The sequence below is a fragment of the Mycobacterium sp. 050272 genome, from assembly GCF_039023525.1.
GTDB lineage: Bacteria > Actinomycetota > Actinomycetes > Mycobacteriales > Mycobacteriaceae > Mycobacterium.
Map to the genome: position 1 here is coordinate 115,344 of NZ_JBCHKV010000002.1, position 56,020 is coordinate 171,363.

Sequence of the window (56,020 nt, forward strand, 5' to 3'; positions counted from 1 at the left end):
AAGCTGGGTTCGCTGCTGGCGATCGGCACATCGATCTGCGGGGTGTCGGCGATCATCGCGGCCAAGGGCGCGATCCGTGCGCGCAACTCCGACGTCAGCTACGCCATCGCGGCGATCCTGGCGCTGGGCGCGGTGTCGCTGTTCGTGTTGCCGCCGCTGGGACACGCGATCGGGCTTACCGACCACGAATTCGGCCTGTGGGCAGGTCTTTCCGTAGACAACACCGCCGAAACCACCGCCACCGGCTACCTGTTCTCCGACCACGCCGGAAAGATCGCGGTGCTGGTGAAGTCGACCCGCAACGCGCTGATCGGGTTTGTCGTCCTCGGTTTCGCCCTGTACTGGGCCGCGCGCGGACAGGCCGACGAGATCGCCCCCGGCGCGTCAGCCAAGGCCGCATTCATCTGGCAGAAGTTCCCGAAATTCGTGCTGGGCTTCCTGGCGGTCTCGGCGATCGCGACGGCCGGCTGGCTGACGAAGGGGCAAACGGCCAACCTGGCGAACGTGTCGAAGTGGGCGTTTCTGCTGACCTTCGCCGGTGTCGGGCTCAACACTGATTTCCGTCAAATCGCGCGCACCGGATGGCGTCCGCTGCTGGTGGCTGTGATAGGACTCACAGTCGTCGCGACGGTCTCGCTGGGCATCGTGCTGCTGACGTCGCGCGTATTGCATTGGGGCGTAAGCACCTAGCGACGGCACATAACGAGAGCATCTGGCGAGGCGCAACACGCCGGTCTGCAGGCCAGCCGGTAACGTAATGATCATGCAGCACTCGTCCGTCGTTGCTCTGCTACGCGAACGCGCTGGTCTACCGGATTCTCTTCCCACCACGTTGGACGCCCAGGCAGCCGAATCCTGACATGTGGATCACCCTGCTGGTCATGGCCTTCGCGATGAGCGTCGAGCCGTTCCGGATCGGCATGACGGTGCTGATGCTGAATCGACCCAGGCCGATGCTGCAGCTTTTCGCTTTTCTGTGCGGGGGCTTCGCGATGGGCATGACCGTCGGCCTGTCCGTGGTGTTCGGACTTCAGCGCAGACTGCTGAATTCACCGCAGGTGAGTTTGCCGAAACTTCAGATTCTGATTGGCGGTTCGGCACTGCTTGTTGCCGTCGTGCTGGGCGGTCAGGTCCTGCTGCGGGAGAAGGTCGGCCGCTTCAAACGCCCGGCCGTGGCCGAGACGAACCTGCACGAGCATCACGGTTTGGGGCGGTTTTCCCGGCGGCTACTGCACGGGCGTTCGCTGTGGGTGGCCGGGGTGGCCGGCCTGGGAATCGCGTTGCCATCCGTGGACTATCTCGCCGCGCTGGCCGCCATCGTGGCCTCCGGCACCGCGGCCATGACGCAATTCAGTGCGCTGCTGATGTTCCATGTCGTGGCGTTCGCGCTCGTGGAGATCCCGCTGCTGGCCTATCTGATTGCGCCGGATCAGACGCGCGCCTGGATGGTGTCGCTGCAAATCTGGATCCGCTCACGCCGGCGCGTCGAGGTTGCCAGTCTGCTGGCCGCGGCCGGGTGTGTGCTGGTCTTCATCGGCATGCGAAGCCTATGAGCTAATCGCCGGTCGCCGCCGCACTTTCGCGGCGCACATACATCTCGGCGAGAAACTGTTCGACCGCCACCGCGGCGTGCGCCGCGCGGGCCGAACCGAAAATATCGAACGCGTGCTGCGCCCAAGGCAATTCGGCGTAAACCACCGGCTGGTTGCTGACCTCGCCGAGACGCGCGACGAAGCTGCGCGCCTGTTCGACCGGAACCAGCGAGTCGTTGGTGCCGTGCAGCACGAAAAACGGCGGGGCGTCTGGGCGAACATGAGCGATCGGCGACGCCGCGCGAAAAGGCTCGGCGATGTCGCCGCGGCTGACCTTGAAAACGTTCTTGGCCACCATCGCCGCCATCATCGGATGTATCGCGGGACCGGTCGCGTTGAAGTCGTAGACGCCGTAAAACGGCACCGCCACGTCCACTCGGGTGTCGGCGTCTTCAAAGCCCGGCTGAAACCGCGGATCGTTGGGGGTCAGCGCGGCCAGCGAGGTCAGGTGCCCGCCGGCCGAACCCCCGGTGATCGCGATCCAGTCCGGGTCGCCGCCGTAGGAGGCGATGTGCTCCTTGGTCCATGCGATCGCGCGCTTGACGTCGACGATGTGATCCGGCCAGGTGGAGCGTGGACTGAGCCGGTAGTTGATCGCCACGCAGATCCAGCCCAATTCGGCCAGATGACTCATCAGCGGATGTGCTTGTCCGCGTTTGTTTCCCACCATCCAGGCACCGCCGGGAATCTGCAGCAACACCGGGGCCCGCCCGTTGCGGTCGAGGTCGGGCCGGCGCCAGATGTCGAGATGGTTGCGGGAGCCGGCCTCCCCATAGCTGATGTCACCGTCGTGCGCATAGTCACGGTAGATCCGCAGCATGCGTGCCGGGCCGGGCCGCTTGGCGGTCGCACCGCCGGGCGCCGGGCGTTTCCACAGATCGCCCGACTCGGTTCGGCGCTCGGTTCCCAGTCCGGCGTCCAGCGCGGCCGCCAGCGGCTCGTCGGCTTTGTGCCCGAAGTGACGCAACACCAGCAGGCCCACCGCCGACACCCCCGACACCAGCCAGCTGATGCGCCGGGCCCGCGGGGAAAGCCGGTGTGACAGCGCTGCCAGCGTGGTGAATTGGACCGCGAGCATCTGCAGCGGCAACTCGGAGGCGAACACGCCATAGGCGAATGCGAATACCGAGCCGTATCCGCCCTTACTCAACGGCCGATAACCGTTGGCGGTGAAGACGAGGCTCACCAGGGCCGCCAATACGGCGCGCAGTCGCTTCACTGCTGTCCTTTCCGTGCAACGCGGGCTATGCCGTCACCACGTTAATGCTCAGGTTGTGCTGGGTCGTGAGGCCCCGGGCCGGCCAGCCTGCGCCGGGTCTTCGACGATGTGGTACATCGGATCGACCATCGACATCGGCCGATTGCCGCTCTGCTTGGGCTTGCCGGTTATGCGCAACAGCTGGCCGGGCTGGATGTCGGCTCCCCCGTGTCCAGACGGGAACACCACGGTGATCTCGCCGCTGTGGTCGCCGACCACGATCGACCGGATGGTACGCCGACCCTTGCTGGTGTCCTCGACCTCGCTGACCCGTCCTTCGAAGGTGGCGCGGCGACCCGGGATCAGGCTCGCCACGGTGATCACCGAACGCGACGAATCGGGATGTTCGTAGGCGTCGACGTTCTCGTCCTCACCGCGGGTCACCCACTCGCCGAACTTTTCGAATTCGCGCGCGATCCGCTGCTCGAATCGTTCCGGATATGCCTCCTCGATCCGCGACTGGACATCGTAGGGAACGATGGTCGCCGCGGCGTCGGGGATCATGCTGACCGCCCGGGCGATCTTGTCCGCGGTGCGATCGTGCAGCAGCCGGCCCACCAACGGGTTATAGGTGCGTCGCGGCAGCAGCGCGGTCACGTTGGTATTCGGTTGCTCGTCACGCGCCTTCGCGATGAACAGTTGTGCGGCGCGGATGACCCGCCGATCCGGACAATCCACGACGCGCAGCCGGGTGTCGAGTTCGAAGTGATCCCAACGCTTCCGTATCTGGGCGGCATAGGCGGCGTCGACGACGATGTGCACCGCGATCATCTCGTCGGCGCGTAATCCCTTGCCGTAGCGCAGCGCTTCGATCACCGCGAGGTCGACCGAATTCACGAAAACGAACACCTTGTGCCGCGCGTACTTGACCAAATCGGGCCGGTCGGTGCGGAACATCTCGAGAATCGCGGCCTCCGCACGATATTCCTGATTCAGCCGCATCAGGACGAACACCAGCAGGGGGAACACGATGACGACCAGCCACGCGCCCTCGGTGAACTTCGCCACCGCGAAGATCGCGACCACGACCGTCGAGAGGATTCCCGCGGAAAGGTTGATAATCAACCGGGTTCGCCAACCCGGCTCGCGGTGCGTCAGATGGTGCTTGGTCATGCCGTAGCCGGCCATCGAAAATCCGGTGAACACACCGATCGCGTAGAACGGCACCAACGCATTGACCGAACCGCCGGTCACCACCAGCAACACCACCGACAGTGCGGTCAGCGCGATGATGCCATTCGAAAACACCAGGCGGTGACCGCGTTTCATCAGCTGCCGGGGCAGGAAGCGATCCTCGGCGACGAAACTGGCCAGCGCCGGAAAGCCGTTGAAACTGGTGTTCGCACCGGTGAACAGAATCGCGGCCGTCGCCGTCTGAACCAGGATGTAAAAGACGTTGCCGAGGACCCCGCCGCCGAACACGGCACGGGCGATCTGCGACAGCACCGACGGGTATTCACTCTCGTACGGCGTCGCATGCGTGGCGAACGCGAGATAGGCGACACCGGCCAGCAAGAACCCCAACACGGTCGCCATCGTGGTGAGCACCCGACGTGCGTTGCGTCCCTGGGGCTTTCGAAAAAGGTCGACGGTGTTGGAGATGGCCTCGACACCGGTCAGCGAAGAACCCCCGTTGGCGAAGGAGCGCAGCAGGGTCAGGATCGTCGCGCCCATCACCAACCCGTCGGCCTTGTGCACCGGCACCGTTCCGGGCATCTGCGCGGGGTCATAGACCGGCAGATCGCCCAGCAGCACCCGGGTGACACCGACCACGATCGTCAGACCGACCATGATGATGAAAAAGTAGGTGGCGAACGCGAACTGCCATCCGGCTTCCTTCAATCCGCGCAGGTTCAGGAAGCAGATGAGCAGCACCACGCCGACGGTGATCTGCAGGCTGTGCGGCCCCAGCGCGGGAACGGCCGACACCACCGCCACCGTTCCGGCCGCGGACTGCACCGCGACCGTCACGACGTAGTCGATCAGCAGCGCTGCGGCGGCGACCTGAGCCACCCGCGGCCCGAAGTTCTCCCGCGCCACGATGTAGGAGCCGCCCGCGCGCGTGTAGGCCATCACGACCTGCCGATAGGACGCGGTCACCAACACCAGGATCAACAGGATGACGCCGGTGATGGGAAGCAACAAGGCGAACGCGGCGAGGCCGGCCGCAGGCAGCAGTTCGATCAGGATCTGCTCGGGACCATAGGCGGTCGACGAGATCGCGTCGGGTGAAAGTGCGCCCAGCGCAACCGGATTCGACAGTTTTTCACCTGCCAGCTCCTCGGTGATCAGGGGCTTTCCGAGAAAGAGGCGCTTGGCGACGTCCTGGACCGACAGCGGGAGGCGCAGCTTGCTAGCCGAAGTTGTCACGACAAACAGTCCTTACCCGAGATCCAGCGGTTGGCCAATGCCCTCGATGCATTCTGCCGGTTCGCCGGACCGGCGGCAGACGGACGCGAAGATTTCTGCCGATCAGCGCGCGGCCGATGTGGTCAGCCGCGCGACCGCGGCTTCGATGCGCTCGTCGGTGGCGGTCAGCGCGACCCGCACATGCCGCCCGCCGCTCGGGCCGTAGAACTCGCCGGGCGCCACCAGGATGCCGCGGCCGGCCAACCACCCCACGCTGTCGCGAGAGGGCTCATCGCGGGTTGCCCACAGATACAGCCCGGCTTCGGAATCGTCGATCGCGAACCCGGCCGCGCGCAGCGCCGGTGCGAGAGCGCCGCGGCGGCGGGCGTAGCACTCGCGCTGCACCTTCTCGTGGTCGTCGTCGTCCAGTGCGGCCACCATCGCGGCCTGCACCGGCGTCGGCACGATCATTCCGGCGTGCTTGCGCACCGCCAACAGCTCGGCGACCAGGCCGGGATCGCCCGCGACAAAGCCGGCCCGGTACCCGGCCAGCGACGAGCTCTTGGAGAGCGAATGCACGGCCAACAGTCCGGTGTGGTCGCCGTCGCACACCGCGGGATGCAACACCGACAGCGGCTCGGCTTCCCAGCCGAGGCCCAGGTAGCACTCGTCGGAGGCCACCACGACCCGGCGTTCCCGCGCCCACCCGACGACCTTGCGCAGATGATCGAGGCCCAGCACCCGTCCGGTCGGGTTGCTCGGCGAATTCAGATAGATCAGCGCCGGCGACAGCGGGCCCAGTTGGGTCAACGAATCCGCGCGCAGCACCTGCGCTCCGGCCAGCCGGGCGCCGACGTCATAGGTCGGGTAGGCCAGCTCGGGAACCACGACCACGTCGGCGGGGCCCAGCCCGAGCAGCGTTGGCAGCCAGGCGATGAGTTCCTTGGTGCCGATCACGGGCAACACCGCGTTCTCGGCGAGCCCGGTGACGCCGAAGCGGCGGCCCAGGGCCGTGACCACGGATTCCCGCAGCTGCGCAGTGCCGGCGGTGGCGGGATATCCGGGCGAAGCGCTGGCGGCTGCCAGCGCTTCCTGGATTACCGGCGCGACCGGGTCCACCGGGGTTCCGATGGACAGGTCGACGACCCCGTCGGGGTGAGCCCCGGCCAGCGCTTTCGCGTCTGCCAGGGTGTCCCACGGAAACTCCGGCAGGGACGCCGACAAGGCAGGTCGGCCCCCCCTGGGCTCCTGCGCCACTGCGCCCCCTTAGTCTCCTTCGCCCTGCGGCGGCAGATCTTTGACCGCTTGCGGGTCATTCTCGGTCATCCCGACCTTGGCTGCGCCCCCGGGCGACCCCAGCTCGACAAAGAAGTCGGCGTTGATCTGGGTGTACTGGCTCCACTGCTCGGGCACGTCGTCTTCGTAATAGATCGCTTCAACAGGACAAACCGGCTCGCAGGCTCCACAGTCGACGCATTCGTCGGGATGGATGAAGAGCATCCGCGCGCCCTCGTAGATGCAGTCGACGGGGCATTCTTCGATGCACGCCTTGTCTTTGATGTCGACGCAGGGTTGGGCGATCGTGTACGTCACGGATGTCTCCTCAACGTTTTCTCTCTTGACGGCTCAGTGTGGGCTGCTGTTAGCCTCGCTGCGGCGCTTGCCGGCCGCGTAAGCAAAGCTTTCGGTTACTGATACTAGACGTTGCACATACACGTCAACCACTGGGCACGCTACGGCGATTGCCAGGTTTCATACGGTCAGTCTCGCAGGCGTGCAGGTCGCCGCACGGACCATTCGAACGTGTCGACGCGATCGCCAGCCGGCGTTTGGCCAGACGATTTCCCTCGTGTGACGAACGTCACCCCGACGTTGGTCTGCCGATGGTTACATTCCGGGCGGGCCCAGCGAATAACCGTGAAACGAAAGAACGTCCGCAACGGCTGGTAGCCTCGTCCGAGACGGCAGCCGCTAGGGCAGATCACTTAGCCGTCGTTGGCTTTCAGAGATCCGGGGAAGGTGTCCAAGCATGATGACGCTGTCGTTAAGCAAACTGGCAGCCGCGGTTGGTGGTGCGGCAGTGGCGCTCAGCGCCGCGGCGGGGGTTGCTTCGGCAGACCCCATGGATCCGATCATCAACACGACCTGCAACTACGGGCAGGTGATGGCCGCGCTCAACGCGAACGATCCGGCCACTGCCCAGGAATTGAACGCTTCGCCGTTCGCGCAGAACTACATCCGGCAGTTCCTGGCCTCCCCGCCGCCGAAGCGCCAGCAGATGGCTGCGCAGATTCAGGCGATGCCGGCCGCCGCGAAGTACTTCAACACGATCCAGCAGGTCGCGGTCGTCTGTAACAACTACTGAGCCGCAGTCGGCTCAGTAGCCGCTGAGCAGTAGCCGCAGTCGGCCCAGGGCTTCCGGGCCGACGCGGCTGCAGATCCGCGACGGATCGGCGGGGCGACGTCCCCACAGCAGCAATACCCGTGCGGCCGCATCGGTTTCCAGTGTGGCCGTCCCTTCGGGCGCGGCGAATCCAATCGTGGTGTGGTCGGTCCGGGCGTCGAGCAGGACGTCGTCGGTGTCGCCGACTCGCAACCGCGCCTCGATCCGCTCGCCCGCCGGTAGCTGCTTGACCCCCTTGGCCAGCAGCGGTCGACCCACCGCGAGGACGCTGTGCGTCGTCATCCACGGCTCGGCCAACCGGGCCTGCGCCGCGGGGTCGTCGCCGGTGATGTCCCAGCCGTGCAGGACCAGCTCTTCGCGCATGTGCTCGGCGAACCAGGGCACCTTCATCGTGCGTCCGGTCCAGGCGACGTCGGTGTCCGCATCAGCCTCCTCGGCCGTGGCGGCGACGTCGTTCAGGGTGGCCATCCGATCCAGCAGCGCGTCCCACAAGTCCGCGTCGTCGAGGTCGCGCAGTGGGCCCTCGCGCTCCTCGAAGCCCCGGGTGCCGACGGGTTCGCCGGCCAGATGCGCGCCCAGCACCCGGGCCAGTTCCTCGGCGTTGCCGGCTTGATGGATGACGATGTCACGCACGGTCCAGGCTTCACACCAGGTGCCGCTATCGGGCCGACGCTGCTGCACCGCATCGAGGAAGGGCTGCCACTCCGGAAATCGTTCGGCGTCGATGACTGGCTTCACGGCCTCGGGTATACCCCGGGCCACCGACAAGTACGCGCAACTAGGCGGCGAGCGGGCTGTAATCGGTGGTGCGCTGCCGCGCCGGACGGCCGATGCCGTGGGCGATCGCCCTCAGTTCGGCCACCGTCTTCGCCGAGCCGTGCTCGGAGCCGGCCATCCGCGAGATGGTCTCCTCCATCAGCGTGCCGCCCAGGTCGTTGGCGCCACCGTTGAGCATCACCTGGGTGTGCTCGGTGCCCAGCTTGACCCAGCTGGTCTGAATCTGAGAAATGCGGCCGTGCAACATGATTCGCGCCAACGCATGCACCGCTCGGTTGTCGCGATGGGTGGGCCCCGGACGGGCCGCGCCGGCCAGATACAGCGGCGAGCTCTGGTGCACGAACGGCAGCGGCACGAATTCGGTGAATCCGCCGGTGCGGTCCTGGATTTCGCGCAGCACGTTGAGATGGCCGACCCAGTGCCGGGGACTGTCGACGTGCCCGTACATCATCGTCGACGACGACCGCAGGCCCACCTCGTGCGCGGTGGACACTATGTCGATCCACATCGACGTGGGCAGCTTGCCCTTGGTGAGCACCCAGCGCACCTCGTCGTCGAGGATCTCCGCGGCGGTGCCGGGAATGGTGCCCAGCCCGGCCTCGCGCAGGCTGATCAGCCACTCGCGCACGCTCAGCCCGCTCTTGGTCACGCCGTTGGCGATCTCCATCGGAGAGAACGCATGCACGTGCATCGAGGGCACCCGGGCTTTGACGGCACGCACCAGGTCGGCGTAGCCGGTGACCGGCAGTTCGGGGTCGATCCCGCCCTGCATGCACACCTCGGTCGCGCCCTCGACGTGCGCCTCCCAGGCGCGATCTGCCACCTCGGCCGCCGACAGCGAATACGCGTCGGCGTCGCCCTTGCGCTGCGCGAAAGCACAGAACCGGCAACCGGTGTAGCAGATATTGGTGAAGTTGATGTTGCGGTTCACCACGAACGTCACGTCGTCACCGACGGTGTCGCGTCGCAACGAATCAGCCAGCGCGGCAACGGCTTCCAATGCCGGACCGTCGGCGGTGGCCAGCGACAGGTATTCGTCGTCGGAGCAGCCGGCGGGGTTGCGCTCGGCGGAGCGCAGCGCGGCCAGCACGTCGGTGTCGATGCGTTCGGGGGCGCGGGCGGCAAGCTCGTGCACGTGCGCACGAATCGATTCCCAGTCGCCGAAGGCGCTGTCAAGATCGCTGCGCGCCTCGGTGTTGCGGCCTTCGGTGTCGATCGCGGCGTTCAGATCGACCCGCCCGCTCGACTGCGCCTCGTCGGGTTCCTGCCAGGGCAGGCCGGTGGGGTTGACGTCGCGAGCCAGGCCGGTGGCCGGATCAGCCAGTGCCGCAACGTGCCCCTGCACTCGCGGGTCGATCCAGGCGGCACCGGCTTGGACGTATTTGGGTTGCGCGGTCAACCGCTGCACCAAGTCGAATCCCGCTTCGGCGGTCACCGCGGCCAGCTCATCCAGGGCGGGCCAGGGCCGTTCCGGGTTGACGTGGTCGGGCGTCAGCGGCGAAACCCCGCCCCAGTCGTCGACTCCCGCGGCGACCAGCGCCAGGCACTCCTTGCGGGACACCAGATTCGGCGGCGCCTGAATCCGCATGCCGGGCCCGAGCACCAGGCGGGCAACAGCGATCGTCGCCAGGTAGTCGTCGATTCCGGCATCGGGAACATCGGCCATCGCGGTGTGTTGCTTGGCCCGGAAGTTCTGCACGATCACTTCCTGCACGTGACCGAATTCCTTGTGCGACTTGCGAATCGCGTGCAGCGTATCGGCGCGTTCGGCCAGCGTCTCCCCGATGCCGACCAGCAGACCGGTGGTGAACGGAATCGACAACCGACCCGCATCGGTCAGCGTCCGCAGCCGCACCTGCGGGTCTTTGTCCGGGCTGCCGTAGTGCGCCAGCCCTTTCGTTTCGAAGAGCCGCCGCGACGTCGTCTCGAGCATCATGCCCATCGACGGCGCCACCGGCTTCAGCAACGACATCTCCGACCAGCTCATCACGCCCGGATTCAGGTGCGGCAGCAGCCCGGTTTCCTCCAGCACCCGGATCGCCATCGCGCGCACATACGACAGGGTCGAGTTGTAGCCGCGCTCGTCGAGCCATTCACGGGCCTGCGGCCAGCGGTCCTCCGGCCGGTCGCCAAGGGTGAATAATGCTTCCTTACAACCGAGTTCGGCGCCACGCCGGGCGATGTCGAGGATCTCGTCGGGCTCCAGATACATACCGATGCCCTGAGCGCGAAGCTTGCCGGGCACGGTGACGAACGTGCAGTAATGGCAGGTGTCCCGGCACAGATGAGTGACGGGGATGAACACTTTGCGCGAATACGTGATCGGCAGCCGACCTCCCGCGCCACGCCGGCCGGCCGACTCCAGACCCGCATCGCGCACCCGAGCCGCGCTGGCACACAAGTCGGCCAGGTCGGCACCGCGGGCGGTCATCGCCACGGCGGCCTCATCAACGTTGAGCGCGACACCGTCACGCGCCCGGCGCAACACACGCCGCAACGCGGACGCACTGGCCTTGGCAGGGGCCCGAGCCGGAATGACGGGATCAGGCAGAGCGGTGGGCTGCTCGCCCGGAGGCCTCGGTGTCACTGGCACCTTGGTGTAACTTCCCCACGATCGAATTTCATCCGCGTGTCCCAACATCTGAATTTCGGCAACCATAGCCGGTGCCATAAGCGCAACAGTAGCGCCAGGCCGGTACGCGTCAGCCGTAGTGGTAACTACGCCGCCACAACACCAGTACCGGCGGTGTCACCCCCAGCACGATCAGCAGTAGAGCGCCGTAAGCCATCAGCCCGCTACCTCCCAGAATGATGTCGTCGGCGGGACCGCCCATGCTGATCACCGCCACCGTCAGCAGCCATGTCCACAGCGGCAGTGCGGCCACCCGCGCCGAACGGGTCCAACGGCCGGCCGCCCAGACCAGGGCGGCGTTGACCAGACCACTGATCAGTCCGCTGATCGGAAACGGAATCGCGCCGATGTAGAAAGGCAGCAGCAGGGCCCCGGCTAGTGCGGATAGGACCCCATCGACGGCCAACAGCGCCAACACCACGACGCGAATAGCGGGGTCCGTCGCGCCGGCTTCCTCGACGGTCGCGGCGCGTGACTTGGTTTCGGTCAGGTCGGGACGCTGTCGATGTTGGACAGAACGGAGCCGATAACCCACTGCAAGCTGTCGAGCCGGTCCTGCCAGTGCTGCAGGTTAGGGTCCAGGTCGGGGTCCATGCGAATTCCTTCCGTGGCTGCCTGCTTGGCAGCCTACCGCGTCGCGGATCCGTCGAGATCCAGTCCGGCGAGCAGATCGGTCTCCCAGCCACGCTCGTCGCGGTCCCCGGCGGCCCCGGCGACCAGGACGTAGTGCTCTTCGCCGAGGATCGGCAGGGCCATGTTGTTCGACAGCGCGCAGGCCCGTCCGGTCGGACCGACGACCACCTGCGTGGCGTGCGCGGCGAGCGCGGCGACCTTGGCGGCCAACGCATCCGGCGGCGCCGCCACGACGGCGTCGATCGAATCGTCGGAGTATCCGAAGTCGAATTCCTCTCGGGGCGGTTTCGCCCACCCGGGCAGAAAGTCCTCGGGGCCCAGGTCGTCCCAGCCGGCCAGGAAGGCGTCGACGGCCAGCACCGTCCAGTAGAACTTCGGCACGTCCCAGGGCTCGCCGGAGTAATCGGCGCCGGCGGCCGCCGCGACCGCGGCCGTCGTCACGGTGTGGGCCCGGATGTGGTCGGGATGCCCGTATCCGCCGTTGGGGTCATAGGTGACCACGACGTGCGGGCGCAGCCGGCGAATGATCTCGACCAGCGCCCCGACGGCCTCGCGTTCGTCGGCGTCGATGAAGCGCTCACGGCGCCGCTTCTCGGTGCCCGCCATGCCGGAGTCGCGCCAACGTCCCGCGCCGCCGAGATAGATCGGTGCACCGATGCCGAGGGCCCGCAATGCCGCGGTGAGTTCGCCGATTCGGTAGCCGCCGAGTTGGTCGGCGCGATCGAACGCGAGCTCGGCCCAACGTTCCCCGATGACCTCGCCCTCCTCGCCCAGCGTGCAGGTCACGACGGTGACCTCGGCGCCGCGCGCGGCGTAGTGCGCGATCGTGGCGCCGTTGCTCAGGCTCTCGTCGTCGGGATGGGCGTGGACGAACAACAGCCGCGCAGTCTCAGGCATGGACGCACCCTACCCGCCGGTCTCGGTCGCCGTGTTGCCCCAGGACACACCAAATAGGAACGCCAACGGCTACTATCGAGAAATGCCGCAAGCCACCGAGATAGCGCGGACGGGCGTCCGCAGCCGCCGCCGCGGTGAGGTGCTCGAACGTGCGCTCTATGAGGCCACGCTGGCGGAATTGGCCGAGGTCGGCTACGGCGGGCTGACGATGGAAGGAATCGCCGCCCGCGCTCAGACCGGCAAGGCGGCGCTGTACCGGCGCTGGTGCAGCAAGCACGATCTGGTGCACGCCGCGCTGGTGTTCGCGCTGCCGCCGGTGCCCGAACCCCGCTCCGGCCGATCGCCCAGGGACGCCCTGCTGACGCTGTTCACCTCGCACCGTGACGTGCTGGCCGGCAAGACGGGGTTTCCCGGCCTGGACACCATCCATCAGCTGCTGCACGAACCCGAGATGCGGGCCATCTTCGCCGACGCCGTGGTGTGCCCGCGGCTACAGATTGTCGAATCGATCCTGCAAACCGCGATCGACGCCGGCGAACTCGATCCTGCCAACGTCACGTCGCTGACCGCACGCGTCGGACCGGCATTGATCAACCATCACTTCATGCTGACCGGCGTGCCCCCCAACCGGCGCGAGCTGGCGCTGATCGTCGACACCGTCATCCCGCCCCGGGCATCGGCGTCACCGACTGATCCCTAGGGCCCGGTTTTCACCCATTGCCCGGCGTCGCCGACGATGCCGACCGGCACGGCCCCGGAGAGGCTGACGTTCTGCACGCTCGGGCCCGCCCCGACGATCGTGGTGTCCTGCAGGATCGGCAACACCGTCGACATGTTCCATAGCCGCGGCTCCACCGCGGTGATCACGTCGTTGATGCTCTTGGTGCCGTCGAGCGCGGCGTCGATGTTGGACTGGATGCTGCGGTCGCAGATCCCGGTCAGGTTCGACGGCGCCTGCACCAGCGCGCCGGGATCGGGCGGACGACTCGCCGCCGTCGGCGCCGTGCTGGCCGGTGCCGCCGGTGAGGTCGAGGCGACGGGAGTGGTCGTCGGCGGCGTGGTCGCGGTCGGTACCGGCGTCGACTCCAAGGCGGGGCAGCCGTAGCGCGACGCCAGCAGCGTCGCCAGGTTTCCACCGGCCTGGTGCCACCCCACGATCGCGTCCACCTGGTTGTTGGTCAGCGCGTCGCGATACAGCGTCACCGGATCCAGCGCCGACACCGATGCGGCGATGCCGACGTTGCGCAATTGGTCGGCGGCGGTGTTGGCCACGGCCACCGAGGTCGGGTCGTTGGCCGCCACCCCGATGACCAGCGACAGCTGCTTGCCGTCCTTGCTGATCCGGCCGCGGATCACCTCCGGCGGCCCGGTGGTCGGCGGCGGGGTGGTCTCGGGGGCCGGCGCGCTGTTCTCCACCTGATACCCCGCCGCCGAAAACAACGCCAGCGCAGCCTGTTTGGTCATCGCGGGCGGCGCGGTCGGTACATAGCCGGGGTCACTGGGCGCCCGGATCTGAGCCTGGTCCAGCGAGATGGTGTTGTCGCTGCCGGCGCCCACGGCGGCGAGCAGATCGACGTCGAGCAATCCCAGAATCCCTTTGCGGACCTGGGTATCGGCCAGCTTGGGCTGGTTGGCACGCAGCGTGAGCTGCATGACGCGCGGGGTCATGATCCGGGCGGTCCGCACGTCGGGGATGGCCGACAGCTGGGCGAAGGACGCCGAGCCGCCGTGCACCTGGGCCACCTGAGTGTCACCGTTGCGCACCGAATCCGCCAGTGCCGCAGGCGCTCCGGCCCGCCGGAACTGGATCAGCGCGGGCTTGGCGGGCGCCCCCCAATAGCGGTCGTTTCGGGCGATCAGGATCTCGTCGCGCTGCGGGTCGATGTTCTCCACCCGGAACTGTCCGCCGGTGACCGTCAGCGACCGGACCAGTCCCGCGGCGAAACCGCCCGGCACGTCCTTGACGATGTGCGCCGGCAGCAGATCGTTGAACAATTCCTTCCAGGCCGGATACGGCTGGGCGAAGGTGACGACGGCCTGCTTGCCGCCCTCGAGCGACTGCACCCCGGTGATCAGGTCATAGCCCGCCGGATCGACCACCCCGGGTTGGGTGACCATTTGATGCCACAGGTACCAGAAGTCGTCGGCGCCGATCGGGGCGTTGTCGGTCCACTGCGCCTCGGGCCGGATCTTGTAGGTGACCGTGAACGGGTTCTGGCCGGTCACCTCGGCGGACACCAGCAGGGTCGGATCCAGCTCCCACCGCGAACCCGTGGGCGTGTTGGGGTCGGGCACCGGCCGGAACGCGCTCGGTAACACCAGCGCGCTGATCGCCGCGTTCACCGGAGACAGATCGGAGAGCAGATGCGGGTTGAATCCGGCGCCGATCGAGTCGATGCCCATGATGATCTGGGTGACCCGCTGCGGCGGCGGTGGTGTGTTGTGCGGCGTATCGGTGCTTTGCGGGGCCGGCGGCGGGCTGACGGTGCACGCCGCCAGCGTCAGTCCCATCAGTGCGAGCAGCACGGCGCCGATCAGCAAAACGTGGCGGGCCCGATGCAGCACGAGCATCAGGGTATCGACCGCCTGCCCGGCGGCTTGTCGACTCCTTCGGGCGAAGGACAACAACAAACTAGCCCCGAGCCTTCGCCCGCGCCTTGCTGCGCGCCCGCGAGGTGGCGTCCAGCTCGACCTTGCGCACCCGCACGATCTCCGGAGTCACCTCGACGCACTCGTCGGCCGCGCAGAACTCCATGGCCTGCTCCAGGTCGAGTTCCAGCGGACGGGCCAGCGTCTCGATGACGTCGGCCGTCGACGACCTCATGTTGGTCAGCTTCTTCTCCCGCGTGATGTTGATGTCGAGATCCTCCGCGCGCGGGTTGATTCCGACGACCATGCCCTCGTAGGTGTCCTGCCCGGGCTCGACGAAGAACTGGCCGCGGTCGGCGAGCTGGATCATCGCGAACGGCGTGATGACACCGGAGCGGTCCGAGACCAGCGAGCCGGTGTGGCGGGCCCGGATCTCGCCCGCCCACGGCCGATAGCCGTCGAACACCGCGTTGGCGATGCCGGTGCCGCGGGTGATGGTGAGGAATTCGGTGCGGAAGCCGATCAGGCCGCGGCTGGGCACGATGAAGTCCATCCGGACCCAGCCCGCCGCGTGGTTGGTCATCTCCTCCATGCGCCCCTTGCGGCCGGCCATCAACTGGGTGATGGCGCCGACGAATTCTTCGGGGCAGTCGATCGTCATCGCCTCGAACGGCTCGTGCAGCTTGCCGTCGATCGTCTGCGTGACCACCTGCGGCTTGCCGACGGTCAGCTCGAAACCCTCGCGGCGCATCTGCTCGACGAGCACCGCCAGCGCGAGCTCGCCGCGGCCCTGCACCTCCCACGCATCGGGCCGGTCGATCTCGACGACCTTGATGGAGACGTTGCCGACGAGTTCGGCGTCCAGGCGCGACTTCACCATGCGGGCGGTCAGCTTGTGACCCTTCACCTTGCCCGCCAGCGGTGAGGTGTTGGTGCCGACGGTCACCGAGATCGCCGGCTCGTCGACGGTGATGCGCGGCAGTGCGTGCGCGTGCTCGGGGTCGGCGAGGGTGTCACCGATCATGATCTCCGGAATGCCCGCGACAGCGACGATGTCGCCGGCGATCGCCTCGTCGGTGGGCGTGCGTTCCACACCCTCGGTCACCAGCAGCTCGGTGATCTTCGCGGTCGTGATCACCGGATGGCCGTCCACCTCGCGCATCCAGGCGACCTGCTGGCCCTTGCGGATGCGGCCCTTGTAGATGCGGATCAGGGCGAGCCGGCCGAGGAACGCCGACGCGTCGAGGTTGGTCACCAGCGCCTGCAGCGGCGCCTCGGGATCACCCTGCGGCGGCGGGATGTGCTCGAGCAGCACGTCGAACAGTGGATCGAGGTTGTCGCCCTCGGGGTTCTGTCCGTTGGACGGCTCTGTCGTGCTGGCGATGCCGGCTCGGCCCGAGGCGTACAGCGTCGGCAGGCCCAGCGCCTTCTCGGCGGCCTTCTGCGCTTCCTCGTCGAGGTCCGATGCGACGTCGAGCAGCAGGTCGTGGCTCTCCGAGACGACCTCGGAGATCCGGGCGTCCGGCCGGTCGGTCTTGTTGACGACCAGGATCACCGGCAAGTGGGCGGCCAGCGCCTTGCGCAGCACGAACCTGGTCTGCGGCAGGGGGCCCTCGGAGGCGTCGACCAGCAGCAGCACACCGTCGACCATCGAGAGCCCGCGTTCGACCTCACCGCCGAAGTCGGCGTGGCCCGGGGTGTCGATGACGTTGATGACGGTCGTCGATCCGTCCGGATGCTTGCGGTGCACGGCGGTGTTCTTGGCCAGGATCGTGATGCCCTTTTCCTTCTCGAGGTCCCCGGAGTCCATGAGGCGCTCGACCGCGTCATCGCCACGATGTGTCAGCGCGCCGGACTGGCGCAGCATCGCATCAACGAGAGTGGTCTTGCCGTGGTCGACGTGGGCGACGATGGCGACATTGCGGAATGGCACGTCGGTGATTCTGGCAGCGGTGGCCCATCAATGGCGAACCGAGCAGCTCATCCGCCGCTCAGAGGACGCTGGCCAGGTCCTGCAGCCATCCGCGATCGGCGGGCACCCAGTCGACGTCGGGCAACTCGGCTGCCGTCACCCAGCGCAGCGCCCGGTGGTCGTGCGGGTGCGGTTCGCCGCCAACCAGGCGCACCCGGTAGGCCCGCAACGTCATCGTGTCGTTCAGCGCAATGTCGGCGCCAAGGCGATCCCCCACCATCACGTCGGCAACCTCGAGGCCGAGTTCCTCGGCCAGTTCGCGGGCCAACGCCTGCGGCTCGGTCTCACCGGGGGCGACCTTGCCACCGGGAAGCTCCCAGCGGCCGGCCAATTCCGGTGGCCGGACGCGTTGCGCGACCAGCAGCGCGCAGCCACGGATGACGGCTCCGGCAACGACGATCTGGGTCGGCACGGCGGATCAGACTGCGCCGCGCACCGCTTCGACAAACGCGCGCAGATCGCGTTCGCCGTTCCCGAACCGCGCCGGCCACTGGATCAGCCTCAAGTCCGTGACGCCGGCCTTCGCAAGTGCGGCCGCGTCGGTGGCGACGGCGGCAAGATCGGGCCCCTCATCGGCGTTGGCCTTCACCCGAAGCGAGCCGGTGACGCCGAACCCGTGCGGATCACCGCCGGCACCTTCGACCGCCGCGCGCATCCGCCCGATCCCGTCGGCGAGGTCACGGGCATCCTGACCCCACGGAATCCAATACTTTCCGAACCGCGCGAGGCGGCGGGCGACGGCACGATTGACCGTCCCACTGACCCAGATCGGCACGCCGTCCGGCTGCAGCGGCTTGGGCATCTGATGGATCCGATCGAAGGTCAACTCCGGTGAGGCGTAGCTGACCTCGTTCTCCCGCCACAACCGCGTGCACACCTCGAGCGTCTGGTCCAGGATCGCCCCGCGCCTGTCGAAATCCACTCCGGCCACGTCGTATTCCTCGCGCTGCCAGCCGACACCCACCCCGAGATCGACGCGCCCGCCCGAAAGAACATCTAGTGTCGCAACGGTTTTCGCGAGAACCGCGGCGGGACGCAGCGCAGCCAGCAGGATGTTGGTGCCCAACCGAATGCGTTCGGTGCGTGCCGCGAGGTAGGTCAGCACGGTGAGCGGTTCCAGCCAGAGTCCGTCCGGCCCGGTGGGTTGGCGACCGCCGGCCGTTCCCCCCACGCCGGGATCCGCGTAGGCGTCCATGTTCATGCCGAACGCGATGTGTTCGGAGACCTGCACGCGATCGAATCCCGCGCTCTCCAGCACGCGCGCCCAGTCAGTCAGGTGCTCCCAGTTCGCCGGCTCCTCGGCGGAGAAGGAGGGTATTCCCATCGACAGCTGTATCGGGGCCATTGCGACAAGTTAACCGATCGATGCCGCCCGATCGCCGATCACGTCGACTGTTGGGCAATCAGCTATGCGGCGCGAGCCCTCGCCCCACCCGCGCAGTCGGTGGACCTCATCGGCGGTGGATGCCGAACCATGTTGGCCCACAATCGATGTCACGCCTTAGTGCGGTATAAGTCGAACAGGTCGGCGGTGATCAGTTTGGCGACCTCGTCGGCCCGCTCCTGGGTTTTATACGGGCCGCCGATCTCGATGAAGACGCTCCATCCGCCGTCCGCATCGGCGATGACTTTGACGGCGTCGGGTCGTTCGAGGTAGTCGCGGTGCAGCGCGATGAAATTCTCGGGCTTCATGCGGTCAGGGTAGGGCAGATCGGGGCGTATCAGCGTGCCGTTCATGCTCACGTACAGCAAAGTTCGTGTAGTAGACGGTTGCCTAGTCGCCGGGAACCGGCACGTTCCACGAACTCACATGTGTTGCAACCTGATTCACTTACGCAACGTGAATTGGTTGACGTCGATGTAGCCGTCCCGGAACGCGTCGGCGCATCCGGTCAGGTAACGCATATAGCGCTGATAGACCTCTTCGGATTGGATCCTGACCGCATCGTCATGGCGCCCGGCCAATGCGACGGCCCAATGGTCCAGCGTTCGGGCGTAGTGCAGTCGCAGCGACTGGCGGCGGGCCAGGTTGAATCCCATCTTCGAGGCGTGGAACTCCACCATCTCGATCGCGGGCAACTGGCCCCCCGGGAAGATCTCGCGGGCGATGAAGTCGTTGAAGTTGGTCTGCTCCTCGGTCATCGGCAGGCCGCGCTCCACGATCTGCTGTGCGGTCAGCATGGTGATCGTGTGCAGCAGCATCACCCCGTCGCCGGGCAGGGTGCGATAGGCCATCGCGAAGAAATCGTCATAGCGGTCGTAACCGAAGTGCTCGAACGCACCGATGGAGACGATCCGGTCGGCGGACTCGTCGAATTGTTCCCAGCCCTGCAACAGCACCCGCCTACTGCGTGGGGTGTTCATCGCGTCGAACGACTTCTGGACGTGGGCGGCCTGGTGTTCGGACAACGTCAGGCCGACGACGTTCACGTCGTACTTCTCGATCGCTCGGCGCGACGTTGCTCCCCAGCCGCACCCGACGTCCAAGAGCGTCATCCCGGGCCGCAGCCCCAGCTTGCCCAGCGACAAGTCCATCTTGCGGATCTGGGCCTCTTCCAGCGTGATGGGCTGCAGGCGATCGAAGTAGGCGCAGCTGTAGGTCATCGTGGGATCGAGGAACAGCCGGAAGAAGTCGTCCGACAAGTCGTAATGCGCCTGGACGTCTTCGAAGTGCGGTGTCAGATTTTCCGTCATGGCGGCCACGTCCCTCCCTGAGCCCCGGGCCATTACCTGCTTGACGAAGTGGCCGCTGCGGCGGTTCAACACCGACTTCCCCGAAATCGCGAACTCAAACGACCGGAGCCATGGCGTAACGTGGCAACTGGCAAGGTTTTTCGCGTAGAAAGGTTTGCTGGCCATGGCCGTACTGACGGATGAACAAGTGGATGCCGCACTGGCCGACCTCGACGGTTGGGAACGTGCGGATGGAGCACTGCGCCGCTCGATCAAGTTTGCAAGCTTCCTGGACGGCATCGACGCGGTGCGCCGGGTCGGCGAGCACGCCGAAAGCAAGGACCATCACCCGGATATCGACATCCGTTGGCGGACAGTGACTTTCGCACTTGTCACGCATTCTGAAGGCGGAATCACCAAAAACGACGTCGAGATGGCACGCGATATCAACGGGATCGTCGGGAGCTAGCCCAGCGACGGCGCCGCCCGTGATCGCGACCGCCGGGCCGGCGCCGAATCAGAGCGGCCGGCTCGTTTGCCAGACGTGGCGATGACAACCAGGGTTGCCACTGCGGCCACCGTGTACGCCAGCCCGGCCCACGCGAAGTACCAGGGCCGGCTGATCTCCCAGATGTTCGGCTGAGCGAACAACAACAACCACGGCACGCCGACGATGGTCAGCGCCAACCAGCCCCAGCCCGCGACCCGCATTGCGGGTCGCTCGCGGCTGGGTCCGTGAATCAGCCAGATCATCAGCGGCACCAGCCACACCCAATGATGGGTCCACGAAATGGGTGACATCAGCAACGCAAATATCTCGACCACCAGCAACTTGCCGAGCCGATCAGAGGAGTCCACGGCGCGCCATGCCAGGATGGCCAGTACCGCCGTCACGGCGACGGCGATCAAGACCGGCGGACCGAAGCCGGCGTCGTGACCCAGGATCCGGGAGATGGCGCCGCGCCACGACTGATTGATCGAGGTCGCGATCGGCCCGACCCGGTGGGCGTCGCCGAGCAGATCGGTGAAGTAGTAGCGAGTCTGATCGCCGACGATCAACACCGACAGCGCGATGGTGCCCAAGAACACGACCGCCGAAAACGCGGCTGCGGCGAATCGCCGGACGCCGACCAAATAAACACCGGCGATCGCCGGGGTCAATTTGATCCCCGCCGCCACGCCGACCAACAGTCCGGATAGCCACCAGCGCGACGTGTAGACCGCGCAGAGCACCGCGAGCATCAGAAAGACATTGATCTGCCCGTAGTCGAAGTTGTTGCGCAGCGGCTCAATCCAGATCGTGATCGCGGTCCACGCCATCGCGACACGCCGGCCGCTGCCGGGCGGCACGCCGAGTAGTCGCTGGCTGATTCGGACCGAGGCGTACAGCGCGGCCATCGTCGCGACCAGCCACAGAAAGCCGGCCAGGCCAAACGGCAACAGGTGCAACGGGTAGAACATGATCGCGGCGAACGGCGGATACGTGAACGGCAACGGGAAGTCCGGCGTGTACTCGCTGTAGACGAAGTCGTACAGGGTGCCGGGGTGCTCGAGCGCGGCCGCACCGCCGAGGTAGACGTGCAGGTCGACGAAGTTCGCGCCGTTGCGCGTCAGGTACGTCAAGGCGAGTCGTGCGGCGATGCTCACGACCAGTAGCAGCGGCGCGGCGGAGCTGATCACACTCGCCATCCGCCGGGAGATGGGTGCCGCCCGGGCGGCCACAGTGGTGTCTACCCGCCTGACTTTAGCGACCGCGGCGGACGCTGTGGTGTTGTCCGTCGTCACCGCCGCCGCGCGCCCAGCCGCGGACTTTGCCGGCGATCCGCAGTTCGCGGGCCGTGCCCCCAACCGTCTGGTCACCGCCATCACTCGTATCGATAACGATCAAATAAATGCCACACGTGTCACTTGAGTCCCACCAGCATCAAAGTAGCTTCGGCTCCGTCACCTGTTGTCGATCCCTTGGGGGAGCAATGCCAAGCATCTGGACTTACGTGAAAGCCGCCGCCGTTGTCGTCGGTTCGTCCGCCGCCCTACTCACGGGCGGTATCGCCCACGCCGACCCGGCGCCGGTTCCCGACCCCGGCCTGCAGAACATCCCGCAGCAGTTGATCGCTTCGGCGGCCAACGCTCCGCAGATTCTGCAGAACCTCGCCACCGCTCTCGGTGCGCAGCCGCCGCAGGCTCCGCCCCAGCCCGGTATCACCTTTCCGGGCCTGAGCTCGGCCGCTCAGGCGCCCGCGGCGTCCGCTCCGGCGGGTGTCCCGTCGATTCCGGGACTCACCCCCGCCGCGACCGCCCCCACGGCGGCCAGCCCGACGGTTCCCGGCCTCGGCTCGCTTCCGGGATTGGGCCAGACCACACCGGCGGCGCCTGCCGCGCCGGCGGGTTCCGGTATCCCCGGGCTGAGCTCGATCCCGGGCCTGACGTCACCGGCGGCGCCCGCCGCCGCACCGGCGTCGGCACCCCAGGTGGCGAATGTGAACATGCCGGCGCTGCCCGGCCTGCCGCTGAACGTGCCGCCGAAGCTGTCGCTTCCGGGCGACCTGACGTCGCTTGCCGCAGGCGCCGTCCCGGGGACGGCGGCCGCGCCGGCGGCCGCAGCCGCACCGGCGGCTACCCCGCTGTCGCCGCTGCTCTCGGCCATTCCCTGAGCAGTTCGTCAAGCAGCTAATCCACTACCGAAGGACCGGAGGACATCGTGGCAAGCAGTTGGAATCTGTCCAGAGGTTTGGCCGCGGTCGTGACGGCATCGGTTGCCGCGTTCGGGCTCTGCCCGAGCGCGGCAGCCGATCCGGCGGCACCGCAGCCGACACCGCAACAAAGCGCGACCCAGGGCCTGCCCGGCCTGCCTGCGCTGTCGCAGCTGAGCCCGATCATTCAGCAGGCCGCGACCGACCCCGGCCAGGCCACGCAGCTGCTGATGGCCGCGGCACAGGCGTTCACCCATAACCCGTCGGCGCCCGGCGAATCCAAGAACGTGGCCGCGTCGGTGAATCAATTCGTTCAGGAGCCGGGTGCCCCGGTTCCCGGTGCGCCGGCTCCGGCGCCCATCGCCGCCCCGTCCGAGCATGTACCCGGTGCCGGCATCGTGCCGGGCACTCAGGCTCATCTGCCGACCGGCATCGACCCGGTCCACGCCGCGGGCCCGGCCCCGGCGGCGGCTCCCCCCGCCGGTACGCCGCACGCTCCGGTACCTGGCGCCGCTCCCGGTCCGGCCCCCGCGGCCGCTCCCGGTCCGGCCCCCGCGGCCGCGCCCGCGCCGGGCCCCGCACCCGCTCCAGCCGCGGCACCGGCTCCGGCTCCCTCGGCCGCTGCCACACCTGCACCCGCACCCGCGCCGGCCCCGGGCGCTGCCCCGGCGGCCGCGACGGCTCCGGGTTTCGGTCCTGACGCACCGGTCACGCAGGACTTCATGTATCCCTCGGTCGGCAGCAACTGCCTCGCCGACGGCAGCAGCGCACTGGCGACCGCGCTGTCGGTGGCCGGGCCGGCCCCGATCCCGACGCCCGGCCCCAAGCCAGGCCAGACCGCCTACGTGTTCACCGCGGTCGGCACGCCCGGACCCGCCGAAGTGCAGAAGCTACCGCTGAACGTCACCTGGGTGAACCTGACGACGGGCAAGTCGGGCACCGTGACCCTCACGCCCCGCACCGACATCAATCCCGAGGGACCGACGACATTGACCGCGATCGCCGACACCGGTTCGGGCAGCATCATGTCGACGATCTTCGGTCAGGTCACGACCAAAGAAAAGCAGTGCCAGTTCCTGCCCACCATCGGCTCAACCGTGGTGCCCTGACACCAACCATGAGCGCGGGGTTGGCTAATACGCCATGAACAGGATGGCGTCGCGGTCGTACTCCAGTCCCGGATGAACGCTGGACAGGTGAGCCTGGGTCAGCTCGACCAGCTCATCCTCATCCTTGCCGACGATGGCTTCTCCGCACGGACACGTCAGGTGTGTCTTCACGTTGCCGCCCTTCCCTTCTGGTGACCTACTACTTAGCCGCCTTGGCTGCCGCTTTCATCTGCTTCTTGTACGCGCGCACTTTCCCCATCGACTGGTCGTCGACGATGTCGGCGACGGAGATGTGCGTGCCGGCCTTGCCGAACTGCCCGGCCGCGGTGCGCCAGCCCTTCGCGGTGACGCCGTATTGCTTGCCCAGCAGCGCCAGGAAGATCTGCGCCTTGACCTCGCCGAAACCGGGCAGCCCCTTGATGCGCCGCAGCAGCTCGTCGCCGTCGGGATCGCCGGCGGTCCACAAGCCCGCGGCGTCGCCGTCGTAGCGGTCCACGACGATCTGGGCCAGGGTCTGGATGCGCTTGGCCATCGATCCCGGAAACCGGTGTATCGCAGGCTTTTCCGAGCACAACGCGGCGAACTTGTCGGGGTCGTAGTCGGCGATCTCGGAGGCGCTGAAGCTGCCCATCCGGTCCGCGATCTTCTTCGGTCCCGCGAAAGCGGTCTCGAACGTGACCTGCTGGTCCAGCACCATCCCGACGAGCAGGGCCAGCGGGTCGCTGGCCAGCAGCGCGTCGGCCTCAGGATCCTGCGCGAGGCAAAGTTTCACAGTCGACAGACTACCCACCAGAAAGGCGCCGGCGACCAGCGCATTACCACCGAGTTATCGTGGCGAGGTGGTGGATGAAGCCAAACTGGCCCTGATGGTTGCCCGCGACGAACTGCATCAGCTCGTCACCGCCTATTGCCGGGCCGTCGACCGCGCGGACTACGACGCGCTCCGGGATCTCTACCACCCGGACGCGACGGATTCGCACGGCTCGTTCTCGTCGGGCGGCGTCGAACCGTTCATCGCACAATTGCAGGCGGCCCAGGCGTATGTGCGTGTCTCCCAACACAACATCACCACCACAAACTTCGTGGTCGACGGCGACGGGGCCCGTGGCGAGATCTACTGTCTGGTGTTTCACACCTTCGCCGGTCCCGAACACGACATCGACGTGATCATCGGCGGCCGGTACCTGGACACCTATATCCGCCACGACGGCCGCTGGAAGTTCTTCCAACGCACCATCGTGGCGGATTGGGCCTATCAAAACGACCCGTCCCAAGTCGACTTCAGCCATCCCAGCACCCGCGGCAGCATGCGCGGCAAGCCAGGCAAGGCCGACCCGTCCATCGGACTCTTCGCCCCGCCCCGAGGCTGAGCTAAAGCGCTGTCCGCCAACAACTCTGGGGCAGACTAGCCGCCGCTCTTGCGACGAAATTCCCGACGGCCCCCGCCCGCGGCGCCGTGCGCCCGGGCCTGCTTGCCGCCACTGTCTTTGTGGTCGGATCCGCCCGCGGACTTGGCCATCTTGCGCTCCAAGGCTTCGCGAAACTTGCGCTTGTTGTCGTCCTCGGCCTGCGCGGGCGTGGCATCTTTTCCAGGAGTCGTGTCGGCCATATCGGCAGCCTAGTCCGACTACCGCTTGCCCGGAGGCATCCCGTACAGGTGCGAGATCGGCAACGTCAGCACCACCCGCCGATCGGTGACCATCGCCTCCCGGTACTCATCCCAATCGGGATGCTCACCGGCGATATTGCGATACAACGCAACCAACGATTCGACGGTGTCGTCGTCGGGCGCGGCGGCCGGGGGCGTGAGTTCGGCGATGCCTTCGGCGACCGCGTACGACCAACCGTCGTCGGAGTCGACCAGGATCGAGGCCCGCGGATCCCGGCGCAAATTGCGGGTCTTGGCCCGCGGCTCGGTGATCGACACCCGGATCACCAACTCACGCGGGTCGAAGTGGTAACTCACGTTCGACAGTTGCGGGCGCCCGTCGCGTTTGATCGTGGCCAGCACCCCGAGTGAGTTCCCCGCTATCAGTGCCAGCAATTTGTCGTCGAAGACTTGGCGTCCCATCCCCAAAGACTACGTCGCTCTGGTGCAATCGGATCATGACCAAGTACGCGGTGTTCCTGCGCGGCGTCAACGTCGGCGGCATCAATATGAAAATGGCCGAGGTCAAGGCGGCCCTGACCGACGCGGGATTCGCTGCGGTGCGCACCATCCTGGCCACCGGCAACGTGCTGCTGGAGTCGTCGGCCAGGGCGCCCGGGGTGCGCAAGAAAGCCGAAGCCGCGTTGCGCGAAAGGTTCGGCTACGACGCGTGGGTCCTGGCCTACGACGTCGACGCGGTGCGTGCCGTCATCGAGGCCTACCCGTACCAGCCCGAGGTCGACGGATACCAGTCCTACGTCACGTTCGTCGCGGACGCCGAGGTGCTCGGCGAGCTCGCGAAGTTGGCCAGCGACGCCGGCCCCGACGAGAAGATCAGCCGCGGTGACGGCGTCATCTACTGGCAGGTGCCCAAAGGCAGCACCCTGGACAGCACGATCGGCAAAACGATGGGCAAGCCCCGGTATAAGTCCTCGACCACCACGCGCAATATGCGAACTCTGGCCAAACTCATGCTGGAAAGCGAAACGTAGGTAAGGTTTTCGACGATGAGCTCTGCCCAAGGCACTCCCAAAAAGAAGGTCTCCCTCGGCGGCGTCTCCGAAACCGCTCTCCTGACGCTGAACGCGCGGGCTCAGGAAGCGCGCCGCCCCGATCCCCTGCTCGTCGATCCGATGGCGGTGGCGCTGGTCGACTCGATCGACTACGACTTCGCGAAGTTCGGGCACCCGCGCCAGGACATCGCGTTGCGCGCACGGCTGTTCGACACCCAAGCCGCGTCCTTTCTGGCGGGGCACCCGACGGCCACCGTGGTGGCGTTGGCAGAGGGTCTGCAGACCAGCTTCTGGCGGTTGGACGCGGCGATTCCTGATGCCCAATTCCGTTGGCTGACAGTTGATTTACCCGACATCATCGACATCCGAACCCGGCTGCTGCCGGCCTCGCCCCGGGTGGCGGTGTGCGCCCAGTCGGCCCTCGACTACGACTGGATGGATTCGGTCGACGTAGCAGGAGGCGTGTTCATCACCGCCGAGGGGCTACTGATGTATCTGCAACCCGAACAGGCGATGGGCCTGATTACCCAGTGCGCCAAGAGATTTCCCGGTGGCAAGATGGTCTTCGACCTGCCGCCGGCCTGGGTATCCAGGGTGAGCCGGCGCGGTATGCGAATCTCGCGACGCTACACGGGGCCGCCGTTGCCGTTCAGCCTGTCCGCGGCCCAGCTGGCCGACCTGGTCAACACCGTGCCGGGTGTGCGGGCGGTGCAGGATTTGCGGCTGCCGCCGGGACGCGGTCGGGCGTTCAACGCGGCCGTGCGGATGATCTATCGCGCGCCCATGTTCCAAGCGCTGCGGCCGTGCTTGACGCTGCTGGAATTCGGCTAGCCCTCGTCGGGCACGGCCTCGATGTAGCGCAGCGCGTCGGCCTTGCCCAGCCCGAGTCCGCGCGCGACATGGACGTACTCACGGGCCGCGGCCGCCATCGCCGCGTCAGTCGGATCGTAGCGGGCGATGAAAGTGCCGAAACGCCCGCGAGTTTCGACAATGGCCGCTGTCTCCAGCTCACGGTAAGCGCGCGCGACCGTATTGACGGCCACACCCAGTTGGCCGGCCAGCTCACGTACGGTCGGCAAGCGGCTGCCGGGCGCCAGGGCGCCTTCCCGCACGCCATCGATGACCTGCGTTCGGAGCTGGTCGAAAAGCGGCCGGCCGCCCTTGAGGTCGACCTTTAGCCATTCGCCCAGCTCCACGTATCCAGTATTACTCCAACCAGCGCTATGTTGGTGGCTATGCGAGTGACGGTGCTCAGCGGCGCAGGGATCTCCGCCGAGAGTGGAGTGCCGACATTTCGCGACGACAAGAACGGATTGTGGGCCCGTTTCGACCCCTATGAGCTGTCCAGCACCCAGGGCTGGCTCGATAACCCCGAACGGGTGTGGGCCTGGTATCTGTGGCGGCATCACCTGGTGGGCACCGTCGAACCCAACGACGGGCACCGGGCCATCGCCGCCTGGCAGGATTACGCCGAGGTCAGTGTCGTCACCCAGAATGTCGACGACCTACACGAGCGCGCCGGCAGCAATCCGGTCCACCACCTCCACGGCAGTCTTTTCGAATTCCGTTGCGCGAGTTGCGATCTGCCTTACCATGACGCGTTGCCCGAGATGCCCGAACCGGCGATCGAGGCGCAACCGCCGCTGTGCCCCCGGTGCGGCGGGCTGGTCCGGCCCGACATCGTCTGGTTCGGCGAGCAGCTGCCCGAAGGCCCGTGGAGTCACGCCGTCGAGGCGACTCAGACGGCCGACGTGATGGTGGTCGTCGGAACCTCCGCGATTGTCTACCCGGCCGCCGGCCTCGCCGATCTCGCCCTCTCGCGCGGCGTCACCGTGATCGAGGTCAATCCCGAGCCCACCCCGCTGTCGGGCAGCGTCACGCTCAGCATCCGCGAGTCCGCGAGTCAGGCCCTGCCCGGGCTGCTGCAAAAACTGCCGGCCCTGCTGAAGTAGCGGCTTGGCCGCGCCTCAGCGGATTACGGCCGGCGCGCGCGTCCCAGCAACAACTCCGATACCGGCATCGGGGACCAGGCGGGCAGCGTCCACTCTCGCCGGGAGCTGTGCACTTCGAACCCGGCGTCGACGATCGCGCGTTCGGTATCGCGATGGGTGTGGCAGTTACCCAGCAGCCGCGGCCAGATCGTCGCGTCGGCGAACCGCTGCAACCGGCCGCGCATACCGGCGCTGGCCACGTGCTCGAGATAGCGCAACTCACCGCCCGGACGCAGAAACCCGTACACGCGCCGCAGCACCGCCCCGGGGTCGCGCACCGAGCACAGCACCAGCGAGCACACCACCGCATCGAAGGGCTGCCCGCTGTGGAACTCCTCCACCGTCTCGTTGGTCAGGACGACCGGTACCGACGCGGCCGCGGCGGCCACCCGCGCCCTGGCCGCCAACCGCGGCTCGGGCTCCATCGCGACGACCTGCGCGACGGACTCGGGGTAGTTGGGGAAGTTCGTTCCGATACCCGCCCCGACCTCGAGCACCCGGCCCGACAAGCCCGCCAGGTTCTCCCGGCGCAGGGCCCGCACCGCCTCGGTCTCGTGAGCGGCGGCGACCGGCCACACCCGCGCGAAGAACGGGTTCTCGAATGTCGGTGTCGTTGTTGTTGTCATCCCCCACCTATTCGATTCGGAACGGGCCTCAGCATAAAGCCGGCCGGCGCGCGCGATTGACGATCCCCACCCTGGCTATCGCCGCAGCCCCCCGGGCATCAGCCAAGCTCAACCGATTTTAGTCACCGGTTCGGCGACCGGATAGCCGTTGTGCTCGACGGGGATCGCCACCGGCCCGGTCGGCGCGGCCGGTTCGGCCGGTCCCTCGCTGACGCCGAACCGCTCGTGCAACCACATCAACGGCTTCGGCGCCCACCAGTTCCAGCGGCCCATCACGTGCATGAATGCCGGAACCAGCACCATCCGCACCAGCGTCGCGTCGACGAACACGGCCAGGGTCAGGCCCAGACCGAACATGCGCATGAACGACACGTGCGCGGCAATCAGCGCTGCGAACGACATCGACATCACCAGCGCGGCCGCGGTGATCACCCGGCCGGTACGCGCGACGCCGTGCGCCACCGCCTCGTCGTTGGCGGCATGCGCCTCTTTGGCCGTCGACGCCAGCGGCCGGTACTGCAGCCAATACTCGCGGATCCGCGAGATCAGGAACACCTCGTAGTCCATCGACAAACCGAACGCGATGCAGAACAACAGCACCGGCATGTTGGCTACCAGCGTGCCGCTCGGCGTCGTGCCCAGCGCGCCGAGATGGCCGTCCTGGAAGATCCACACCAGCGCGCCGAACGCCGCGGTCAGCGACAGAACGTTGCACATCAGCGCCTTCAGCGGCAACAGCACGCTGCCGGTCAGCAGGAACAGCAAGATGAAGGTGATCACGGCCATCACGCCGAGCACCATTGGCAGCCGGTCCGTCACCGCGTCGACGCTGTCGCGGTTGACCTGGGCGACGCCGGCCATCTCGACGGCACGCCCGGCGGGCCCGGGCACCTGGTGCAACCGTTTGAGCTGGGTGTCGGACGCCGGCGAGAACAGTGGCTCCGTGCTGCTGACGGTCAAGAACGCACTGCCGTCGGACAGCCCGGTGGCTCCCGCGGGCGGCCCGACCGGGTTTCCGCCGACGAACGTTGCGCTCGGCGCCGATACGCCTGAAACCCCGGGCACCCGCGACAGCGCCGCGGCGTAAGCGTCGAGGTCGGCCGGGCTCACCCCGCGGGCGTCGGGAATGACGACGGGCACCGACGTCGCGGAATCGTGCGCGAAGTTGGTGCGCAACTGGTCACCGACCTGATGCGCCGACGCGGATCGGGGCAGCACCCGGTCGTCGGGGAAGCCCCATGTCACCCTGAGGAACGGCAGACCAAGCAGCACCAGCACCGAGGCGACGGCCACACCGATCGGCAGCCAGCGGCGCATCACGAACTTGCTGGACCGGTACCAGAACATTTGCTCGACAGGCTTGTGCACGGGCGCGGGGCGGCGCAGCACCCGTCGCACCAGCTTCCGCACATCCAGCGAATCCAGCCGCGGCCCGAGTAACACGATCGCGGCCGGGGTGATCACGATCGATGCGGTCGCGACGAACGCCACGGTGGCCACCCCGGCGTAGGCGAACGACTTGAGGAAGTACATCGGGAACAGCGCCGTCGCCGACATCGACAGGGCGACCGTGACGGCGGAGAACAGCACCGTGCGCCCGGACGTCGCCATGGTTCGGATCAGCGCCTGGTGAGCGTCGCCGCCCTCGGCCAACTCGTCGCGATAACGGCTGACGATCAACAACGTGTAGTCGATCGCCAGCGCCAGGCCCAGCGCGGTGCTCAGGTTCAGCGCGAAGATCGACACCTCGGTGCTGAACGTGATGAGCCGCAATACGGTCATCGAACCCACGACGGCCAGCGCACCCAGGGCCATCGGCAGCGCCGCCGCCAGCAGCCCGCCGAACACCCAGATCAGCACCAGAAAGCTGAGCGGAAGCGCGATCATCTCCATGACCAAGAGGTCTTCTTGGTTCTGCTTGTTGATCTGGGCGTACTCCATGGCCGCGCCGCCGGCCCGGACGGTGACCCCGGCCGATCGTGGACGAGCTGATCCGACAGGGTTTGGGCGTTGTTCTGCACATTGTTTTCGCCGCCCTTGAGGTTGACCACGATCAACCCGGATTTGCCGTCTTTACTCGTCAGGTCGACGGCAGCTTGCGGCGGCGCGGTCCACGGGGAGGTCGCGTTGTAGACCAGCGGCGAGCGCTGCAGCTCGTTGACGAGATCGGTGCCCACCGTGCGGGCCTGATCACTGTTGACGCCCGCGGGTGCGGTCACCAGGATCAGCATCTGCTGACCGCTCTGCCCGAACTTCTCGGTGAGCACCGAGATGGCGCGCGCGGACTCCGAGTCCGGGTCCTGGAAACCGCCGGGCGCCAGGCTCTTGGCGACCGGGATGCCGAAGACCGCTGCGGCGATGAATACCAGGACCCCGACGGCGATGATGCGGCGCGGCGCGGCGATGGCCGGCCGAGCGATCCTTGGCAGCATCTATGCTTCCTCCCCCGGTGGCACTCCCGCGGGGGCACACACCATATTCGCGGTAACCTAGCCGCGGTAAGAGACAGGTGTCAAACAACTCTTCACCAAGCCACGGGGCGCGCACCTGGTTGGTTCGATCCGGTTTTCAAACCCGCGAACAGTAAGAGTCCGGCTAGAAAATTGGGCGCTGATTAAGCCGGTCAGGGGCCGAATCCGCACATAGACGCCAGGCAACCCTACTGGCGAGTAAATTGCCACCATTTTCCGAATCGTGACTCAAAGATTCCTTAATGGTGGCTTTTAGGCTCAGTGTCATGTGGATCGACGACTCAAGTGCGGACGTCATCAAGGTTGACTTCGAGGCTCTCTACCACGGCGACGTGTTGGTGGAAGGCGAGACCTCCGAGCAGTTTGACGACTGGCACCCGCTGCCCAACGCGAGCTGACCGCCATGAGTCTGCTCGCTCGGCTACTGATGGCCGAACCCTCAGTTTCCCGTTGGTTCCGTCGATCGCATTGATCTTGTTGCCAACAAAAACCCCCGCCGTGGCGGGGGTTTTTGTGTGCGCGCCGCAGAAGAGCCTCAGCGCGGCGCCATCCGGATGGCGCCGTCGAGGCGGATGACCTCACCGTTGAGCATCGGGTTCTCCACGATGTGCACCGCCAGCGCGCCGTACTCGTCCGGGTCACCCAGCCGCGCCGGGTGCGGCACCTGCTTGCCCAGTGATTTCTGCGCCTCCTCGGGCAGCGAACCCAGCAGCGGGGTCTTGAACAACCCCGGCGCGATGGTCACCACGCGGATGAGCTCGCGCGACAGGTCGCGGGCGATCGGCAGCGTCATACCGACCACGCCGCCCTTGGACGCGGAGTAAGCGGCCTGGCCGATCTGGCCATCGAACGCGGCGACCGAGGCGGTGTTGATGATGACGCCGCGCTCCTCGCCGACCGGCTCAGTCTTGGCGATGCGCTCGGCGGCCAGCCGCAGCACGTTGAAGGTACCGATCAGGTTGACCTCGACGACCTTCTTGAACCCCTGCAGCGGGAACGGCCCGTCCTTACCCAGCGTCTTGATCGCGTTGCCGATGCCCGCACAGTTGACGTTGATGCGCAGCGAGCCCAGCGACTCGGCGACGTCGAGCGCTTTGCTCACGCCCTCCTCGTCGGTGACGTCGGTCGCGACGAACTTCGCGCGGTCGCCGAGTTCGGCGACGACCTCCTCCCCCTTGAGGTCGATCACGACGACCTGAGCGCCGGCATCCAGCAGCCGCTTGGTGGTGGCCAGGCCCAGACCTGAGGCACCCCCGGTGACGACGGCGACAGCGTCCTTGATCTCCATGCGAGTCCTTTCGTGATCCTGCCGACCAACTTGTTGGTTGGGGACTATACCCAGTCGCTGAGGACGTCCTCGACGTCGGTCACCGGCGCCGCGGGACGCGGTGTCTCCGGCGCGGTTCGAGAGAACCGCGGCGCCGGCAGCGGCTGCAGACCGCCGTTGACTTCGTAGAAGGTGTTGCGCTCGGTGATGTGTGGCTCGCTCTGTACCTCGCCGAACGCCAGGATCGGCGTCACGCACGCGTCGGAGTCGGCGAACACCTTGGCCCAGTGGTCGCGGTCCTGGCTGGCGAACTTCTCGGTCAAGATCGCCCGTAGTTCGGGCCAGCGCCCGACGTCGTTCTGCCCGGGAAGGTCGGCGCCGTCGAGGCCCAGGCCGGTCAGCATGGCGGCGTAGAACTGCGGCTCGATGGCGCCGACCGCGACGTAGCGCCCGTCGGCGCAGGTGTAGGTGTCGTAGTAGGGCGCGCCGCCGTCGAGCAGGTTGGTGCCGCGCGCGTCGGTCCACATCCCGGAGGCGCGCATCTGCCACATCATCTGGACCAGCACGCTGGACCCGTCCACCATCGCGGCGTCGACGACCTGCCCCTTGCCGGACGTCTGCCGCTCCCAGAGCGCGGACAGGATGCCGAGCAGCAGGAACATCGAACCGCCGCCGAAGTCGCCGACCAGGTTCAGCGGCGGCACGGGCCGCTCGCCCGCCCGGCCGATCGAGTGCAGGATGCCGTTCAGCGAGATGTAGTTGATGTCGTGACCGGCTTGCTGGCTGCGCGGACCGGTCTGGCCCCAGCCGGTCATCCGCGCGTAGACCAGCCGCTCGTTGACCTTGGCGCAGTCCTCGGGTCCCAGGCCGAGTCGCTCTGTGACGCCCGGGCGGTAACCCTCGATCAGCACGTCCGCCTTGGCGATCAGCCGCAGGACGGTTGCGCGCCCCTCGTCGGACTTGAGGTCGGCGGTCACCACCCGACGGTTGCGCATCATGGCGTCCTTCGCGACGCCGCCGGGGCCGGACGACGGGCGGTCGATGCGCACCACGTCGGCGCCCAGATCTCCCAGAATCATCGCGGCGTGGGGGCCCGGCCCGATGCCGGCCAGCTCCACTACCCGGAGTCCTTTGAGGGGCCCACCCAACGGTCCCGCCATGGTCCACCGACCTTTCGTCTGCTCTGACGCGTGCCAACCCGATCGTTGGCATCTTCGCAGCCGCGCTCGACGGCCGCGCACCCCGGTCGCTTACCCGGTGGTTATCGTGAGCCCATGTCCGAATCCGTGCTCGACAAGCAGTCGTCCGTCGACGGCCTGGCCATCACGTTGTCCGACGGCGTGCTGTCGGTGACCATCGACCGGCCCGACAGTCTCAATTCGCTGACGGCTCCGGTGATCTCCGGGCTTGCCGACACCATGGAACGCGCGGCGACCGACCCTGCGGTCAAGGTGGTTCGGCTGGGCGGTGCCGGCCGCGGCTTCTGCTCGGGAGCCGCTATCAGCGCCGACGACATGTCGGGCAGCGGCGGCGTTCCGCCGGACGAGATCGTCGTCGAAGTCAACCGGCTGATCCGGTCCATCACCGCTTTACCGCATCCGGTCATCGCCGTCGTGCAGGGGCCCGCTGCGGGCGTCGGCGTCTCCATCGCGCTGGCGTGCGACATCGTATTGGCCTCTGACAAAGCATTTTTCATGCTCGCGTTCACCAAGATCGGGCTGATGCCCGACGGCGGGGCGTCGGCGTTGGTGGCCGCGGCGATCGGCCGGATTCGCGCGATGCGCATGGCGCTGCTGGCCGAGCGGTTGCCGGCCGTCGAGGCGTTCGCCGCGGGCCTGGTCAGCGCGGTCTATCCGGCCGAGGACTTCGACGCCGAAGTGGACAAGGTGATCGCGATGTTGCTGGGCGGCCCGGTGGTGGCGTATGCCAAAACCAAGGATTCGATCAACGCGGCGACGCTGACCGAGCTGGATGGCGCGCTCGAGCGTGAGTACCGCGGACAGGCGATCTTGTTGCGGTCGGCCGACTTGCGCGAGGGCGCGACGGCGTTCCAGGAGCGCCGCACGCCGAACTTCACCGACCGCTAGCACGGTTAGCGGCGGCGCAAGCGGCAATCCTTCCTTGCGTCAGTTCCGAATAAACTGACATGCCGGAAGGGAAATAATGCGCTGTCTGGTGACCGGGGCGACCGGCTACATCGGTGCCCGATTGGTGCCGCGTCTGCTCGACGAGGGCCACAGCGTGCGCGCGCTGGCCCGCGACCCGGCCAAGTTGGCGGACGTGCCGTGGCGGGAGCGGGTCGAGGTGGCCCGCGGCGACCTCGGTGACGTCGATTCGCTGATCGAGGCATTCGAGGGCATGGATGTCGTTTACTACCTGGTGCACTCGATGGGGACAGCGAAGAATTTCGCCGACGAGGAGAGCCGCTCGGTCCGCAACGTCGTAACGGCGGCGCGGCGTGCCGGGGTCCGGCGATTCGTCTACCTGTCCGGGCTGCATCCCGAAGGCCGCCGCCTGTCGCCCCATCTCGAATCGCGCAAGGCGGTCGGTGACGCGCTGATCGACTCGGGAATCGAAACGCTGGTACTGCAGGCCGGTGTGGTCGTCGGTTCGGGGTCGGCGTCCTTCGAGATGATCCGGCACCTCACCGATCGGTTGCCGGTGATGACGACGCCGAAGTGGGTGCACAACAGGATTCAGCCCATCGCGGTGCGTGACGTGCTCCACTACCTGGTGGCGGCAGCAACGGCGCCGGTGCCGTCCTCGCGGACCTGGGATATCGGCGGGCCGGACGTGCTGGAGTACGGCGACATGATGCAGGGTTATGCCGAAGTCGCCGGCCTGCACCGCCGCTACCTGATCGTGCTGCCGTTCTTGACGCCGACGATCGCCAGCCTGTGGGTGGGAACCGTGACACCGATTCCCCCCGGCCTGGCACGCCCGCTGATCGAATCGCTGGAATGCGATGCGGTGATGCGCAATTCGGACATCGATACGATCATCGGCCCGCCGCCGGGTGGACTTACCCCCTACCGGCGCGCCGTCTCGTTGGCGCTGGAGCGCGCGGCGCGCGGGCTACCGGAAGCCAGTTGGGCCTCGGCGGAATCGGAGCCCGCCGACCTGCTGCCCAGCGACCCGGGCTGGGCGGGCGACATCATCTACACCGACCTCCGTACAGCAACGAAAGATGCTGCGCCACAACAGGTTTGGGATGCCGCGGAAAGGGCTGCGAAAAGCTCCGGCCAGTGGAGCGTGGCCGAGCGTGAGCCCGCGACGTCGCTGCGGCTGCGCTCCCGTCAGCGCTTGCCGGGATCGGCGTGGATGACGATCACGGTCGCCCCGCAGGCCGGCGGCGGCACGGTCTACTCCCAGCAGACGACCTTTGTGCCCCGCGGCATCCCGGGGCGGGTGTACTGGAGCGTGGCGCGGCCCCTGCACATCGCCACGGCACGCGCATTGGCGCGCAACGTGATTGGCAGTTAGACGCCGAACATCGGCGGCAATACCAGCACCATGATCAGGCCCCAGAAGAAGTGGGTCAGCATCGGAGCCAGAATGCCGCCGCTGGCCCGCCGCTCCAATGCGCACACCGCGCCGAGGATGACCGCGGCAAAACCGAGCATCGGGTTGCCGGTCGCCAAGGTCACGCAGAGATACAGCAGAGTCGAAACCGCCACTGGCGCACGCCGACCCAGCGCCGTATACAGCGCGCCGCGGAAGAACATCTCCTCGGCGACGCCGTTGACCAGGGTGATCACCACCACCAGCCAATACGACCCGTGGTGGGCATATTGCAGCACTCGCGCGATCAGTTCCGCTACGGGCGCAATCTCCCGGACGATCACTCCGCCGACCACGAAGACGCCACCGAGAAGCAGGCCGATCAGCGAGCCGGTGATCACCGGGCGCTGATTACGGCCACGCCAGTTGATGCCGCCGAGATGCAGCGGCCCGGACAGGTACGCGCCACCCATCCACACCGCCGCCAATGCCAGCGTCAGCCAATAGAAGTTCGAGTCGCCGGGCGCGCGCCGCAGCGAAAAGCCCAGCACCGCAGCACCGACCACCAGCGTGAGCGCTACGACGGCCCGGCGGCGCCGCACCATCGACGGCGCTTCGTGATGTGGCACAGCGACATTGGTGACAGCCCGACGCAGCTCCGAGAACACACTGGTGTGGTACGGGCTGGTGGCTTGGCTCATGCCGGACGTACCTTGGGCGTGAGGGTGAGCATGATGTCGAGGCTGGTGCGCAGCGCTCCCGCAACCGGGCCGGGCACCCTGTTGACCAGTTGCAGCGTGGGTCGCGCGATCGGCGGGGTGATCGCCCGTGCGAGGCGCCGGATGCGCAGCGCGTCCCCGCCGGCCCACCCGGGATCGGTGTCGGCGAGGTGATGCGGATCGGTCAGTGCGTTGACCGGGCGGGGCCGCCCGTTGGTGGTCAATGCCCGACGGATGGCGTCCTGGACGCTCAGCAGGCCGCCGGGCGGGTCGGGTACCCGGCCGCGCAGGTCGCTGGCGGAGGCGACCATCGGGTGATCCAGCGATTCCACCAGGTCGCCGGCCAAGCCTGGTGGGACCGGCAACGCAAGCCCGGTGACCAGCGACGCCAGCGTGGGGTCAATCCGGCCGACCGGTAGTGCGGCGTGCCACCGGCCCGAGATGCGCGCATAGGTTTTCAGCAGGCCCCGATAGGAGGTGGTGTCCGGTCCGGCGATGTCATAGGCGCCGGCGGGCACGCGCTCGGGGTTCGCCGCGGCGAGCAGATAGTGCAGCACGTCGCGAATGGAGATCGGGTCGATCGGGTTGTCCAACCAGCTCGGCACCGGCAGCAGCGGGAACCGGTCGCCGACATAACGCATCATCTCGAACGACGTCGAGCCGGCGCCGATGATCACCGCCGCGCCCAACCACACCAGTTCCGGGCCGTCGGGCACGGCCAGGGCCTCGGCCACCTCGGCCCGGCTGGCCAGATGATCGGACAGCTCGTCGGCGGCGGGCACGAAGCCGCCCAGGTACACGATGCGCCGCACCCCGGCGTCGCGGGCGGCGGCCGCGACGTTGCCGGCCGCTGACCGGTCGGCGTCGCGGAAGTGTGGCTGACCGATCGCGTGCACCAGGTAATAGAGCACGTCAACCGGGCCCGCGGCGTCCATCGCCGCCTGCGCCGACACCGGATCCGAGGCATCCAACCGGACCGGCGCGACGCGATCGAACCAGCCGAACCGCTTGAGCCGCTCGGGGTTTCGAGTGGCGGCTACCACCTGGTGGTTGTTCGCGAGCAACGCCGTGACCAGACGCGATCCCACATAACCACTGGCACCGGTGACCAGAATCCGCATCTACTGACCCTATCCCGGACGGGCCACGTCTAAACCCAATCGACCCGGCCGCGGGGGCGCATGCAGGCCAAGGTCCAGGCGGATGCCGGACGTGACCAGTGGTCATCATCACAACTATGACAACTGAACAATGCGATCTGCGGCACCGTAACGCAATGTATGGACAAAACTACGGGGGCCAGTTCGGCACACATCGGACTGGAAATGTCGACCAACTACACGGATCCATCCATCGCGGCGGTCGCGGTTAGGTTCCCAGAAAACCGGTACACCCAGGACGAAGCCATCGGCGCGCTGACCGACTTCGCCGGCCCGGACTTCCAGCGGTTCGCGCTCAGCAGTGGGGTTGAGCACCGCAACACCGCCTTGCCGCTGTCGCGCTACCGCGAGCTGACCGGTTTCACCGAGGCCAACGCCGCCTACCTCGACGTCGCTCTCGACCTGGCCGAGCAGGCGCTGCGCGCGGCGCTGGACGAGGCGGGCGTCGAACCCTCGGAGGTGGACGTCGTCTTTTCCACAACGGTGACCGGACTGGCCGTACCGACGGTCGAGGCACGACTCGCCGCACGGGTGGGTCTACGCCAGGACGTCAAACGCATTCCGCTGTTCGGCCTGGGCTGCGTGGCGGGTGCGGCCGGGACCGCCCGCATGCACGATTACCTGCGGGCCTTCCCCGATCACGTCGCCGCGCTGCTCGCCGTCGAGCTGTGCTCGCTGACCATTCAGCGCGAAGACCATTCGGTCGCCAATCTCGTCGCCACCAGCCTGTTCGGCGACGGCGCCGGCGCCGTCATCGCGAAGGGCGCCAACTACGCGGGCCGGCCAAGGGGTCCTCGGTTGCTGGCCACCCGAAGCCGGCTCTACCCCGACACCGAAGATGTCATGGGCTGGAACATCGGCAGCGACGGCTTCCGGATCGTACTGTCGGCCGACGTCGCGAACGTCACCGAGAAATACCTGGGCGACGACGTCCGCCGCTTCCTCGCCGACCACGGGCTCAAACCGCAGGATGTGTCACGTTGGGTCTGCCACCCCGGTGGCCCGCGGGTGATCGAGGCGGTAGAGGAAGTGCTGAACCTGCCCGGGGATGCCCTTGATCACACCCGAAAGTCGTTGCGCGAGAATGGAAACCTGTCTTCGGTCTCGATACTGGATGTACTCAGGGCGAACGTGGCCGATCCGCCACCGGCCGGTTCGCTTGGCCTCATGATCGCGATGGGTCCGGCGTTCTGCTCCGAGCTTGTTCTGTTGGCCTGGTAGCGGCGGACACGGGATAGTAGTGGCATGTACTACCTGCTGATCCTCGCGGTCGGACTCGAACGCATTGTCGAGCTGGTGCTGTCCAACCGGAACGCGCAATGGTCTTTTGCCCAGGGCGCCAAGGAGTTTGGCAAACCGCACTACATCGTCATGGTCGTCATTCACACGGCTCTACTGGTCGGCTGCGTCGTCGAACCGTGGGCACTGCACCGGCCGTTCATCGGATGGCTGGGCTGGCCGATGTTGGCCATCGCGGCGGCCAGTCAGGTGCTGCGCTGGTGGTGTATCACCACGCTGGGCCGGCGGTGGAACACCAGAGTGATCGTGTTGCCGCAGGCGCCCCTGGTGCGGCAGGGGCCCTACCGGTGGCTGCACCACCCGAACTATGTTGCAGTGGTGGCCGAAGGATTCGCGTTGCCGCTGGTGCACACCGCGTGGCTGACGGCGGCCACGTTCACCGTCGCCAACGCGATTCTGCTCAGTGTGCGTATCCGGGTGGAGAACTCCGCGTTGGGTTACACATGAGCAGCTACGACACCGACCTGCTGATCGTCGGAGGCGGCCCCGGCGGGCTCGCGACGGCGTTGCAGGCGCGCCGGCACGGGCTTTCGGTCATCGTGGCCGAGCCGCGCGAGGACCCGATCGACAAGGCGTGCGGCGAGGGGTTGATGCCCGGCGGCCTCGCCGAGCTGATGTCGCTGGGTGTCGACCCGGCCGGCCTGCCGTTTCGCGGGATCGCCTATGTCAGCGAGCAACGGCGCGCCGAGGCGCTGTTTGGCACCGGGCCCGGTCGCGGCGTACGACGCACGACGCTGCACGCCACACTGCAGGCACGGGCCAAAGAGCAAGACACCGAATGGATTCGGACCAAGGTAACGAGCGTCGAGCAGGATGCGCATGGCGTGACCGCAGCCGGCGTCCGGGCCAGGTATTTGGTCGGCGCCGACGGACTGCACTCGACCGTGCGGCGCTGCGTCGGCATCAAGGCGACCGCCGGAAAGCCGCGGCGTTACGGCGTGCGTTGGCATTTCACGGTGCCGGCCTGGTCGGAGTTCGTCGAGGTGTATTGGTCCCGGTTGGGTGAGGCCTACGTGACGCCGGTTGAACCGGATCTGGTCGGGGTGGCGATCCTGTCGCAGGGACGGCCCGACCTGGGCTGGTTCCCGCGGCTGGCCCGGCACCTCGAGGGAGCCCCCCGCGGGCACGCGCGCGGCTGCGGCCCGTTGCGCCAGGTGGTCTCGCGCCGCGTCGCGGGCCGGGTGCTGCTGGTCGGCGATGCGGCGGGCTACGAGGACGCGCTGACCGGCGAGGGCGTCAGCCTGGCCGTCAAACAGGCGGCGGTCGCGGTCAACGCCATCGTCAACGAGACACCGGCCGCGTACGAGGCGGCGTGGCACCGGGTCACCCGCAACTACCGCTACCTCACCCGGGCGGTGGTGCTGGCCAGCACGCCGCGCGCGACGCGGCGTGCCATCGTGCCGGCCTGTGAACGCCTACCCGGGTTGTTTCACTTGGGCGTCAACATTCTGGCCAGCTAGCGCTAACGCGCCTTCCAGACCGGCTCCCGCTTCTCGGCGAACGCCAACGGGCCTTCCTTGGCGTCCTCGGACCGGATCAGGGTGCGCATCTCGTTCACGGTGCGTTCCCAGCCCACCTCGTCGCCGGTGATGACGCCGTCGTCGACCCCGAGCGCGATGCGCTTGCTGGCCTGCACGGACAGCGGCGCGTTCACAGTGATGCGTGCCGCCATCGCGAGCGCCGCGTCGAGCACCGAGCCTTCCTTGACCACCTGGTTGACCAGGCCCCATTCCCAGGCGTCGGATGCCGTCATCGGTTCACCGGTCAGCAGCAGCTCCATCGCGACCTTGCGGGGCAGCTGGTCGACGATGCGGAAGACGCCACCGGCCGCGGCGATCAGTCCCCGTTTGACTTCGGGCAGACCGAATTTCGCCACCTGGTGGGCGACGACCAGGTCGCTGGCCAGTGCCAGCTCGGTACCGCCACCCAGCGCGGTGCCGTTGACCGCCGCGATCGTGGGCTTGTCGATGAAGTGTTGCACGTAACCGGCGAAGCCCCAGTCGGCATGGTCGGGGTGATAGAGGTTCTCCCGGCGCGCGATCGCCTTGAGATCGGCTCCGGCGCAAAAGGATTTGTCCCCGGCACCGGTGAGCACCACGGCCCGCACCTCGGGGTCGTGCTGGGCTTCCTCTAGCGCATCCCCGACTCCGATGCTGACCGCGGCGTTGATCGCGTTGCGCGCCTCGGGCCGGTTGATGGTAATGACCATCACGGTGCCGCGGCGCTCAACCAGCACTGCCGGCGCCGCGTCCCGCGCGTCCGTCACAGCAGCTCCACAATGGTGGCGTTGGCCTGGCCACCACCCTCACACATCGTCTGCAGGCCGTAGCGAATTCCCTTGTCCCGCATGTGGTAGAGCAGCGTGGTCATGATCCGCGCGCCGGAGCCGCCGAGCGGGTGGCCGAGCGCGATCGCGCCGCCGTTGGGGTTGAGCTTCTTCTCGTCAGCACCGATGTCCTTCAGCCACGCGAGCGGAACGGGCGCGAACGCCTCGTTGACTTCGTAGGCACCGATGTCGTCGATCGAGAGCCCGGACCGCTTCAGCACTTTCTGGGTGGCCGGGATCGGCGCGGTCAGCATGATGACCGGATCGGCTCCGGCCAGAGTGGCGGTGTGCACCTTGGCAATCGGGGTCAGGCCCAGGTCCTTGGCCTTCTCCGCGGACATGAACAGCAGCGCGGCCGCACCGTCGGAGATCTGCGAGGAGTTTCCGGCATGGATCACGCCGTCCTCCTTGAAGGCCGGCTTCAGCGAGGCCATCTTCTCCATCGGGGTGCCGCGCCGGATGCCTTCGTCCTTGAGCACCACGTTGCCGTCGGAGTCCTTGATGCCCACGATCTGGTCGTCGAAGGCACCGGAATCCTGTGCAGCAGCGGCTTTTTCGTGTGAGTCGAGGGAGAACTGGTCAAGCGCGGTGCGGTCGAATCCCCACTGCTCGGCGATCATTTCCGCGCCCAGGCCCTGGTTGGGAATCTGGCCGTCGTAGCGGGAGATGAAGTTCTCCGGGTAGGGCCGTCCGCCATTGGCCAGCGATGCGCCCATCGGCGTGCGCGACATCGACTCCACACCACCGGCGACGACGACGTCGTAGTGCCCGGCGACGACACCGGCCGCGGCGAAGTGGATGGACTGCTGGCTCGACCCGCACTGGCGGTCGACCGTCACGCCCGGGACAGTCTCCGGCCACCCCGCGGTCAGCAGTGCGGTACGGCCGATGTCGAGGGCCTGCTCGCCGGCCTGCATCACGCAGCCCCAGATCACGTCGTCAACGATTTCGGGGTCAATGCCGGCCCTGGTGGCCAGCCCGTTGAGCACCTGCGCGGACAGCTCGGCGGGGTGCACCCCGGAAAGTCCTCCGTTGCGCTTGCCAATGGGTGAACGCACGGCCTCGACGATGACAGCTTCAGGCATGGTTAGGGCTCCTTTGACTCCGGTATTGCCTCGATTGTCAACCAAGGGGTTGGACGGCCTGGTATCGGGGTGGGCTGGACGCGCCCATTCGTCAAGGCACCGCGGCGTCGAGTGTGCGTGCGTGGTGAAGACACGCCGAAGGGGTCCGGCCTGTGCGCACGCGCGACGCCCTCAGCGCACGCGACGCCCTGAGCGCACGCGCGACGCCCGGCCGGCCATGAGCCGGGCGGCTGCTACCCGCGGGCGAATCAGCCGGCGGGGTAGGCCACCGACTTGATCTCGGTGTACTGGTCGAAGCCGGCAATGCCGTTCTGGCGACCGATGCCGCTCTCCTTGTACCCACCGAACGGTGAGTCGGCCGCGTAACCGGCACCGCCGTTGACGCCCATGAAGCCCGCCTTGATCCGGCGAGTCACCGACAACGCGCGCTCAAGCGAACCCGCAAACACGTTGCCGGCCAACCCGTACACGCTGTCGTTGGCGATCCGGATCGCGTCCTCCTCGTCGTCGAACGGGATGACCGAGAGCACCGGCCCGAAGATCTCCTCCTGCGCGATGGTCATCTTGTTGTCGACGTTGGTGAAAAGCGTTGGGCGGACGAAGTATCCCCTGTCAAAACCGGTCTCCGCGCCGGGGCCACCGACCAACGCCGTCGCACCCTCGTCGACGCCCTTCTGGATGTAGCCCGTCACCCGCTCGTACTGGCGCTGCGAGATCACCGGCCCGCACAGGGTGGCGGGGTCCTGCGGGTCGCCGCACGTGACGTTCTCGTAGATGTTCTTGAGGATCTCCACACCCTCGTCATAGCGCGACCGCGGCAACAGCATCCGGGTGGGGTTGGCGCAACCCTGCCCGGCGTGCATGCACGGTGCGATGCCGACCATGCACGCCGTCGCGAAGTCGGCGTCCTCCAGCACGATGGTGGCCGATTTGCCGCCGAGCTCCAGGAACAGCCGCTTCATGGTGGCGGCGCCCTTCTCCATGATCCGCTTGCCGACCACCGTCGAGCCGGTGAACGAAATCAGGTCGACCTTGGGCGACAGCGTCAGTTCCTCACCGACGAAGTGATCCGAGGCGGTGACCACGTTGACGACACCGGCTGGGATGTCAGTCTTTTCGGCGATCAGCCGACCGATCCGGTTCGCGTTGAACGGGGTGTTCGGCGCCGGCTTGAGCACCACGGTGTTACCGCTGCCCAGCGCTTGGCCCAGCTTGTTGAGGGTGACCTCGAACGGGAAGTTCCACGGCACGATCGCGCCGACCACGCCGACCGGCTCGCGCCACACCTTGATGGTGGTGTTCGCGCCGGTGAGGCTGATCACCCGGTCCCCGAGGTCGGTCTCCCAGGCATACGAGTCGATCAGGCGGGCGGGGTACTTCAACCCGTCGGCCAAGGGGGCATCCAGCTGGGGCCCGTAGGTGATGGCGCGGGGCGCACCGACCTCGAGGATCAGCTCCTCGCGCAGCTCGTCGATCTCGGACTCGATCGCCTCATGCAGCTGCAGCAGGCAACGCTTGCGCAGTTCCTTGTTGGTCGACCAGTCGGTCTCGTCGAAGGCGCGGCGGGCCGCGTCGATGGCCCGGTGCATGTCCTCCTTCGACGCGTCGGACACCTCGCCGAGGGATTCTTCGGTCGCGGGGTTGATGTTGGTGAAGGTGCCGGCCTGGCCTTCGACGAGCTTGCCGTCGATCATCATCTTCGGCTCGAACCGGACCTTTACAGTGTCAGCCATTTTTGTTCAGCTCTCTTCAGACTCGTGATCTAGTGACTCGTCCCTGCGGAGAGCCTTACTGGAAACTAGCCGATTGGCAACATGCTGCCTGCGGGCAGGCCCCTGACGTGCGATTACCGCACGCTCGCTGGGCGTCATGACCGCGCTATTGCTGGGCGTCGAACAGCACCGGAACCGAGGTCGGCGACCGGAACACCTGTCCGCGGATGTGCGGGTCATCCCCGTCGGGGTCCAGCCGCAGATTCGGCAGCCGGTCCAACAAAAGGTTGATCGCGGTCCGCATCTCCAGGCGCGCCAGGTGCATGCCGAGGCAGACATGTACACCGTGCCCCCAGCCCAGATTCGCCTTGGCCGGTCGGTGAATGTTGAACGTGTTGGGATCGTCGTAGCGGTCCTCTTGCCGGTTCGCCGAACCCAGCATCGGCATCACCGTCGCCCCGGCCGGGATCGCCACCCCGCCGAGCTCGGTGTCGCGCGTCGCGACCCTGGTGATGGTCAGCAGGGGCGATTCCCACCGCACGCCCTCCTCGATCGCCTGCGGCAGCAGCGAGCGGTCGGCGCGGATCGCGGCCAACTGCGCGGGATCCGACAGCAGCGCCAACAGCAGGCTGCCCAACGACCGGTAGGTCGTCTCGACGCCGGCGGGCAGCAGCAGCCGCAGGAAGGAGAAGATCTCTTCGTCCGAGAGCTTTTCCCCGTCGATCTCGGCCGCGGCGAGGGCACTGATCAAGTCGTCCTTCGGCTCGGCCCGCCGCGCCTGCAATATCGGCGCGAAGTAGTCGCACAGCGCGGCCGAGGCCGCCAGCCCGCGCTCGGGGTTCATCAGCCAACTCAGTAGCGAAATCGACCACCGCTGGAACTGTGGGTAGTCGGATTCCGGCAATCCCAGCAGGCCCGCGATGATCTGGCTCGGATAGTCGAAGGTGAACTCCTTGACCAGATCCGCCTTGCCGTTGGGGGCGAACTTGTCGATCAGGCTGTTCGCCACCCGGCCGACCAACTCGTCCTGCCAACGCGCCAATGACTTCTGCGAGAACGCTTTTGACACCAGCGAGCGCAGCCGGCCGTGAATGGGCTCGTCCATGCCGAGCATCACACCCGCACCGAGCACGGGGCCGAACGCCGCGATCACCGCCGACGACGAGAATGTCTCGTGGTCTCGCAACATCTGTTGGATGTCCTCGTGGCGATACACGATGAACATCGGCAGCGACTCCTCGTGCGGCAGCGCTCCCGAAGTCTCGAGTCGCTGCACCGGTTCCTCACGACGCAACCGCGCCAGTTCGGTGTACGGGTCACGCACATCACCGGAGATCGCGTCGTCGAAGGCGCCGAAGTCCTCCAGATCGTCGAACAGCTGTTCCATGATCACCCCTCAGTCCCCTTGTTTGCCTTGCGGCGCTTAGCCGCTAGTGATGCCAAGCGCTGCAACACCGGCGGTGGCAGCACACGTGCGACGAGCACCATCGCCTTCTGACTCGTCGTCAACGGCCACGCCCCGCCCCGCATCGCCCCCTGTTTGGGGATGCCCAACACGGTTCGCGACAGGTGATGCATGCCCGACGACGGCAGAATCCGATTGAAAGCCAGCAGCATTGACGCATCCGGCCCGACACCGCGGCGGCGAAACGGCGCCTCGTCGGCCAGCGCCTTGACCAGACCGTCGGCGAACCGTTCCGGCGGCCGGGCCATCTTCATCGCAAATCGGCCGCGGCTGTTCATCGTGTTGTGCAGCCGCGCGTACGGGCCCTCGAAATTGCGGTCGTCGATAGTGCCGGCGTCGGTGATGATTTCGGTGTCATAGGTGCCCGACACCAGGATGGTGACACCCAGCCCGAAGGGCGCGATCTCGCCCGCCAGCGACTCCCCCCAGCGCTCCATCGCTCCCTTGGCCGCCGAGTACGGCGCGGTGGCCGGCTGACCCCGTACCCCGGCCGTGCTGGCCACCAGCACGATGCGTCCCTCGCCGGCGGCGCGCATCGACGGCAACAACGCCTTGGTGAGTTCCACCGGTCCCAGGACGCTGGTGGCGAACATCCGCTGCCACAGCGCCATATCGGTCTCCTCCACCATCCCGGCGGCGGAGATCCCGGCGTTGTGCACCAGCGCGTAAGGGGCGCCGACGGCCTCTTCGATCATCTTGGCGGCCAAGGGAATCGACGCGAAGTCGGTGAGATCGAGCTGCACCCCGATCAGCCGGTCGCCGCCAGGAGGCGGCAACTTCTGGTCCTGAATTGCCTGGCGCAGCAGTGGCATCCCCTTCTCGGGGATGCGCATCGCCGCGACCACGCGCCACCCCTCGCGATAAAGGCGCACGGCTGAGGCGAATCCGAGTCCGCGGGATGCGCCGGTGATGACGACCGAGCGCGGCTCAGCCATTCTTGCTCACCGTCGCGCAGGGGCCTTGGCCCGGCGGCGGCGCTTCGACACGCGGCCGGCCATTCGGCTCGCCGCTGGCCCACGTCGACCAGATGCCGACCGAGTAGGGGCCCTGGGCACCGGCCTTCTCGTAATAGCCCTGCGGGTCATACACTTTCGCTTCCGGATACGGCCATGGACAGGCAACCGAGGTGGCCGCGTGGCTGGCCTTGATGGCCCAGAACCACGCGCCGTAGGCGAAGTAGGAGACATTGATGATGGCGAACATCACCAAGAAGGTGCCCAGCACCGGCCGGCCCGGAAAGATCTTCGCCTTGGCGGCCAGCTTCTCTGCCACCGATTTACCGGTGTCGTCGCGATAACAGAGAATCGCCGCGGGCACCATCACGAAGGTCACCGAGAACGACTCCCAGATCAGCGGGAATTGGAAGGTGGTGCCGGTGAACACCGAGCCCCACGGAATCACCTGCGAGTAGATGTACATGCCGGCCTGCACGAGCTGGATCTCGAGCCACGCGTCGAAGATGAAACCGATCACGCAAGTCAGCAGGCCCAAGCTGACCAGCGGATGCCGCGACACGAATGCGGTTGGCCCGTACTTGGCCTGCAACTTGCGCAGGACCCAGATCGCCGGAAAATACGGCCCGAAATAGAAAGTGACATAGCCGAATACAACGAACGGCTCGACGGTCGGCGACAGCGAGACCAGCGGCCAGGACTCCGGCCAGTGGATGAGGTCGGGGTTGTAGACCGCGAACGGCGACCAGTTCATGATCGGGTCCTGCCACACGATCAGCGTGGTGCACAGGAACATCAGCATGACCGGACTGCCCGGATTGCGGCGCCAGCCCCGGATGAACACCACCAGCAGCACCAACAGCATGATGATCGTGGAGATCTGCAGGAAGGTGATGTAGTCCAATCCGAACAGGAACTTCACCGGCCGCGGCCGGCCCTGCACGTTTGGATTGGCAACCCGGGGGTCAAGGGCCACACGGCAATTCGCGATGAACAAGAGCGCGAAGGCCGCCAGCGCGGCACCGGCGATCCAGCCGCCCCAGCCGTGCTTTTGCGCTCCCGGCGCGGTGGGCGTGCCGTTTGCCGTCAGCGGTGCGGATTGTTCGGTGGACATCAGTCTTGCTCTCCGAAGCGATCCACCAGATGCGAGTTGATCCCGTCGGCGTCGAGAGTCCGGGCCACCAGGTACCCGGCGCCCATCCAGGCGCGGCGGGTCCATTTGCCGAACGACACTCGAGTCCCGGGCGCGCCCGAGGCGGCGGGCATCATCTTGACCCGCTCGAGGGCCTCCTTCACGCCACGGGGGCTGAGCGGATGAGCGTCGGTAAACGCGCGCACGAGTGTCGCGGCGACGTCGCGGTTCACCACGGTCACGCAGAACTCGGGGCGACTGCCGTTGTACTTCGCGGCGTAGGTGTCGAGGAATTCCTGGCCGATCCGGTTCGCCTCGTCGTACTGGTCCACACCGGTCCAGCCCATGAACGCGTTCCACATGATCGGGTTGACCCAGGCGTTCTGCCACGCGGTGGTGGTCAAGCGCGGCGGGTCCCAACCGAGGGCCTCGAGCGCCGGGTTGATGAAGACGATGCCGAATCCGAATCCCAGGTGCACGAGCGCCTCGGCCTTGGCCTCGTGCAGCGTCTGGACGGCGGCGTTGATGTCCTGCGCCGTCTGGGCGATCGAAGCTTCGGCCACGATGCGAATCCCCTTGCGCCGGCATGCACTTCGCAGATTCTTCAGGTAGCTTTCGCCGATCAGGCTCTGCTCGACCAGCACCCCGACCTGCGCGAGCCCACGCTTGGCGATGAGGTCGGCCAAGAAGATCGGCTCGTCGGTCATCGATCCCTGCGGGAAGGCGAATGTCCACTCACCCAGCCAGTCGTCGGTGCCGGTGACGCTGATGGCCGGCACCTTGAACCGGTCCTCGATCGCCTCACGCAGCGGCACGCAGTTGTCGGTGATGTTGGGACCGAAGACGACAAGGCAGCCCTCGTCGACCAGTTCGCCATAGGCATCGATCACCGCCTTGACCGAACCCTTGGGCAGACCCTCCACCTCGCGATAGATCATCCGCACCGGACGGTCCATCAGGCCCTGGGCGAGCGCTTCTTCGAAGATCAGGTCGAAAGTCTGAGTGAACGAGGCGAACAGCTCCTCCGGAAAGCCCGGCGGCAGCTTGAAGTCCATCAGGTAGCCGACCTTGATCGGCTCAGCAGTGCTTTCGTAGGACATCTGACCTCCGGGGTGACCCGCTCGATCGCAACGGTCCATGGCAGACCTAATATTTGTTCAGACGGTAACGGGGGCGGCCCGAAGCGTCAACCATCTATGCGCCGCCTCCCAGGTAGACCGCGACCATATCCCCCAGCGCGCGACCCGCCGCGACATCGTCGGTGAGCGGTGCGGCGACCGCGGCCCGCGCCGCCTCTTGCATGCTCAGCCCCTCGGCGATCAGTCGGCCCGCCGCGATCAGCAGGCGGGTCGATGCGACCTCGCGCAGACCACCGGTTTCCAGGCGGCGGATGGCCTGGCCGAAACGCACCAGCTCGGCCGCGGTGGCGGCGTCCACACCCGCTTCATGCGCGACGATGCCTTCTTCGACATCGGCTGCGGGGAAACCGAATTCGATCGCCACCAGGCGCTGGCGGGTGGAATCCTTGAGGTCCTTGAGCACGCTTTGATAGCCCGGGTTGTAGGACACCACCAGCCCGAAGCCGGGTGCCGCGTCCAGTGTGATGCCGAGGCGCTCGATCGGCAGCTGCCACCGGTGATCGGCGAGCGGATGCAGCACCACGGTGGTGTCCTGCCGCGCTTCCACGACTTCGTCCAGATAGCAGATCGCGCCCTCGCGCACCGCGCGGGTCAGCGGGCCGTCCACCCACACCGTCTCGTCGCCCCGCAGCAGATACCGCCCGACCAGATCCGCCGTGGTCAGGTCGTCGTGGCAGGACACGGTAATCAGCGGCCGGCCCAGGTCGTGGGCCATCGCCTCGACGAAGCGGGTCTTGCCGCAACCCGTCGGCCCCTTCAACACCAGCGCCAGACCCTGGCGGTAGGCGGCCTTGAAGATCGCCTCTTCGCGCCCGACCGCCCGGTAATAGGGCCGTGTGTCGGGAGCCGCGCCGTTGCGGCAAGCGATCCCGGACTCGCTGGTCATCACGTCCCCTCTGCCGACTTCTTGGAGCCTATCCGGAACAGATGTTTGTTTCAAGAGCGCTGACTTTCGGTTCTGTTTTGCGACGGCGCACACGAACTGCGTTCGGGGACATGGCATCACCGCGAACTCACCGCAATCAGGTGCTCACCCTCCGGTGCACCTCTGCCGCGCGCAACGCGGATCGGAACAGCGGTCCGATCACCCCGACCAGCTGATCCGGGCGCGCGATGGTGGCATGTGCGGTGCTGCCGAACACCCGGCGCAGCGACGCCACATCAGTGCCGGCGCCGATCGTCAGGCACACGCAACCGGTCCCCCGGCGCCGTGCCTCGGTCAGCGCGCGGCGAGCGTCGGCGGCACCATAGGCGCGCTCGTAGCCGTGGTCGTAGGCGAGGCCGTCGGACAGCACCACCAGGAGCCGCCGGGAGGTGCCGCCGCGCGCCTCCAGCACCGACGAGCCGTGCCGGATGGCCGCGCCGAGGCGAGAGTAGGCACCGGGTTCCAGGCTGTTGAGCCGCCTGATGACGTAGGCGTCGAGATGGTCGTCAAACCGCTTGAGCGGCACCATGGTTACCGCCGTGCGCCCCTGCGAGTAGTAGGCGTAGAGGCAGACGCGGTCACCGAGGTCGTGCAGCGCGACGGTCAGGTTCGCGACCGCGGCGCGTTGCTGTTCGTGCACCGTGCGCCCGGCCGTGCCGGGCTCGGCCGCCGATCCCGACACGTCGAGCAGCAGTAACACCGACAGGTCGCGCCGGCGCCGCAAGCTGTCCAGGTACACCGACTCGTCGGGCACCGATCCGGCCCGTACCTCGACGCGGGCTTCGACGGCGGCGTCGATGTCGATGTCGTCGCCCTGCGACTGCCGGTGGCGACGGTGCAGTCCCATGCCCAGTCGCGACAGCGGCCGACGCACCCCGATGGCGGATTCGATCGCCTGCGTCGCCGAAGCCTTGATCTGCGGCTCGACCTCCCGCACGGTGCACCAGGCCGGCCGATAGCACTTTCGGGCGACATCCCATTCCGGATACCGCACGCCGTCGGTCCCGGCGGCGGAGTCGTCAACGTTCTGGCTCGCGGTCGAAGCCAGCGACGATACGGCGTGCGTAGCCCGCTGTATCGAGTTGATGCGATGCGTCGGGGCGTCGCCGCCCGGCGGCCCACCGCCCCTGCCGGTCTTACGCGCCGAGGACAGCATCTTCTTCAGCCACCTGCCGATGAAGCCGCCGCCACCGACCGGGCTGGTGAACAGGTCAGGATCGTCGGAGTCGTCGACCTCGCCGTCGTCGAGCTCCGCCAGCTCGCGCGGGCCATCGCGGCGCGGGACATGCCCGGGGGCTTCCTGTTCGTCTTGTTTGGTGACGCGGGCGCACGCGGCCATCACCTTGGCCGCACGGATCACGCCGAACGCGGGCGGCGGATCGCCGACGGGCGCCCGCCCGGCGGCGAGCTCCAGCGACGCGGCCGCCGAGTCGCTGCGACTCGCGATGTCGCGATCGCCCACCGACACCAAAACCGTAGGTAGCACATGCGCATTGGCCAGCAGAGCGCGGTGACCTTCGACCGCGAGGTAGCGCTTGGCCAGCCGGGGGTGGCGCACCAACGACCCCACCACGTCGGGGTCCAGGCTGCCGGCCGCGATCATCGACGCCTGTACGGCAGTGGCTTCGAGTTTCGCGCGGGCAGGGGCGGCGGCATCGACGTAAATCGTCTGACCGTCCGTCCAGGCCGGCTCACCGGGTGACAGCCCGGCAACCGCGACGGCCCGGCCGGCCAATGCGGAAGCGAGCATGCCCAGGGCCTGCAACCGCTGGGCACCAGAGTCGTCCGCCACCCACACCTCCGACCACTGACCAAATATCTGTTCCACAGTATGGCCCGGCCCGACGGCAGTCAATGAAACGCGAGCCGCTATGCGTGGAGGCTGTTGACCAAAAAAATGCTCCACCGTAAAGTCCGGGCTAAGTCGCAGTTAGCCACGACCAGAGTCAAGGAACAGTGGACTTCTCCTATCCGGCGGAATTGGAACAGTTCCGCATTGAGTTGCGCGACTGGCTGGCCGCAAACCTGACCGATGAGCTGATCGCCGCCCGCCGCCCTTCGGGACGCGACGATGCGTCCTTCGAGATGCTGCGCGGGTGGAGCCGCACGATGTCCGACGCGGGCTGGGCCGCCGTGTCCTGGCCCCGCGAATACGGCGGCCGCGGAGCGACGGTTCTCGAGCAGCTGATCTACACCGAGGAGACCACTCGCGCGCGGGCTCCGATGCCGCTCAACGTCATTGGGATGAACAACATCGCCCCCGCGATCATGCAATACGGCACCGAAGACCAGAAGAGGACGCTGCTGCCTCGAATGATGCGCGCCGACGACATCTGGTGCCAGGGCATGTCGGAGCCCGAAGCCGGTTCCGATCTCGCCGCGCTGCGCACCCGCGCGGTCGCCGATGGCGACGACTTCGTCGTCAACGGCCAGAAGATCTGGACCTCGCTCGGGCATCGGGCGCACTGGTGCCAGCTGTACGTGCGCACCGATCCCGACGCCCCGAAGCACAAGGGGATCTCCTGCCTGATCGTCGACATGTCGCTGCCCGGCATCGAGGTGCGTCCGCTCGTGACGCTAAACGGCGACACCGATTTCGCGGAGGTGTTCTTCCACGACGTGCGAGTGCCGGCCGACGCATTGCTCGGACCGCTGCACGGCGGTTGGCAGGTGGCCACCACCACGCTGAGCCACGAGCGGGCCGGGGCCGCACGGCTCTACGCCGAAATGCAGGTGCGCCTGGAAGAACTCATCGACGACATCGCCGCGCACAGCAACGCACTCGACGACCCGGTAACCCTGCGGCGCCTCGGCGAAATCGCGGTCCGCATCAAGTATCTCGAGGTGCTCTGCCAGCGGTCGATCTCGGCGGCGCTGCACGGTGGCTCGGAAATCACAGCATTCGGATCGGCCAGCCTCGCCAAGACCGTGTGGGGTGAGATCGGACAGGACATGGCCGCACTGGCCTTCGACGTGCTGGGCACTCGTGGCGACAACGCCGCATGGGCAAACTATCGCCTCACCTCACGTTCGCTGACCATCGCGGGCGGAACGACACAGATCAACAAGAACATCACCGCGCAGCGGGTACTCGGATTGCCACGCAAATGAACCTCGAACTCACCGACGAACAGGTCGCGCTGCGTGACACCACACGGCGCTTTCTTGCTGACAAGGCACCGATTTCGGGTCATGTGCGCGAGTTGCTCGACGATCCGGCCGGTGTCCACGACGCGGTTTGGCGCGGCCTGGCCGACCTCGGCGCCACCGGGCTGATGGTGCCCGAGCAACACGGCGGCGCCGGGATGACGATGGTCGAGGCCGGCGTGGTGGCCGAGGAGCTCGGCGCTGCCCTGCACCCGGGACCGTGGCTGTCTACCGCGGTGGCCGCGCCGCGCGCGTTGACCCGACTCTGCGACAATGAGAGTGCCGCAACGATTTTGGCCGGAATCGCCGACGGAACGATCATCGCCACTGTCAGCTTCCTGGACTTCGGGAACGTCGCGGCCGACACATCCGGTGATGGCGTCGTCCTGCGCGGTGAGCTGGGCGATGTGTCCGATGCCGCGGCGGCCGATGTGCTACTGGTGCTTGCCGAAGACATCAGCGGCACCGCGCTTTTCGCAGTGAACACCGACACTTCGGCAGTCTCCGTGGTACCCGAGCGCGGTATCGACCAGACCCGCAAGCAATTTCGCGTCGGACTCGACGGCGCACCCGCACAGCGACTGGCCACGGCCGCACCGACCGATGTCGCCGCGGTGATCGACGACCTGCTGATCGCCGCGGCCGCCGACGCACTCGGCGCCGCCCGGGCGGTGATGGATCTGGCCGTCGAATATGCAAAAACTAGAAAGCAATTCGGTCAGGTCATCGGGTCGTTTCAGGCGGTCCAGCACCTGTGCGTCGACATGTACGAGACAGTCGAACTGGCCCGCAGCGGTGTGGTCCACGCGCTGTGGGCCGCCGACGCGCTTGGATCCGACGAGCGCCATCTCGCCGCCCTTCGGGCCAAGGCATTCGCCGGGCGGCTGGCCACCGTCGGCGACACCGCGATCCAGGTGTTCGGCGGGATCGGCTACACCTGGGAACACGATGCGCATCTCTATCTCAAACGTTTGCTCAGCTGGAGCGCGCTTCTCGGCGGACCCGACCGGTATCTCACCGAACTCGGTGCGCGCCTTGCCAACAGGGCTCACAGATGGATATCGACTACCTGCTGACCGCGAACGGCTCGAACTCCCGGGTGCCCGACGGGCAATCTGATAGCCTTTACCAACGATTTGGTTCGGCAGGAGGACGAATGCGCAGCTTGGCCCGGTCGCAGTCCTCTCAACATACGCACCGTTAGCCATGGCCAAAGCCGAACCCTTGGCTAACGGAAAGCGGGCGGCCACCGATCGCCTGGATCAGCCCGACGATTCCGGGACGCGCCGCACCGAGATCCTGCAGACCGCCGCATCTTTGATCGCATCCTCGGGATTGCGAACCTCGTTACAGGAGATCGCCGAAGCGGCGGGAATTCTGCCCGGAAGCCTGTATCACCATTTCGAATCCAAAGAAGCGATCCTCATCGAGCTGATCCGGCGCTATCAGGACGATCTGCACCGCATCGGCGAGAGGGCCCAGGCGAGGCTGGACGAAGCCGATTCGCGACCGCCCGCCGAGAAAATTATCGAGCTGGGATCGGCGGTCGCCAACTGCGCCGTGCACCATCGCGCCGCACTGCAGATGTCGTTCTACGAGGGGCCGAGCGCGGACCCCGAATTGATGAACCTGACCCGGCATCAGTCCGTCGCGGTGCAGGCGGCGATGGTGCAAACCCTGCGCGCCGGCAGGTGGAGTGGCTACATCAAACCGGACATCGACCTGCCCACGCTGGCCGACCGCATCTGCCAGACCATGCTGCAGGTCGGGCTCGACGTCATGCGGCATAACTCTGCACCCGACCAGGTGGCGGAGCTGCTGTGCCGAATCATCCTGCGGGGCTTGGCCGCCCGGCCGCCCACCGATGCGGTATTGGATCGGTCCAATGCATTTTCGGCGGCCAGCGCCGTCATCGAATCGTGGGCCGACGACATCGACGCCGATCCCAGCGACAAGGCCGCCCATGTCCGCGCCGTAGCACGAACCGAATTCGGCCGCAAGGGTTATGAAGCCACCACGATCCGCGACATCGCATCGGCGGCGGGACTTGGTACCGGCACGGTGTATCGGGTGATCGGCTCCAAAGACGAACTTCTCGACTCGATCATGATGTCATTCGGTCAGAAAGTGGAGGCCGGCTGGGTCAGCGTGCTGCGCTCGGATTCCTCCCTGATCGAGAAGCTGGACGCGTTGAGCTGGATCAACGTCAATGCACTGGATCGTTTTTCCGACGAATTCCGGATTCAGCTGGCGTGGATGCGACAAACACCGCCGACCGCCAATCCCGGCTGGTCGTATCCCACCCGCCTACGGCAAATGAAATCGCTGCTCTCCGAAGGCATCCGCTCTGGCGAGATCGGCATCGACGCCCCGTCGACCGCGATGCTGGCGCGCTGCGTCATCAGCCTGCAGTGGATTCCGGAGAACATTTTGCGCGAGATCGGCAAGCGAGCGGCGCTGGTGCACATCCGTGACACCGTTTTGCGCGGCGCCGCCGTCCGAGGCAAGTAAGACCGGCTGAGTCAATACGGCCCCGGTATTGAACCAAATAACTGTTACCCATACAGTTGAGCAGTTAGAACCTCGTTGGCATTATCCGAGAAGGGGATTTCCATGACCATTGTCGATCGGTTGCGCTACGACGGCAAACGCGCTCTGGTGGTCGGAGGCGCGACTGGCATGGGCGCCGCGGCGGCCAAGTCAGCCGCCGAGCTCGGGGCCGAGGTCATCGTGCTGGATTACGCGCCCGTGGACTACGACGTCGCCCAGTCCGTGCAGGTCGACCTGCGTGACCCCGCCTCGATCGACTCCGCTCTCGACCAGATCACGGGTCCCATCCACGCGGTGTTCTCCGCGGCCGGCG

55 protein-coding genes and 1 pseudogene (2 of these 56 only partly in view) are annotated in these 56,020 nt (G+C 67.0%); 21 read left to right on the forward strand and 35 right to left on the reverse strand.

From position 1 onward, the window contains the following. Positions 1-690: the 3' portion of a YeiH family protein gene (locus tag AAHS21_RS05285; RefSeq protein ID WP_342926666.1), read on the forward strand. It extends 459 nt beyond the left edge of the window; the window shows 690 of its 1,149 coding nt (coding positions 460-1,149); its start codon lies off the left edge, out of view; it ends in the stop codon at positions 688-690. Between the two features lie 170 nt (positions 691-860). Further along, complete coding sequence (locus AAHS21_RS05290) at positions 861-1,553, forward strand: GAP family protein (RefSeq protein ID WP_342926667.1); 693 nt, start codon at positions 861-863, stop codon at positions 1,551-1,553. Position 1,554: 1 nt separating this feature from the next. Here AAHS21_RS05290 and AAHS21_RS05295 read toward each other — a convergent pair whose 3' ends face one another. The 4 genes from AAHS21_RS05295 to fdxA form a co-directional block, all read right to left on the reverse strand. Continuing rightward, positions 1,555-2,811 (reverse strand): alpha/beta hydrolase, encoded by a 1,257-nt coding sequence (locus AAHS21_RS05295; protein WP_342926668.1) that lies wholly within the window; start codon positions 2,809-2,811, stop codon positions 1,555-1,557. A 48-nt stretch (positions 2,812-2,859) separates the two neighbouring features. Beyond that, complete coding sequence (locus AAHS21_RS05300) at positions 2,860-5,220, reverse strand: amino acid permease (protein ID WP_342926669.1); 2,361 nt, start codon at positions 5,218-5,220, stop codon at positions 2,860-2,862. Positions 5,221-5,322: 102 nt separating this feature from the next. Next, complete coding sequence (gene dapC / locus AAHS21_RS05305) at positions 5,323-6,423, reverse strand: succinyldiaminopimelate transaminase (protein WP_342926670.1); 1,101 nt, start codon at positions 6,421-6,423, stop codon at positions 5,323-5,325. 42 nt (positions 6,424-6,465) lie between these two features. Continuing rightward, positions 6,466-6,792: a ferredoxin gene (gene fdxA / locus AAHS21_RS05310; RefSeq protein WP_025735298.1), complete on the reverse strand. Its 327-nt coding sequence runs from the start codon at positions 6,790-6,792 to the stop codon at positions 6,466-6,468. 439 nt (positions 6,793-7,231) lie between these two features. Here fdxA and AAHS21_RS05315 point away from each other — a divergent pair, with 439 nt between their 5' ends. Continuing rightward, the gene (locus AAHS21_RS05315) at positions 7,232-7,564 is read left to right on the forward strand and encodes a hemophore-related protein (RefSeq protein ID WP_090609537.1); all 333 of its coding nucleotides are present in this window, start codon (positions 7,232-7,234) and stop codon (positions 7,562-7,564) included. 12 nt (positions 7,565-7,576) lie between these two features. Here AAHS21_RS05315 and AAHS21_RS05320 read toward each other — a convergent pair whose 3' ends face one another. The 4 genes from AAHS21_RS05320 to mshB form a co-directional block, all read right to left on the reverse strand. Further along, entirely contained in the window at positions 7,577-8,341 is a 765-nt protein-coding gene (locus tag AAHS21_RS05320; protein ID WP_342926671.1) for a maleylpyruvate isomerase N-terminal domain-containing protein, read from the reverse strand. A 40-nt stretch (positions 8,342-8,381) separates the two neighbouring features. Beyond that, on the reverse strand, positions 8,382-11,021 hold the full coding sequence (locus AAHS21_RS05325) for a bifunctional FO biosynthesis protein CofGH (RefSeq protein WP_342927083.1): 2,640 nt from the start codon (positions 11,019-11,021) through the stop codon (positions 8,382-8,384). Between the two features lie 61 nt (positions 11,022-11,082). Continuing rightward, entirely contained in the window at positions 11,083-11,547 is a 465-nt protein-coding gene (locus AAHS21_RS05330; protein ID WP_342926672.1) for a hypothetical protein, read from the reverse strand. A gap of 92 nt (positions 11,548-11,639) precedes the next feature. Continuing rightward, positions 11,640-12,542, reverse strand: a complete 903-nt coding sequence (mshB, locus tag AAHS21_RS05335; RefSeq protein WP_342926673.1) for an N-acetyl-1-D-myo-inositol-2-amino-2-deoxy-alpha-D-glucopyranoside deacetylase — start codon at positions 12,540-12,542, stop codon at positions 11,640-11,642. Between the two features lie 82 nt (positions 12,543-12,624). Here mshB and AAHS21_RS05340 point away from each other — a divergent pair, with 82 nt between their 5' ends. Then, entirely contained in the window at positions 12,625-13,242 is a 618-nt protein-coding gene (locus tag AAHS21_RS05340) for a TetR/AcrR family transcriptional regulator (RefSeq protein ID WP_342926674.1), read from the forward strand. Here AAHS21_RS05340 and AAHS21_RS05345 read toward each other — a convergent pair. The 6 genes from AAHS21_RS05345 to AAHS21_RS05370 all read right to left on the reverse strand — a co-directional run bounded on the left by AAHS21_RS05345 (position 13,239) and on the right by AAHS21_RS05370 (position 19,797). Next, entirely contained in the window at positions 13,239-15,113 is a 1,875-nt protein-coding gene (locus tag AAHS21_RS05345; RefSeq protein WP_342926675.1) for an ABC transporter family substrate-binding protein, read from the reverse strand. The two genes, AAHS21_RS05340 and AAHS21_RS05345, sit on opposite strands and share 4 nt — an antisense overlap. 61 nt (positions 15,114-15,174) lie before the next feature. Then, complete coding sequence (gene typA, locus AAHS21_RS05350; RefSeq protein ID WP_342926676.1) at positions 15,175-17,064, reverse strand: translational GTPase TypA; 1,890 nt, start codon at positions 17,062-17,064, stop codon at positions 15,175-15,177. Between the two features lie 58 nt (positions 17,065-17,122). After that, positions 17,123-17,515: a (deoxy)nucleoside triphosphate pyrophosphohydrolase gene (locus AAHS21_RS05355; protein WP_342926677.1), complete on the reverse strand. Its 393-nt coding sequence runs from the start codon at positions 17,513-17,515 to the stop codon at positions 17,123-17,125. Between the two features lie 6 nt (positions 17,516-17,521). Beyond that, positions 17,522-18,448: a TIGR03619 family F420-dependent LLM class oxidoreductase gene (locus AAHS21_RS05360; protein WP_342926678.1), complete on the reverse strand. Its 927-nt coding sequence runs from the start codon at positions 18,446-18,448 to the stop codon at positions 17,522-17,524. A 149-nt stretch (positions 18,449-18,597) separates the two neighbouring features. Next, on the reverse strand, positions 18,598-18,795 hold the full coding sequence (locus tag AAHS21_RS05365) for a hypothetical protein (protein ID WP_342926679.1): 198 nt from the start codon (positions 18,793-18,795) through the stop codon (positions 18,598-18,600). Between the two features lie 135 nt (positions 18,796-18,930). Further along, a complete protein-coding gene (locus tag AAHS21_RS05370; protein ID WP_342926680.1) occupies positions 18,931-19,797 on the reverse strand; it encodes a cyclopropane mycolic acid synthase family methyltransferase in 867 nt (288 codons plus the stop codon). Between the two features lie 163 nt (positions 19,798-19,960). On the opposite strand from AAHS21_RS05370, the gene AAHS21_RS05375 reads away from it, so the two are divergent. Continuing rightward, positions 19,961-20,245 carry a 4a-hydroxytetrahydrobiopterin dehydratase gene (locus tag AAHS21_RS05375; RefSeq protein ID WP_342926681.1) on the forward strand — a complete coding sequence of 95 codons (285 nt, stop codon included), beginning with the start codon at positions 19,961-19,963 and terminating at the stop codon, positions 20,243-20,245. Here the strand turns inward: AAHS21_RS05375 and AAHS21_RS05380 are convergent. Continuing rightward, positions 20,242-21,561 (reverse strand): mannosyltransferase, encoded by a 1,320-nt coding sequence (locus AAHS21_RS05380; protein WP_342927084.1) that lies wholly within the window; start codon positions 21,559-21,561, stop codon positions 20,242-20,244. The genes AAHS21_RS05375 and AAHS21_RS05380 overlap by 4 nt on opposite strands. A 188-nt stretch (positions 21,562-21,749) precedes the next feature. On the opposite strand from AAHS21_RS05380, the gene AAHS21_RS05385 reads away from it, so the two are divergent. Next, on the forward strand, positions 21,750-22,430 hold the full coding sequence (locus AAHS21_RS05385) for a hypothetical protein (RefSeq protein WP_342926682.1): 681 nt from the start codon (positions 21,750-21,752) through the stop codon (positions 22,428-22,430). Positions 22,431-22,477: 47 nt separating this feature from the next. After that, complete coding sequence (locus tag AAHS21_RS05390) at positions 22,478-23,578, forward strand: hypothetical protein (protein WP_342926683.1); 1,101 nt, start codon at positions 22,478-22,480, stop codon at positions 23,576-23,578. 24 nt (positions 23,579-23,602) lie between these two features. Here the strand turns inward: AAHS21_RS05390 and AAHS21_RS05395 are convergent, their stop codons facing one another. Both AAHS21_RS05395 and AAHS21_RS05400 read right to left on the reverse strand, forming a co-directional pair. After that, positions 23,603-23,749: a DUF1059 domain-containing protein gene (locus AAHS21_RS05395; protein WP_084163488.1), complete on the reverse strand. Its 147-nt coding sequence runs from the start codon at positions 23,747-23,749 to the stop codon at positions 23,603-23,605. A gap of 28 nt (positions 23,750-23,777) precedes the next feature. Further along, a complete protein-coding gene (locus tag AAHS21_RS05400; RefSeq protein ID WP_342926684.1) occupies positions 23,778-24,350 on the reverse strand; it encodes an HhH-GPD-type base excision DNA repair protein in 573 nt (190 codons plus the stop codon). A gap of 94 nt (positions 24,351-24,444) precedes the next feature. Between AAHS21_RS05400 and AAHS21_RS05405 the strand changes: the two genes are divergently transcribed. Beyond that, a complete protein-coding gene (locus AAHS21_RS05405) occupies positions 24,445-24,948 on the forward strand; it encodes a nuclear transport factor 2 family protein (protein WP_342927085.1) in 504 nt (167 codons plus the stop codon). A 35-nt stretch (positions 24,949-24,983) separates the two neighbouring features. Here the strand turns inward: AAHS21_RS05405 and AAHS21_RS05410 are convergent, their stop codons facing one another. Continuing rightward, entirely contained in the window at positions 24,984-25,187 is a 204-nt protein-coding gene (locus AAHS21_RS05410) for a DUF5302 domain-containing protein (protein WP_342926685.1), read from the reverse strand. Positions 25,188-25,205: 18 nt separating this feature from the next. After that, positions 25,206-25,649 carry a PPOX class F420-dependent oxidoreductase gene (locus tag AAHS21_RS05415; protein WP_342926686.1) on the reverse strand — a complete coding sequence of 148 codons (444 nt, stop codon included), beginning with the start codon at positions 25,647-25,649 and terminating at the stop codon, positions 25,206-25,208. A 35-nt stretch (positions 25,650-25,684) separates the two neighbouring features. Between AAHS21_RS05415 and AAHS21_RS05420 the strand changes: the two genes are divergently transcribed. Further along, positions 25,685-26,218 carry a DUF1697 domain-containing protein gene (locus tag AAHS21_RS05420; protein WP_342926687.1) on the forward strand — a complete coding sequence of 178 codons (534 nt, stop codon included), beginning with the start codon at positions 25,685-25,687 and terminating at the stop codon, positions 26,216-26,218. Positions 26,219-26,233: 15 nt separating this feature from the next. Then, the gene (locus tag AAHS21_RS05425; RefSeq protein ID WP_342926688.1) at positions 26,234-27,070 is read left to right on the forward strand and encodes a class I SAM-dependent methyltransferase; all 837 of its coding nucleotides are present in this window, start codon (positions 26,234-26,236) and stop codon (positions 27,068-27,070) included. On the opposite strand, the gene AAHS21_RS05430 is transcribed toward AAHS21_RS05425, so the two are convergent. Next, positions 27,067-27,435 (reverse strand): GntR family transcriptional regulator, encoded by a 369-nt coding sequence (locus AAHS21_RS05430; protein ID WP_342926689.1) that lies wholly within the window; start codon positions 27,433-27,435, stop codon positions 27,067-27,069. The two genes, AAHS21_RS05425 and AAHS21_RS05430, sit on opposite strands and share 4 nt — an antisense overlap. A 27-nt stretch (positions 27,436-27,462) precedes the next feature. Here AAHS21_RS05430 and AAHS21_RS05435 point away from each other — a divergent pair, with 27 nt between their 5' ends. Further along, the gene (locus AAHS21_RS05435; protein ID WP_342926690.1) at positions 27,463-28,191 is read left to right on the forward strand and encodes an NAD-dependent deacylase; all 729 of its coding nucleotides are present in this window, start codon (positions 27,463-27,465) and stop codon (positions 28,189-28,191) included. Positions 28,192-28,214: 23 nt separating this feature from the next. Here AAHS21_RS05435 and AAHS21_RS05440 read toward each other — a convergent pair whose 3' ends face one another. Then, on the reverse strand, positions 28,215-28,856 hold the full coding sequence (locus AAHS21_RS05440) for a class I SAM-dependent methyltransferase (RefSeq protein WP_342926691.1): 642 nt from the start codon (positions 28,854-28,856) through the stop codon (positions 28,215-28,217). Positions 28,857-28,964: 108 nt separating this feature from the next. Continuing rightward, positions 28,965-31,288: pseudogene (locus tag AAHS21_RS05445) on the reverse strand (MMPL family transporter). Between the two features lie 305 nt (positions 31,289-31,593). Here AAHS21_RS05445 and AAHS21_RS05450 point away from each other — a divergent pair. Beyond that, entirely contained in the window at positions 31,594-31,725 is a 132-nt protein-coding gene (locus AAHS21_RS05450) for a hypothetical protein (RefSeq protein ID WP_096289721.1), read from the forward strand. A 137-nt stretch (positions 31,726-31,862) separates the two neighbouring features. Here AAHS21_RS05450 and AAHS21_RS05455 read toward each other — a convergent pair whose 3' ends face one another. Both AAHS21_RS05455 and AAHS21_RS05460 read right to left on the reverse strand, forming a co-directional pair. Further along, a complete protein-coding gene (locus tag AAHS21_RS05455; protein ID WP_342926692.1) occupies positions 31,863-32,615 on the reverse strand; it encodes a 3-hydroxyacyl-CoA dehydrogenase in 753 nt (250 codons plus the stop codon). A gap of 44 nt (positions 32,616-32,659) precedes the next feature. Next, positions 32,660-33,742, reverse strand: coding sequence for a CaiB/BaiF CoA-transferase family protein (locus AAHS21_RS05460; RefSeq protein WP_342927086.1), 1,083 nt, complete (start codon positions 33,740-33,742; stop codon positions 32,660-32,662). A gap of 126 nt (positions 33,743-33,868) precedes the next feature. Here AAHS21_RS05460 and AAHS21_RS05465 point away from each other — a divergent pair, with 126 nt between their 5' ends. Together AAHS21_RS05465 and AAHS21_RS05470 are read left to right on the forward strand one after the other, a co-directional pair. Beyond that, entirely contained in the window at positions 33,869-34,681 is an 813-nt protein-coding gene (locus AAHS21_RS05465) for an enoyl-CoA hydratase (protein ID WP_342926693.1), read from the forward strand. A 76-nt stretch (positions 34,682-34,757) separates the two neighbouring features. Continuing rightward, the gene (locus AAHS21_RS05470) at positions 34,758-36,077 is read left to right on the forward strand and encodes a DUF2867 domain-containing protein (protein WP_342926694.1); all 1,320 of its coding nucleotides are present in this window, start codon (positions 34,758-34,760) and stop codon (positions 36,075-36,077) included. On the opposite strand, the gene AAHS21_RS05475 is transcribed toward AAHS21_RS05470, so the two are convergent. Both AAHS21_RS05475 and AAHS21_RS05480 read right to left on the reverse strand, forming a co-directional pair. Continuing rightward, positions 36,074-36,796, reverse strand: coding sequence for a CPBP family intramembrane glutamic endopeptidase (locus AAHS21_RS05475; RefSeq protein ID WP_342926695.1), 723 nt, complete (start codon positions 36,794-36,796; stop codon positions 36,074-36,076). The genes AAHS21_RS05470 and AAHS21_RS05475 overlap by 4 nt on opposite strands. Beyond that, positions 36,793-37,935 carry an NAD(P)H-binding protein gene (locus AAHS21_RS05480; RefSeq protein WP_342926696.1) on the reverse strand — a complete coding sequence of 381 codons (1,143 nt, stop codon included), beginning with the start codon at positions 37,933-37,935 and terminating at the stop codon, positions 36,793-36,795. The genes AAHS21_RS05475 and AAHS21_RS05480 overlap by 4 nt, the downstream gene beginning before the upstream one ends. A gap of 204 nt (positions 37,936-38,139) precedes the next feature. On the opposite strand from AAHS21_RS05480, the gene AAHS21_RS05485 reads away from it, so the two are divergent. Genes AAHS21_RS05485 through AAHS21_RS05495 form a run of 3 tightly spaced genes read left to right on the forward strand, consistent with a single transcriptional unit; the run spans position 38,140 to position 40,733 of the window. Further along, positions 38,140-39,195: a 3-oxoacyl-[acyl-carrier-protein] synthase III C-terminal domain-containing protein gene (locus tag AAHS21_RS05485; protein WP_342927087.1), complete on the forward strand. Its 1,056-nt coding sequence runs from the start codon at positions 38,140-38,142 to the stop codon at positions 39,193-39,195. A 24-nt stretch (positions 39,196-39,219) separates the two neighbouring features. Next, positions 39,220-39,720, forward strand: coding sequence for an isoprenylcysteine carboxyl methyltransferase family protein (locus tag AAHS21_RS05490; RefSeq protein WP_342926697.1), 501 nt, complete (start codon positions 39,220-39,222; stop codon positions 39,718-39,720). After that, entirely contained in the window at positions 39,717-40,733 is a 1,017-nt protein-coding gene (locus AAHS21_RS05495; protein ID WP_342926698.1) for an NAD(P)/FAD-dependent oxidoreductase, read from the forward strand. Before AAHS21_RS05490 ends, AAHS21_RS05495 begins: the two co-directional genes overlap by 4 nt. 2 nt (positions 40,734-40,735) lie before the next feature. Here the strand turns inward: AAHS21_RS05495 and AAHS21_RS05500 are convergent, their stop codons facing one another. From AAHS21_RS05500 to AAHS21_RS05540, 9 genes are all read right to left on the reverse strand, one after another. After that, positions 40,736-41,482 carry an enoyl-CoA hydratase-related protein gene (locus AAHS21_RS05500; protein WP_342927088.1) on the reverse strand — a complete coding sequence of 249 codons (747 nt, stop codon included), beginning with the start codon at positions 41,480-41,482 and terminating at the stop codon, positions 40,736-40,738. A gap of 53 nt (positions 41,483-41,535) precedes the next feature. After that, on the reverse strand, positions 41,536-42,684 hold the full coding sequence (locus AAHS21_RS05505; protein WP_342926699.1) for a thiolase family protein: 1,149 nt from the start codon (positions 42,682-42,684) through the stop codon (positions 41,536-41,538). Positions 42,685-42,932: 248 nt separating this feature from the next. Then, a complete protein-coding gene (locus tag AAHS21_RS05510) occupies positions 42,933-44,417 on the reverse strand; it encodes an aldehyde dehydrogenase family protein (RefSeq protein WP_342926700.1) in 1,485 nt (494 codons plus the stop codon). A gap of 145 nt (positions 44,418-44,562) precedes the next feature. Then, the gene (locus AAHS21_RS05515) at positions 44,563-45,783 is read right to left on the reverse strand and encodes a cytochrome P450 (RefSeq protein WP_342926701.1); all 1,221 of its coding nucleotides are present in this window, start codon (positions 45,781-45,783) and stop codon (positions 44,563-44,565) included. A gap of 2 nt (positions 45,784-45,785) precedes the next feature. Then, a complete protein-coding gene (locus tag AAHS21_RS05520; protein WP_342926702.1) occupies positions 45,786-46,796 on the reverse strand; it encodes an SDR family oxidoreductase in 1,011 nt (336 codons plus the stop codon). After that, a complete protein-coding gene (locus tag AAHS21_RS05525) occupies positions 46,789-47,928 on the reverse strand; it encodes a spirocyclase AveC family protein (RefSeq protein WP_342926703.1) in 1,140 nt (379 codons plus the stop codon). The genes AAHS21_RS05520 and AAHS21_RS05525 overlap by 8 nt, the downstream gene beginning before the upstream one ends. After that, complete coding sequence (locus AAHS21_RS05530) at positions 47,928-49,046, reverse strand: ABC transporter substrate-binding protein (protein ID WP_342926704.1); 1,119 nt, start codon at positions 49,044-49,046, stop codon at positions 47,928-47,930. The genes AAHS21_RS05525 and AAHS21_RS05530 overlap by 1 nt, the downstream gene beginning before the upstream one ends. Positions 49,047-49,140: 94 nt before the next feature. After that, positions 49,141-49,971 (reverse strand): CbbQ/NirQ/NorQ/GpvN family protein, encoded by an 831-nt coding sequence (locus tag AAHS21_RS05535; RefSeq protein ID WP_342926705.1) that lies wholly within the window; start codon positions 49,969-49,971, stop codon positions 49,141-49,143. Between the two features lie 136 nt (positions 49,972-50,107). Next, positions 50,108-51,802 carry a VWA domain-containing protein gene (locus AAHS21_RS05540; RefSeq protein WP_342926706.1) on the reverse strand — a complete coding sequence of 565 codons (1,695 nt, stop codon included), beginning with the start codon at positions 51,800-51,802 and terminating at the stop codon, positions 50,108-50,110. A gap of 164 nt (positions 51,803-51,966) precedes the next feature. Between AAHS21_RS05540 and AAHS21_RS05545 the strand changes: the two genes are divergently transcribed. The 4 genes from AAHS21_RS05545 to AAHS21_RS05560 all read left to right on the forward strand — a co-directional run. Continuing rightward, complete coding sequence (locus AAHS21_RS05545) at positions 51,967-53,121, forward strand: acyl-CoA dehydrogenase family protein (protein WP_342926707.1); 1,155 nt, start codon at positions 51,967-51,969, stop codon at positions 53,119-53,121. Next, a complete protein-coding gene (locus AAHS21_RS05550; protein ID WP_342926708.1) occupies positions 53,118-54,233 on the forward strand; it encodes an acyl-CoA dehydrogenase family protein in 1,116 nt (371 codons plus the stop codon). The genes AAHS21_RS05545 and AAHS21_RS05550 overlap by 4 nt, the downstream gene beginning before the upstream one ends. Positions 54,234-54,363: 130 nt before the next feature. Next, positions 54,364-55,668 (forward strand): TetR/AcrR family transcriptional regulator, encoded by a 1,305-nt coding sequence (locus AAHS21_RS05555; RefSeq protein WP_342926709.1) that lies wholly within the window; start codon positions 54,364-54,366, stop codon positions 55,666-55,668. Between the two features lie 102 nt (positions 55,669-55,770). Beyond that, positions 55,771-56,020: the 5' end (the start) of an SDR family oxidoreductase gene (locus tag AAHS21_RS05560; RefSeq protein WP_342926710.1), read on the forward strand. The gene runs 593 nt beyond the window's last position; 250 of the gene's 843 nt are visible here — the first part of the coding sequence; it begins with the start codon at positions 55,771-55,773; its stop codon lies beyond the right edge, outside the window.

Excerpts from the sequence above, each read along its gene's own strand:
- AAHS21_RS05360 (WP_342926678.1), bottom strand. The coding sequence starts at position 18,448 with ATGGCCCCGATACAGCTGTCGATGGGAATACCCTCCTTCTCCGCCGAG.
- AAHS21_RS05475 (WP_342926695.1), bottom strand. The coding sequence starts at position 36,796 with ATGAGCCAAGCCACCAGCCCGTACCACACCAGTGTGTTCTCGGAGCTG.
- AAHS21_RS05510 (WP_342926700.1), bottom strand. The coding sequence starts at position 44,417 with ATGGCTGACACTGTAAAGGTCCGGTTCGAGCCGAAGATGATGATCGAC.
- AAHS21_RS05345 (WP_342926675.1), bottom strand. The coding sequence starts at position 15,113 with ATGCTCGTGCTGCATCGGGCCCGCCACGTTTTGCTGATCGGCGCCGTG.
- AAHS21_RS05325 (WP_342927083.1), bottom strand. The coding sequence starts at position 11,021 with ATGTTGGGACACGCGGATGAAATTCGATCGTGGGGAAGTTACACCAAG.
- AAHS21_RS05520 (WP_342926702.1), bottom strand. The coding sequence starts at position 46,796 with ATGGCTGAGCCGCGCTCGGTCGTCATCACCGGCGCATCCCGCGGACTC.
- AAHS21_RS05490 (WP_342926697.1), top strand. The coding sequence starts at position 39,220 with ATGTACTACCTGCTGATCCTCGCGGTCGGACTCGAACGCATTGTCGAG.
- AAHS21_RS05550 (WP_342926708.1), top strand. The coding sequence starts at position 53,118 with ATGAACCTCGAACTCACCGACGAACAGGTCGCGCTGCGTGACACCACA.
- AAHS21_RS05495 (WP_342926698.1), top strand. The coding sequence starts at position 39,717 with ATGAGCAGCTACGACACCGACCTGCTGATCGTCGGAGGCGGCCCCGGC.
- AAHS21_RS05340 (WP_342926674.1), top strand. The coding sequence starts at position 12,625 with ATGCCGCAAGCCACCGAGATAGCGCGGACGGGCGTCCGCAGCCGCCGC.
- AAHS21_RS05455 (WP_342926692.1), bottom strand. The coding sequence starts at position 32,615 with ATGGAGATCAAGGACGCTGTCGCCGTCGTCACCGGGGGTGCCTCAGGT.
- AAHS21_RS05515 (WP_342926701.1), bottom strand. The coding sequence starts at position 45,783 with ATGGAACAGCTGTTCGACGATCTGGAGGACTTCGGCGCCTTCGACGAC.
- AAHS21_RS05435 (WP_342926690.1), top strand. The coding sequence starts at position 27,463 with ATGTTGGTGGCTATGCGAGTGACGGTGCTCAGCGGCGCAGGGATCTCC.
- AAHS21_RS05530 (WP_342926704.1), bottom strand. The coding sequence starts at position 49,046 with ATGTCCTACGAAAGCACTGCTGAGCCGATCAAGGTCGGCTACCTGATG.
- AAHS21_RS05405 (WP_342927085.1), top strand. The coding sequence starts at position 24,445 with ATGGTTGCCCGCGACGAACTGCATCAGCTCGTCACCGCCTATTGCCGG.
- AAHS21_RS05485 (WP_342927087.1), top strand. The coding sequence starts at position 38,140 with ATGTCGACCAACTACACGGATCCATCCATCGCGGCGGTCGCGGTTAGG.
- AAHS21_RS05555 (WP_342926709.1), top strand. The coding sequence starts at position 54,364 with ATGGCCAAAGCCGAACCCTTGGCTAACGGAAAGCGGGCGGCCACCGAT.
- AAHS21_RS05525 (WP_342926703.1), bottom strand. The coding sequence starts at position 47,928 with ATGTCCACCGAACAATCCGCACCGCTGACGGCAAACGGCACGCCCACC.
- AAHS21_RS05505 (WP_342926699.1), bottom strand. The coding sequence starts at position 42,684 with ATGCCTGAAGCTGTCATCGTCGAGGCCGTGCGTTCACCCATTGGCAAG.
- AAHS21_RS05465 (WP_342926693.1), top strand. The coding sequence starts at position 33,869 with ATGTCCGAATCCGTGCTCGACAAGCAGTCGTCCGTCGACGGCCTGGCC.
- AAHS21_RS05410 (WP_342926685.1), bottom strand. The coding sequence starts at position 25,187 with ATGGCCGACACGACTCCTGGAAAAGATGCCACGCCCGCGCAGGCCGAG.
- AAHS21_RS05375 (WP_342926681.1), top strand. The coding sequence starts at position 19,961 with ATGGCCGTACTGACGGATGAACAAGTGGATGCCGCACTGGCCGACCTC.
- AAHS21_RS05470 (WP_342926694.1), top strand. The coding sequence starts at position 34,758 with ATGCGCTGTCTGGTGACCGGGGCGACCGGCTACATCGGTGCCCGATTG.
- AAHS21_RS05440 (WP_342926691.1), bottom strand. The coding sequence starts at position 28,856 with ATGACAACAACAACGACACCGACATTCGAGAACCCGTTCTTCGCGCGG.
- AAHS21_RS05365 (WP_342926679.1), bottom strand. The coding sequence starts at position 18,795 with ATGAAGCCCGAGAATTTCATCGCGCTGCACCGCGACTACCTCGAACGA.
- AAHS21_RS05415 (WP_342926686.1), bottom strand. The coding sequence starts at position 25,649 with ATGGGACGCCAAGTCTTCGACGACAAATTGCTGGCACTGATAGCGGGG.
- AAHS21_RS05480 (WP_342926696.1), bottom strand. The coding sequence starts at position 37,935 with ATGCGGATTCTGGTCACCGGTGCCAGTGGTTATGTGGGATCGCGTCTG.
- mshB (WP_342926673.1), bottom strand. The coding sequence starts at position 12,542 with ATGCCTGAGACTGCGCGGCTGTTGTTCGTCCACGCCCATCCCGACGAC.
- AAHS21_RS05385 (WP_342926682.1), top strand. The coding sequence starts at position 21,750 with ATGCCAAGCATCTGGACTTACGTGAAAGCCGCCGCCGTTGTCGTCGGT.
- AAHS21_RS05450 (WP_096289721.1), top strand. The coding sequence starts at position 31,594 with ATGTGGATCGACGACTCAAGTGCGGACGTCATCAAGGTTGACTTCGAG.
- AAHS21_RS05420 (WP_342926687.1), top strand. The coding sequence starts at position 25,685 with ATGACCAAGTACGCGGTGTTCCTGCGCGGCGTCAACGTCGGCGGCATC.
- AAHS21_RS05535 (WP_342926705.1), bottom strand. The coding sequence starts at position 49,971 with ATGACCAGCGAGTCCGGGATCGCTTGCCGCAACGGCGCGGCTCCCGAC.
- AAHS21_RS05315 (WP_090609537.1), top strand. The coding sequence starts at position 7,232 with ATGACGCTGTCGTTAAGCAAACTGGCAGCCGCGGTTGGTGGTGCGGCA.
- AAHS21_RS05500 (WP_342927088.1), bottom strand. The coding sequence starts at position 41,482 with ATGGTCATTACCATCAACCGGCCCGAGGCGCGCAACGCGATCAACGCC.
- AAHS21_RS05370 (WP_342926680.1), bottom strand. The coding sequence starts at position 19,797 with ATGACGGAAAATCTGACACCGCACTTCGAAGACGTCCAGGCGCATTAC.
- AAHS21_RS05425 (WP_342926688.1), top strand. The coding sequence starts at position 26,234 with ATGAGCTCTGCCCAAGGCACTCCCAAAAAGAAGGTCTCCCTCGGCGGC.
- AAHS21_RS05290 (WP_342926667.1), top strand. The coding sequence starts at position 861 with ATGTGGATCACCCTGCTGGTCATGGCCTTCGCGATGAGCGTCGAGCCG.